This is a genomic window from Micromonospora hortensis, assembly GCF_022230935.1.
GTDB lineage: Bacteria > Actinomycetota > Actinomycetes > Mycobacteriales > Micromonosporaceae > Micromonospora > Micromonospora hortensis.
The window spans coordinates 1-57,671 of the sequence record NZ_JAKKFE010000025.1 but is presented as its reverse complement, the minus strand read 5'-3'; the positions used below and the strand labels follow the sequence as shown (position 1 = coordinate 57,671).

The following is a 57,671-nucleotide window of genomic DNA, read 5'->3' as shown; positions in this document are numbered from 1 at the left end:
ACGTGATCGTGGTGGCGACCGTCTCGGCTATCTACGGCCTGGGCACTCCGGAGGAGTACCTCAACCGGGCGGTGAAGATGCAGGTCGGGCAGGAGCTCGACCGTGACCAGTTGCTGCGCCGGCTGGTCGACATCCAGTACACCCGCAACGACATGGCCTTCCAGCGGGGCACCTTCCGGGTCCGCGGCGACACGCTGGAGATCATCCCGGCGTACGAGGAGCTGGCGATCCGGATCGAGCTGTTCGGTGACGAGGTGGAGAAGCTCTACTACCTCAACCCGTTGACCGGTGACGTGGTCCGCGAGGTCGACCAGCTGGTGATCTTCCCGGCCACCCACTACGCGGCCGGGCCGGAGCGGATGGAACGGGCGATCCGTGACATCGAGGTGGAGTTGGCCGAGCGGCTCGCCGAGCTGGAGCGGCAGGGCAAGCTGCTGGAGGCGCAGCGGCTGCGGATGCGCACCACCTACGACATCGAGATGATGCGGCAGGTGGGCTTCTGCTCCGGCATCGAGAACTACTCGATGCACATGGACGGGCGGCTGCCCGGCAGCCCGCCGCACGCCCTGCTCGACTACTTCCCCGACGACTTCCTCACTGTGGTCGACGAGTCGCACGTGACGATCCCGCAGATCGGCGGCATGTACGAGGGCGACGCGTCGCGCAAGCGGATGCTCATCGACCACGGCTTCCGGCTGCCCAGCGCGGCCGACAACCGGCCCCTGCGTTTCGACGAGTTCCTGGAGCGGGTCGGCCAGATGGTCTACCTCTCCGCGACCCCCGGCACCTGGGAGATGGAGCAGGCCCAGGGCGAGTTCGTCGAGCAGGTGATCCGACCCACCGGTCTGGTCGACCCGGAGGTCGTGATCAAGCCGACCAAGGGCCAGATCGACGACCTGATGCACGAGATCAAGCTGCGGACCGACCGGGACGAGCGGGTGCTGGTCACCACGCTGACCAAGAAGATGGCCGAGGACCTGTCCGACTACCTCCTGGAGAACGGCATCCGGGTGCGTTACCTGCACTCGGAGGTCGACACGTTGCGCCGGGTGGAGCTGCTGCGCGAGCTGCGCAAGGGCGACTACGACGTGCTCGTCGGCATCAACCTGCTCCGCGAAGGTCTGGACCTGCCCGAGGTGTCGTTGGTGGCGATTCTCGACGCCGACAAGGAGGGCTTCCTGCGCAGCGGCCGGTCGCTGATCCAGACCATCGGGCGGGCCGCCCGTAACGTCTCCGGCCAGGTGCACATGTACGCCGACAAGATCACCCCGTCGATGGCGGCGGCGATCGACGAGACCGATCGGCGTCGGGCCAAGCAGATCGCTCACAACGAGGCGCACGGCATCAGCCCGGAGCCGCTGCGTAAGAAGATCCACGACATCCTGGACGACATCTACCGCGAGGCGGAGGACACCGAGAATTCCCGGGTCGGGGGAGCGGTGCGTCAGCTTTCCCGCGGCAAGGCGCCGGTCAAGGAGACCCGCAGCCGGAGCCGGTCCTCCGCGACCACCACCTCACGGGAGGGGATGGCCCGCGCGGACCTCGCCCAGCTCATCCAGGAGCTCAACGACCAGATGTTGGCCGCCGCCCGCGAGCTTCAGTTCGAGTTGGCGGCCCGGATCCGTGACGAGGTCTCCGACCTGAAGAAGGAGCTGCGCGGCATGGACGCCGCCGGCGTGAAGTGACGGTCATCGGGTCGGCTCCGCCCAGCGCACCGCTCGGGCCCGGCCGGCCGGGGCACGCGAAGGGCGGGCGCTGTTGACGGCGGTGGCACCGGTCGGCGAGATGGTCCTCGGGCTGCCCGACGCCCGCCTGCGTCCGTTCGTCGACAGGTACGTGGGCTACCGGGAACGGGCGGACGTGCCACTGGTCCGCCGGGAGTCGGCGGGCGTCTTCGTGGTGCTGATCCTGGGCTGGGGCGCTCCGCTGGACGTGACCGACCCGCGTGACGCGCAGCGTGGCGTCACCGCTGTCGACTCGTTCGTGGCCGGCACCTTCGACAGGTGGTGCACCACGCGCACCGTGGGCGTGGGGGAGGGCGTCGAGTTGCTGCTCGCCCCCCTCACCGCGCGCCGGCTTCTCGGTCTGCCCCTGAGTGAGCTGACCAATCGGGCGGTCGGCGTCGGGCAGCTCCCGGGCCGTTGGCTGGATCGGCTGCGTGGCCGGCTCGCCGAGGCCCCTGGCTGGTCGGCGCGGTTCGACCTGCTCGACCGGGTGCTCGCCGCTCGGCTGGCGGCGTCCCCGCCGGTGGACCCGCGGCTCGAATGGGCGTGGCGGTGGCTGACCGCCAGTGGTGGGCGGGGGAGCATCGGTGTGCTCGCCGACGAGTTGGGCTGGAGTCGCCGCCACCTCGCGTCCCGGTTCCGGCAGGAGGTCGGGCTGCCGCCCAAGATGGCCGCCCGGCTGCTGCGTTTTCAGCAGGCCCACGCCGCGTCGACGCAGGCCGGCGAGGTCGGGAGGGGAGCCGACTGGGCCGCCGTGGCGGCGGGCTGCGGCTATTACGACCAGTCCCACCTGATCCGCGACTTCCACGAGTTCGCGGGGGCCACGCCGGCCGCGCTTCTCGCTGCCCGCTGACGACGGCCGGCCGGGGCCGGGTCGGCGACCCGCCGAGGTCACATTCGTCCAATCCGGGGCCGCGCCGCCGGCCGCAGAATCGGGTCATGCGAACCATCTATCCGATCTTCCGTTATCCCGATCCTCGCGCCGCGATCGACTGGCTCGGTGCCGCCTTCGGTTTCCAGGTGCATGCCGTGCACGAGGCGCCGGACGGTACTGTCGCGCACGCCGAGCTGGTCCTCGACACCGGCATGATCATGCTGGGTGGTCGGGCCGACGCCCGGCCCCGGCCGGCCGACGACGACTGGTCGGTCTACGTGGCCGTGCCGGACGTCGACGCCCACTGCGCCCAGGCCCGCGTGGCCGGCGCCGAGATCATCCGCGAGCCGTTCGACACCGACTACGGCTCCCGTGACTACGCAGCCCGCGATCTGGCCGGCAACGTCTGGTCCTTCGGCACCTACCGACCCTGAGTCCGGCCACGCCAGCCGGGGACGGCCGGCCCGCCGGGATCAGCCTTCGCGGCCTGAAACCGCACTGACCTGCGGAAACGGTGCGTTCGAGCTGACCCGGCCGGCCGACGGTGTCGAATGCCCTGATTGCGGTGCGCGAGCGAGCTATTGCACTGGGTGATCGTCCTGCGTAGTCTCCCTCGGTGGGGAGGCCGGGATGCCGCTGCCAACAAGTCCTGTCATTCGACGTGCACGTCTCGGCGCAGAGCTGCGCCAACTCCGTCGGCGCGAGTCGCTGACCCTGGAGCAGGTCTGCGACCGGCTGGGCTGGGCCTCGACGTCGAAGCTGTCCCGCATCGAGCTGGGCCAGAGTCGCCCTGACCTCGCCGATGTGCTCGATCTGCTGGATGTCTACAAGGTGCCCACGCCCGCCCGGGAGGCGCTGATCGTCATCGCCCGGGACGCGGCCACCAGTCGAGGCTGGTGGAAGACGCTGGGCGAGATGAGCGAACGGCAGCGCACCTACGCCGAGTTGGAGGCGGGCGCCGCCGACATCGTCGAGTACCAGCCGTCGGTGGTGCCGGGGCTGCTCCAGACGCCCGCGTACGCCCGGGTGTTGGTCGCGGCCGGCGCCCAGCTCACGCCGGAGGTCGATGTGGAGGCCGAGGTGCGCGCGAGGGCACTGCGGCAGGAGGTGCTGCGGCGGGCCTACCCGCCGCGCTACACGGCGGTGCTCGCCGAGGCCGTCTGCGACCCGGGTGACCTGCCGGTGGCGGTCTGGCGTGAACAGCTGCGTCATCTGGTCGCGGTGACCGGCCTGTCCCACGTCACGGTGCGGCTGTTGCCCCGCGGAGCGGCCGGTGACGGGCTGCATCCGCTCACACCGTATTCCTGCTACGCCTTTCCCGACCCGGCGGACCCGCGCACCGTCATGCTCGAGGCGTTGACCACCGATGTCCGGTTGGCCACGGTGATCGACGTCGACCGCTACGAGCGGATGACCGCGGCGCTGCTGGCCGCGGCGCTGTCAGCGGAGGAGACGGTCACAGTGCTGGCCCGCCGCGTCGGCGAGTGACGGTTGACCGGTGCCCGCTGGTGACGCGCCGCGCGGCCACCGGGCCCGGCGCCCCCGAGCCCGTCGGGACCGGCGGCCGGCGCGTGCGCCCGGCACGATAACCGTGGGGTACGACAGCTCGGCTCAGGCCGGTACGTCGAGGAAGTGTTCGACAACGGGCGGTCCCGCGAAGTGCGGCCCGATCAGCGCCCGCCATGTGTCGAACCGTTCGGTGGCCCGGAAGTTCTTCTCGTGCGCCTCGACCGAGTCCCATTCGACGAGTAGCACGAAGCGGGTCGGTGACTCGATTCCTCGGGTCATTCGCACGGACCGGCAGCCGGTCGCACCGGCGAGCACCGGGTGACCCTCGGCGTACGCGGCGGCGAACGCGTCCTCGTGTCCGGGTAGTACGTCGATCAGCGCGACCTCAAGCACCATGTCGGACAGCCTCCCACGGCGGTCGGGGCAGTCGGTGTCGCGGGTCTGTGCCGGACCACTGCCTGGACTCCTCTCGGCTCGGCGGAGGACGTTGACACGGACCCTAGGGTGGCTTCGTGATCATCGACTGGCTCACCGGCACCGCGTTTCGGGTGGCCGGGACGGGCACCACCTGGGCGGAGCTGCTGGGGTTCGTGACCGGCGTGCTCAACGTGTGGCTGGTGGCCCGGCAGAAGATCGCCAACTGGCCGATCGGCATCGCCAACGTGCTGCTGCTCATGGTGCTGTTCTGGACCGCCGGGCTGTACGCCGACGCGGGACTTCAGGTCGTCTACGTCGCGCTCGGCTGCTACGGCTGGTGGTACTGGCTCTTCGGGGGTGAGCGGCGCACCCGGCTCACTGTCAGCCGGACGGGGCGGCGGGAGTGGCTGGCGCTGGCCGCCGCCGGGCTGCTGCTCACCGGCGCGCTCTGGGTGCTGCTGGACCGGGCCACCGACTCGACAGTGCCGCTGCCGGACGCGTTGACCACGACGCTCTCCCTGCTGGCCACGTACGGGCAGACCCGCAAGCGGGTGGAGAGTTGGTGGCTCTGGATCGCCGCCGACCTGATCTACATCCCGTTGTACGCGTACAAGGGGCTGCACCTGACGGCAGTGCTCTACCTGGTCTTCCTCGCCCTGTGCGTACTCGGGTTGCGCGCCTGGCGCGCCGACCTGCGTCGGGCCGACCTGCCGAGCGCGGTCCCGCCCGGCCCGGCCCCGGTCACCGCGTGAACGCTGAGACATCCGGCCGTGCGCCGGCGCCACGCGGGTCGGCGCGTCCGGCCGCCGCGGAGTTCGGGCACGGGATGGTGGTGGGCAAGTTCTATCCGCCGCACGCCGGGCACCACGCGCTGATCCGGGCCGCCGCCGCCCGCTGCGCCGAGGTGACAGTCGTCGTGGCGCCCTCGCGTCGGGAGTCCGTTCCGCTTCCGCTGCGCCTCGACTGGCTGCGCGAGGTGCACGCGGACACGCCGTGGGTCCGTTTCGTCGGCCGGTACGACGACCACCCGGTGGACTACGCCGATCCGGCGGTCTGGGACGCGCACTGCGCGGTGTTCCGCGAGGCGGTCGGGCCAGGGTCGGTGGACGCGGTCTTCTCCTCCGAGGCGTACGGGGCCGAGTTGGCGCGCCGCTTCGACGCCGTACCCGTGTCGGTGGATCCGGATCGGCGGACCGTGCCGGTGTCCGGGACGGCGGTGCGCGCGGACCCGGCGGGTCACTGGCGGTGGCTGAGCCCGCCGGTGCGGGAGTGGTTCGTCCGGCGGGTGGTGGTGGTCGGCGCCGAGTCGACCGGGACCACGACGATGGCGGCGGCGCTCGCCGGGCACTACGGCACGTCCTGGGTGCCGGAGTACGGGCGGGAGTTGACAGCTCGCAAGCTGGCCCGGTTGCGGGAACGAACGCCGGAGGCGACCGTTTTCGACGTCGCCTGGGATCGTGACGACTTCCGCGCTGTGGTCCGCGAGCAGCAGGCGGCCGAGGACGCGGCGGCCCGGACGAGCGGGCCGCTGCTGGTCTGCGACACCGACGCGCGGGCGACGGCGGTGTGGGAGGAGCGCTACCTCGGCAGCGCGTCGGAGGAGGTACGGGCGGCGGCGCGTCGGCCGTCGCTGTATCTGCTGACCGACCACCGGGGGGTGCCGTTCACCGATGACGGGCTGCGCGACGGTGAGCACCTGCGGGCCTGGATGACCGAGCGCTTCCGGGCCGAGTTGGCCGGGTGCGGGGTGCCGGTGGTGGAGTTGTCCGGGTCGCACGCCGATCGGTTGGCCCGGGCGGTGCGGGCCTGCGACGACCTGCTCGCCGCCGGGTGGTCGCTCGCCGACCCGATCGCCGCACCAGACGTGCACTAGCCTCCTAGGAAGGCGTAGGGGGTGTGGCGCGTCGAGCGGTGTCCAGCGCCACGGGGTGCCCGGGGTGTGATCACGGGGCGTGGTGGGCAACAATGGTCACCGAGGAGGGGAGTATTCCCCCGCAACGGAGTCGTCAGCACGGTCGATCGCCGGAACCACGGTGCCCGACCCGGCCCCGTAGGTCGCCGCCCCTCTCCGGGGCGACGGCGGAAGAGACCTCCGACAGTCACCAGAGTGAGCGACAGCGGCACGCCGGCTCCCGCAGGGGCGTACGGTGTGCCCGACGCCGCGTGTCTGCCGGAGGAATGAACGTTGGACGTGTCCGGATTGGTGTGGGCGGGAACGCTTGTCGCACTGACTGCGGTCCTGCTCGTCGACCTGTTGATCATTGGTCGGCGCCCGCACGAGCCGAGTGTGCGGGAGTCGAGCCTCTGGGTCGGCTTCTACGTCGGTCTCGCCCTGCTCTTCGGTGTGGGTGTGTGGCTGACCTCTGGGGCCAGCGCGGCCGGCCAGTTCTACACCGGCTGGCTCACCGAGTACAGCCTCTCGGTGGACAACCTCTTCGTCTTCGTGATCATCATGGCCCGCTTCGGGGTGCCTCGGCAGTACCAGCAGAAGGTGCTGCTCGTCGGCATCGTGCTGGCGCTGGTGATGCGCGGCGGGTTCATCGCCGCGGGTGCGGCGCTGATCACTCAGTTCTCCTGGGTCTTCTACATCTTCGGCGCCTTCCTGATCTACACCGCGGTGAACCTGGCCCGGCAGGGTGAGCCGGACGAGGACGAGTTCTCCGAGAACGTGCTGATCCGATGGAGCCGCAAGGCGCTGCCGATCTCGAAGGACTACGACGGGGCGAAGCTCACCACCCACGTTGCCGGCAAGCGGCTGTTCACCCCGATGCTGATCGTGATGATCGCGATCGGCACCACCGACCTGATCTTCGCGTTGGACTCGATCCCGGCGATCTTCGGCATCACCCAGGAGCCGTACCTGGTCTTCACCGCGAACGTCTTCGCGCTGATGGGCCTCCGGCAGCTCTACTTCCTGCTCGGTGGCCTGCTGGACCGGCTGATCTACCTGAGCTACGGCCTGGCCGTGGTGCTCGGGTTCATCGGGGTCAAGCTGGTGCTGGAGGCACTGGCCGACAACAAACTGCCGTTCATCAACGGTGGCGAGCACGTTGGCTGGGCGCCGCACATCCCGATCTGGTTGTCGCTGCTGGTCATCATCGGCACCCTGGGCGTCGCCACCGCCGCCAGCCTGATCAAGTCCTCCCGGGACCGGCGTCGCGAGTTGGCCGACGCCCGACACTGATCCGTCACCGGCCGGGTGCGCACACGCGCCCGGCCGGTAACCGGTCAGACCCGGTGCGCGCCCACCAGCGTGGCGGTCCGGTCGGCCTGCAGTTCCTCTTCGATGACCCGCCGCCGCCGGTAGCAGGCGTGCAGCATCCGGCGCTGGCCGCCGTCGCCGGGGGCGGCGGTGACGATGCCGATGTGGTGGATCTTGCGGCCTGGTCGGGCGAAGAAGTAGAGATCGCCGGGGCGTTCCGCGCCCAACGACAGCGGGGTGGTGGCCACTGCCTGATCGTCGGCGTCGCGGGGCAGCAGCACCCCGAACCGCCGCCAGGCCAGATGCACCAGCCCCGAGCAGTCGATGCCGTGGGCGGAGAGACCGCCCCAGATGTAGACGACGTCCAGCAGGCGCTGTGCCACGGCGAGCGCCTGCGCGGCGGCCGGTGACACGGCCGCCGACGGGACCAGGTGGCGGTCGGGCAGCCAGAGCGGGGTGACCCGGCCGGGGACGTGCACAGGCCGCCACTCGTCGAGCGCGGGGCCGGCCGGGACGAGCCGGGTGCCGACGACGACGCCGGGCAGCACCACCGGCCCGTTCGGGGCGGCGTGCAGCCCGGTGACAGTGGCGTCCACCACCAGCGGGTGGTCGATGCTGGTGTGGGCCGGGTCGAGGACGGCCAACTGCTCGGCGGGGAGCCAGCCCGGGTAGCCGCGGGGGTCCAGCTTGGCGGCTGGTTGTTCGACGGCGACGACCCGGGCCCAGCCGTCCGGGCGTAGCTCGCTGACGAGGACCCGTTCGCCGAGCAGGAGTTGGCTCAGCACGCAGTCACCGACCTGCTGGTCGGTGTCCATTCCCGAGACCCAGGTCGGGATGTCGGCACCGGCGGTCAGCGCCGGACGGTCGACCGGGCGGACTGCCTCGGGAGAGGTCCACAGCGTCGCCACGGCGACCCGGACGACGGCCTCGCGGCCCGGTCGCAGCTCCACGTCAACCCCCAGATCGTGTCGGCTGTCCAGGGGAACCCTATGAAAGAAACCGACGGTCATCAACCACGAGCTTGCACTTTTGCTTCAGCGAGGCCGGAGATGCCCAGGCCAGGGGCGTCCGGCAGCACCACTGTCGCCCCGTCGTAGCGAATGCCGCCCTGCACCGGTGACCAGGCCAGCCACCAGGCGGCGTCCAGGTCGGGGACCGCTGTGGTGCCGTACGCGGCGACCAGACTCGCGGCTGCCCCGATGCCGACCTGGCTCTCCATCATCGAGCCGACCACAGTGCCGAGCCCGTGCGCGGTGGCCAGGTCGAGGAGGGTGCGGGCCGGATGCAGTCCACCGCACTTGGCCAGCTTGACGTTGACCAGGTCGGCCGCCCGGCGGCGGATCACCTCCACCAGGTCACGGACCCCGAAGACCGCCTCGTCGGCCAGGATCGGCACGGACACCCGGTCGCTGACCCAGGCCAGCCCGTCCAGGTCCCAGCGGGCCACCGGCTGCTCGACCAACTCCACGTCGAGCCCGGCGTCCTCGATGCCGCGGATCACCCGGACCGCCTCCCGGGGCGTCCAGCCCTGGTTGGCGTCCAGCCGGATCCGGGTGCCGGGGCCGACGGCCGCCCGTACCGCGCGCACCCGGTCCAGGTCACCGGCCGCGTCGGTGCCCACCTTCAACTTGAGCACGCCGAAGCCGTCGGCCTGCCGCTGCCGTGCCGCGGTCGCCAGGTCCACCGCGTCGCCCGCGGCGAGGGTGACGTCCGTCGGGACCCGCAGCGTGGTGCCCCCGAGCAACCGCACCAGGGGTACGCCCAGCCGCCGCGCGGCGAGGTCGTGCAGGGCGACGTCCACCGCCGCCTTCGCGGCCTCGTTGCCGACCACGGCGCGTTGTACCTCGGCGCAACGGGTCACCAGGTCGTCCGGGTCACGGCCGATCAGCTGTGGGCCGAGCAACTCGCGGACGCACGCCTGCGCGCCGGCGACCGACGCGCCGGTGACCTGCCAGACCTGGGGCGCCTCACCGAAGCCGGACCGGCCGTCGCTGTCGACGAGTTCGACGACCAGGGTGTCCACTGTGGTGGTACGGCGCAGCGCGGTGACGAACGGGGTGTGTAAGGGGGCGGAAACCCGGTGGGTGCGTACCGCCGAGATCGTCATGTGAGGCACCCTATACAAAGGTTCACGATGGGAGGGGAGACCGGATGACCGGGCAGGGCTGGGAGCTGGTGGGTGCACCGAACGCGCGTGACCTGGGCGGGCTCGTCGGCGCGGACGGGCGGCGGGTCCGGGTCGGCCAGTTGATCCGTACTCCGGCGCTGGGTCGGCTGACCGACGAGGACCTACCGGTGCTGGCGAAGCTGGGGCCGGCGTGCGTGGTGGATCTGCGCGACGCCTCGGAGATCGCTGTCGCGCCGGAGGACCGGTTCGCCGGTGAGCCACGGGTGGTGCGCCTGCCGGTGCACGACGCGGAGCACCCGGTCTTCACCTACGTCTCGGCGGTGCTGCTCGGTCACGACCTGGACGCGTACGCGGAGCTGGCCCGGCAGGGCACGGCGGGGGCGATGGCGGCGATCTACCGCTGGTTCGTGACCGGTGAGTCGGCGCGGGTGGGCTTCGCCGAGGCGGTGCGGCTGGCGTCCCGGCCGGAGAATCTGCCGCTGCTCTACCACTGCTCCGCTGGCAAGGACCGCACCGGTTGGCTGACAGTCATCCTGTTGACGGCGCTCGGGGTGGACGAGGCGGCTATTCGCGCCGACTACCTGCGCAACAACGAGCTGACCGACAGCCTGCGGGCTGTGATCGTCGAGGCGATGCGTCGGCGGAATCCCGAATTGGACGTCGACGCGGTGGTGCCGGTGCTGGAGGTCCGCGCCGAGTATCTCGACGCCGGTTACGCCGAGGTGCGTCGGATGCACGGCTCGTTCGACGCGTACCTGCGCGACGGGCTGGGGCTCACCGACGGCGACCTCAGGGCGTTGCGGGCGCAGTTGCTGGAGTGACAGGTGCGTCGGTGGGTGGGCCGGTGTAGGCGGCGCGGCCGGTGACGATCAGTGCCTGGCCGGCGGCGTAGGTCGCCATGACGAGCACCGGCGCGCCGGGTGGCTGGGCCACCTCGGCCACCCCGGCGGCGATCAGCAGGTCGGAGCCGAGGAAGAGCGCGGCGCCGAGACCGACCCGCCAGCCCTGGGTGGCTGCGGTGCTCGCCATGGCGGCGAGCGCGATCGCGTAGCCGGCCACCGGTAGGGCCAGCCCGACGTCGGTCAGCCCCGCCCACATCCAGGTGAGGGCGACGACGGTCAGTACCGCGTACCCCAGGGGGACGGCGACAAGCGGCGTGCGGCGCAGCGCTGTCGCGGCGCCGTGTCGGGTGAAGGCCGCGAGGTAGCAGAGGTGCGTGCCGAGGAAGCAGGCCATGCCGGCGAGGAACCAGCCGGTGCCGTCGATCATCAGGGCGACGTCGCCGCCGGTGGCGAAGGCCAGCGCGGCGAGCAACAACCGGTCCGGTCGGGCCGCGCGTTCGGCGCTGACCCGCCAGAGGTACGCGGCCAGCAGCGGCATCAGCAGCGGCTTGGTCAGGAGGAAGGCCAGGCCGCCGCCGGTGGCGTTGGCCAGCAGGTTCGCGGCCGTCACGACGAGGAAGGCGATCAGCACGGTGCGACTGCGGGGCATCGGCGGCTCCGGGGTGGGGTGCGAGCAGCGTAGCCGCAGTCGGCGGCGCTGGCCTCGCGGCCGGGGCTGTCGGGTCAGAGCTGGTGGCGGGCGGCCCAGACCCGCGCCGAGATGTGGGCGAGCAGCAGGCAGGCGTCGTCCTCGACCTGGTCGTCGCCTCCGGCCAGGTCGGTGGTGGTGCAGACGGCGATCAGGTACGGCGGGGCGTCGTCGGGCAGTACCAGGCCGGCGCCGTGGCGGACGCCGCGTACCCAACCGTTCTTGTGCGCGATGCGGGTGCCCTCGGGCAGGCCGGCGGCGAGGTCCTCGCGGTGTTCCTGGGCGAGCAGGACGTCCAGCATGGTGGCGCAGGCGGCCGGTGAGGCGATGGGGGCGGCTGTGGTGGCCCCGGTGGCCAGGGCGCCGAGCAGGGCGGCCAGGTCGGCGGCGGTGACCGTGTTGGTGATGCCGGCCTCGCGGGCGGCGAAGTCCTCGATGCCGCGGCCGGTGACGCTGTTGCGGGCACCGGCGAGCGCCCAGACCTCGGCGACCGCGGGCAGCCCGACGTGGCCGAGGACGAGGTTCGTGGCGAGGTTGCTGGAGCGCACGATCATGCGGTCGGCCAGCCACCGCAGCGTCGCGGTGCCGCCGATGCGATCCCAGACCGCGTCGTCGTTGTCGTAGGGCTGCGCGTTGGCGAAGCGGGGTGCGCCGGGCTGGGCGGAGTCGAAGTCGTTGACGACCGGGACCGGGGCGTCCAGGTCCAGGGTGCCGGCCTCGGCGGCGCGGTGCAGCGCGGCGAGCACCGCCACCTTCATGGTGCTCGCGGCGTAGTGGCCGGCGTCCGCGTGGCGGGTCCAGGTCGGCGGGGCGTCGAGTCGCCCGACGTACGCGGAGACGGTGCCGGGCACCCGGTCCAGGTGGGCGTCGAGATCATCCCAGGTCATGCCGGTGACCGTAGCGGATCAAGCGGGGGTGGGCTCGCGTAGCCGTCTGGGGAAAGACGACGGGCGCGTCGGCCGCTTGCGGCCGACGCGCCCGTCGTCGGGTGCTGGTGGGTCAGCCGGCGTGCTTGCGGCGGGCGGTGGCCCGGCCCCGCAGCTGCTGGTCGAGCACCACCTTGCGGATGCGCACCGTGGCCGGGGTGACCTCGACGCACTCGTCCTCGCGGCAGAACTCCAGCGCCTGCTCCAGGGTGAGCTTGCGCGGCGGGACCAGCTTCTCGGTCTCGTCGGAGGTCGACTGCCGCATGTTGGTGAGCTTCTTCTCCTTGGTGATGTTGACGTCCATGTCGTCGGAGCGGGAGTTCTCCCCGACGATCATGCCCTCGTACACCTCGGTGGTGGGCTCGACGAAGAGCTGACCGCGCTCCTGCAGGTTGGTCATCGCGAAGGCGGTGACCGCGCCGGCCCGGTCGGCGACCAGCGAACCGTTGTTACGGGTACGCAGCTCACCGAACCACGGCTCGTACGACTCGAAGACGTGGTGCAGGATGCCGGTGCCCCGGGTGTCGGTGAGGAACTCGGTGCGGAAACCGATCAGGCCGCGCGCCGGCACCAGCCACTCCATCCGGATCCAGCCGGTGCCGTGGTTGACCAGCTGCTCCATCCGGCCCTTGCGGGTGGCGAGGAGCTGGGTGATCGCTCCCAGGTATTCCTCCGGGGCGTCGATGGTCAGCCGCTCGACCGGCTCGCAGGTCTTGCCGTCGATGACCCGGGTGACCACCTGCGGCTTGCCGACGGTCAGCTCGTAGCTCTCCCGACGCATCTGCTCGACCAGGATGGCCAGCGCCAGCTCGCCGCGGCCCTGCACCTCCCAGGCGTCCGGCCGCTCGGTGGGCAGCACCCGCAGGGACACGTTGCCGATCAGCTCCTTGTCGAGCCGGTCCTTGACCATCCGCGCGGTGACCTTGGAGCCCTTGAGCCGGCCGACAAGCGGCGAGGTGTTGGTGCCGATGGTCATCGAGATGGCCGGCTCGTCGACGGTGATCAGCGGCAGCGCGACAGGGTTCTCGACGTCGGCGAGGGTCTCACCGATCATGATCTCCGGGATGCCGGCGACGGCGATGATGTCGCCCGGGCCGGCGGTCTCGGCCGACGTGCGCTCCAGGCCCTCGGTCATCAGCATCTCGGAGATGCGGACCCGCTGGGTGCTGCCGTCGGTGCGGCACCAGGCCACCGTCTGACCCTTGTTGATGGTGCCCTGGCGGACCCGGCACAGCGCGAGCCGGCCGAGGAACGGCGAGGCGTCCAGGTTGGTGACGTGGGCCTGCAACGGCGCGCCGTCCTCGTACGAGGGTGCCGGGATGGTGTCCAGCAGGGTGCGGAACAGCGGCTCCAGGGAGGTGCTGTCGTCGGGCACCGAGCCGTCGGCGGGCTGGGTCAGCGAGGCGACACCGTCGCGGGCGCAGGCGTAGACGATCGGGAAGTCGATCTGCTCCTCGTCGGCGTCCAGGTCGAGGAAGAGCTCGTAGGTGTCGTCCACGACCTCCTTGATCCGGGCGTCCGGACGGTCCACCTTGTTGATCACCAGGATGATCGGCATCCGGGCCCGCAGCGCCTTACGCAGCACGAAGCGAGTCTGCGGCAGCGGGCCCTCGCTGGCGTCGACGAGCAGCACCACACCGTCGACCATGGTCAGGCCGCGCTCCACCTCGCCGCCGAAGTCGGCGTGGCCGGGGGTGTCGATGATGTTGATGGTGACCGGGTCGGAGCCGTCCGCCGGCAGGTAACGCACGCCGGTGTTCTTGGCCAGGATCGTGATGCCCTTTTCCCGCTCCAGGTCACCGGAGTCCATCACCCGCTCGGTGTTCTCGCCGCGTGCGCCGTACGCGCCGGCCTGCCGCAACATGGCGTCGACCAGGGTGGTCTTGCCGTGGTCGACGTGAGCGATGATGGCGACGTTGCGGAGGTCGGTGCGAAGCTGCATACCCTCTATCCTTCCGCCTGCGCTCGCGCAGGCTGCGTCGGGGTCACCCCCAGGTGCCCCTGATCTATGGTGAAACCGCTGTGCCGGTGGTTCTCCCGGCTGGCATGCTGGCACCCGTGTCCCGGGGGCCTGAGTGCACGACCTGCTGACCTGGGTGCAGGGTCTGCCCACCCTGTGGATCTACCTGGTCGCCGCGCTGATCGTGGCGGGCGAGACCGCGGTGATCTTCGGCCTGCTCGTGCCGGGTGAGGCTACCCTGCTGCTCGTCGGCTTCCTCACCTACAACGGTACCTTGCGGCTCGGGCCGGCGTTGCTCGCGATGATCGTCGCGGCGGTTCTCGGCGATGGGCTGGCCTTTCGTGCCGGGCGGCGGTACGGCTCCCGGCTGCGCGCCGGGCTGGGTCACCGGGTCGGGCCACAGCGGTGGGCCCGGGCCGACGCCATGCTCGCCCGCCTCGGTGGGCGGGGGGTGTTCGCCGCCCGATGGGTGGCTTTCGCCAGGACCCTGGTGCCCCGGTTGGCCGGTGCGGCCGGCATGCCGTACCGGCGGTTCGCCCTCTGGAACCTGGCCGGAGTGGTGACCTGGGTGGGCGGCTCGGTGCTGCTCGGTCACCTCGCCGGTGAGTCGTACGACACGGTCTCCCGGCTTCTCGGCCGGGCCACCGGGGTGGCGTTCCTGCTGTTGGCCGGCCTGGTGGGTGTGGTGCTCGTGGGCCGGTGGCTGGGTCGTAACCCCGACCCGGTGCGCGCGCTGCTGTCCCGGGCCGGCGCGCTGCCGCCGGTGCGGTGGCTCACCGCCCGCTACGGGGTGCTGTTCTTCCTGGTGACCATGCGGATCGGCCCGGCCTGGACGCTGCTGCTCAATCTGGCCGCCGGGCTGCTGCTGCTGTTCGCCGCCGGGCTCGCCATCGCCGGTCTGCTCGCGGTGGCGGTCCGCAACAGCGGGCTGGCCGCGCTGGACGGCGCCATCGCGGGGTGGTTCGCCGCCCGGCGTACCCCGGACGCCGCCGACGCCACACTGGTAGTGGTGTCGGTGGTACGTGGGTGGGTGCTGATCCTGTTGGTGGCCCTGGTGGCGGCGGTGCTGGCGTGGCGCAACCGACCCTGGCGGGCCGACCTGCTCAGCGTCGTCGGCACTGTGGGCGCGTTCGTGCCGCTGGTGGTGCTGGCCGTGGTGGCCGAACTGACCGGCCCGAACGGGACCGCCCCGGGCGGCGGTGAGGCGGCTCCGCTCTCCACCCAGAACGCCGTGGTCGCGGCGAGCTTCTGCACCCTGGCGTGGCTGGTGTCGCGCGGCGCCCATTGGCCGGTGGCGGTGGCCGCCTGGACCGCCGCGGCGGCGGGGATGCTCGGGATCGGCGGCGCGCGGCTCTACCTCGGACTGGACACGGCGAGCGGAACGGCCGCGGCGGTGCTGCTCGGTGTGCTCTGGACTGTGGTGTTCATGGTCGCCTGGGCGACTCGGGACCGGGCGGTGGGCAACGGTCAGCCCCCGGTGGACGAGGCCCCCCAGCGGCCGTCGCAGGGGCAACGCCGCCCGGTCGAACCTTGTTAGGGTGCGGCGACAATCACATCGGGGAGGCAACGGCATGGTTCGACGCACCGATCGGCTGGGCGCCGCAGTGCTCGCCGGGCTTCTGCTGGCGAGCGCGCTGGTCGGCTGCGCCGCCAAGGGGGAGAGCCCATCGGGCCTGGCCGCGCCGGTCGCCGTCACCGACGGGCCGACCGATGCCCCGTCCGACGAGGTCAGCGGGGAGCCGAGCCCGTCGGTGAGCGCCGTGGAGTCGATGGGTTCCGCGCCGAGTCGGAGCGCGACCCCGAAGCCGAAGACGACGAAGAAGCCGACCCGGGCGGCGCCGAAGCCGCGCCCGACGCCGAAGCCACCCACCGAGACCGAGGTTCCGCCGGCGCCGCCGAAGCCGGCACCGAGTTCCTGCAAGCCGACCTACAAGGGCAGCCAGGCGAGCCGGTCCGAGGTGAAGGCGGCGCTGACCGATGCGGCCAACCGCACCTACTGGCCGGTCTCGGCGCCGGACATCACGATCCCGCTCAACCTGCTCAAAGCCACCGCGTGGCAGGAGAGCGGCTGGCAGTCCAACATCTACGCCTGCGACGGTGGGGTCGGGCTGTTGCAGGTGATGCCGGCCACCGCGACCTGGATGAACCAGCGGTTCGAGAAGAGCTACAAGATCGACGACTACCAGGACAACGCCTACCTCGGCGCCACCTACCTGGCCTGGGCGACGAAGTACATCGGTGACATGTACTTCGAGTCCGACTTCCGGCTCGACCCGGCACTGTGCACCACCGAGCTGAATTCCTGCCTGCTCAACGCCGTCATCGCCGCGTACAACTTCGGGCACGGCGCGGTGGCTCAGGAGGGGAAGCCGCTGGCCATCCCCAACCCGTCGTACGTGCGCAACGTGCGGGCGCTGATGAGCGAGTGCGTCTGCCTGGCGTACTGACCTCGACGGGGGCCGTGGCGGATCCGCCACGGCCCCCGTCGAGTCGGTCAGTCGTGCGCGGCGACCGGCTCGGGTGAGCGCGGGGTGACCTGCGCCGGGTCGCCTGTGATGCGGCCGGGCCACCAGAAGCGGTCGCCGAGCAGGAACGCCAGCGCCGGCACCAGGACCGTACGGACCAGCAGGGTGTCGAGCAGGACACCGATGCAGACGATGATCCCGATCTGGGTCAGGGTGATCAGCGGGAGCACGCCGAGCACGGCGAAGACCGCGGCGAGCAGCACTCCGGCGCTGGTGATCACACCGCCGGTGACCCGCAGGGCGGAGAGCATCCCGGCGCGGGTGCCGGCGCTGCGGGCGTCCTCCCGGGCCCGGGTGACCAGGAAGATGTTGTAGTCCACCCCGAGCGCCACCAGGAACACGAAGGCCAGCAGCAGCACACCGCTGTCCAGGGCTGGGAAGCCCAGCACGTGGTCGAAGAGCAGCCAGGCCGCGCCGAGGCTGGCGAAGTACGACGCGATCACCGTGAGCACCAACAGCAGCGGCGCGAGCAGACCGCGTAGCAGCAGCACGAGCACGGCGCCGACCAGCAGCAGGATGATCGGCAGGATGAGTCGCAGATCCCGGTCGTTGGCCTCGTCGGAGTCGTACGTGGCGGCCACGGAACCACCGACGATCGCCCCGGACGGGGCGTCGAAGCCGGCGGCGGCCGGCGGCGCGGAGTCGGGAACGGCGGCGACCGCCGCCCGTAGCGCCTCGATCGCGCGGTCCGAGGCGGTGGTGCCGGGTTCGGCGTCGAGGACCACGTCGACCTGGGCGACGGCCGCACCGGCGTCGCCGGGGCGCGCCGAGGCGACACCGGGTACCGCGGTGGCGGCGTCGGTGACCGCCCGCACCGCCGCCGGGGTGGTGATCACGGCGACGGGCTGGGTGCTGCCGGCGGGGAAGGCCCTGGCCAGGGTCTGTGCCCCGGTCACCGCCTCGGGCTCGGCCCGGAACTGTTCGGTCTCGGACAGGCCGGTACGGATGCCGAGCCCACCCAGTGCCAGGCCGCCGAGCAGCACTGTGGCCAGCGTCGCGACCACCACCGGGCGGCGTTGCACGGCGGCGCCGAGTCGACCCCAGAGCCGACCCTCGCGCACCGGGCCGCCGACCCGGGGTACGAACGGCCAGAACAGGCCGCGACCGAAGAGCACCAGCACGGCGGGGAGCACGAACAGGGCCGAGAGCATGGCGAAGACCACACCGGTGGCGCACGCCACGGCCAGCGCGCGGTTGGTCTCCTGCTCACTGAGCAGCAGGGTGAGGACGCCGAGTACGACGGTGCCGCCGCTGGCGAGGATGGGCTCCGCGGTGCGGCGCAGCGCGGCGCGCATCGCCGCGAACCGGTCCTCCTCGCGGCGCAGCTCCTCCCGGTAGCGGGCGATGAGCAGCAGCGCGTAGTCGGTTGCGGCGCCGAAGACCAGCACGCTGGCGATGCCGGTGACCTGACCCTGCTGGAGGTTGATGCCGACGCCCGGCACGATGACGTCCACCGCGCGCAGGGTGAGCTGCTCGGTGGCGGCGACCACGACCAGCGGCACGATCCACAGGAACGGGCTGCGGTAGGTGATCAGCAGGAGCAGCGCGACCACGGCGGCGGTCACCATGAGCAGTGTGACGTCGGCGCCGTCGAACACCGAGGAGAGGTCGGCGGTGAACGCCGGGGAGCCGGTCACCTCGGCGGTCAGCCCGTCGGGCAGGTCCGCGAGGGTGGCGCGCAGCTGGGTCACCGCGTCGGTGACGACCTCCTGCCCGCCAGCGGTGTCCAGCGGCACGGCGACCAGGGCCACCGCGCCGTCCGGGGAGATCTGGGCGGGGCTGACCTGCCCACCCACCGCGAATCGGCGCAGACCGTCGGCGCGGGCGCCGACGGTCGCCCGGTCGGCCTCGCTCAGCGCGCCGCCGTCACCACGACTGATCACCACGATGGCCGGCTGTACGTCGCTGGAGGGCAGCTGATCCTGGAGACGTTGCACCTGGGTCGACTGCCACTGCACGGACAGGCCGGTGGCGGAGACCGGCGCCGGGTTGTCCGGCTGGGGTGTGCCGAAGACGGCCGCGCCCACGACGATCGTGGCGGCCACTGTGAGCCAGGCGGCCAGTCGGCCACGAGCGACTCTGGTGAACACAGACATCAGGTGACCTCAAGGTCTTTCGGAAGCCGAGTATCTTGATAGCCGAGATTATCCGGGGCTGTTCTATGCTGCAACCCGAGAGATCGACGACGGGAAGAGCGGCGCGAGGTGGCGACTCACGGCATGTACCGACGGCGCGACACGCGCCGCGAGCAGCTGGTCGCCGAGATCACCAACAACCTCCGGCGGTACGCGGTGGACGCCCAACAGGTCGGCCACGCCTTCGCCAACCTGCACGGCCTCAACCCGACCGACCTGCAGGCGTTGATCGCGGTGATGGACGCCGAACTGCTCGGTGACCCGATCACCCCCGGCCGTCTCGGCGAGCAGCTGAACCTGTCCTCCGGCTCGGTCACGGCCCTGATCGATCGGCTGGAACGGGCCGGGCACATCCGCCGCGACCGGGACACCGTCGACCGGCGCAAGGTGCTGCTGCACTACGCCGACCAGGGCGCGGCCCTGGCCATGGAGTTCTTCCGCCCGCTGGGCGCCCGTACCGACACGGTGATGGCCCGCTTCAGCGAGGACGAACTGGAGGTGGTGCACCGGTTCATGGCGGAGATGAGTGAGTCGCTGCGCGGGCACCGCGACGCGGTGCGCGCCGCCCGGCCGGAGTCACCCCGCCGCCCGACGGGCTGACCGGTGCCGGACCTCGTCACCCGCCTCGCCAGCGCCGCGCTACGCCTGCCACCGACCCGCCCCGGCCCCGTGCGGGTCAGCCGTGACCTCCCGGTGCGGGCCCGCGACGGTGTGGTGCTGCGCACCGACCACTACGCCCCGGCCGTCATCGGCGCGCCGACAGTGCTGATCCGCACCCCCTACGGGCGGGGTGGACCGCTGCGGTTGCTCGGTCGGCTGCTCGCCGCCCGGGGTCGACACGCGGTGATCCAGTCGTGCCGGGGCACCGGTGGCTCCGGTGGAACGTTCGCCCCGCTGGTGCACGAGCGCGACGACGGCGCGGACACGCTGGACTGGCTGCGTCGCCAGCCCTGGTGGTCCGGGCGACTCGGCATGTTCGGGGTCAGCTACCAGGGCTTCGCCCAGTGGGCCCTGGCCGCCGACGCCGACGAGGAGCTGCGCGCGATGGTCGCCGTGGTGACCGCCTCGGCCACCCGCGACTCGACGTACGCGGGGGAGTCCTTCGCCCTGGACACCGTGCTGACCTGGGCGGAGCTGCTGCACGCGCAGACCGTGCCGTGGCTGGCCCGCCAGTGGGAGCTCAAGCGCGGGCAACCCCGGCTGGCCGCCGCGCTGGAGCACCTGCCCCTGGCCGAGGCCGACCGGGTGGCCACCGGCGTGACCATCCCGTTCTTTCAGGAGTGGCTGCGCCACCACACACCGCAGGCCGCGTACTGGCGGACGCGGGTCTTCGCCGACCAGGTCGCGAAGGTGCGGGCGCCGGTGATCATGGTCAGCGGTTGGCACGACATCTTCCTGCCCGCCCAGCTCGACGATTACGCCGTGCTGCGCGCCGCCGGCACACTGCCGCGCCTGGTGATCGGTCCGTGGACGCACGGCAGCCCCGGACTGTTCGTGGCCGCGCTGCGCGAGGGGTTCGGCTGGCTCGACGAGCACCTGCCGGCCGCGCCACGATCGCCCGTCGCGGCGGGACCAGCCCGGCCCCCCGTGCACATCTACGTCGGCGGCGCCGGTGGCGGCTGGCGGGACCTGCCGGACTGGCCACCCCCGGCCGTCGAGACCGCCTGGCACCTGCAACCCGGTGGCGAGCTGGCGGCCCGCCCACCTGTCGCGTCGACACCGGACCCACTCCGCTACGACCCCGCCGACCCCACCCCGTCGCTGGGCGGTCCACTGCTCGTCGGCCAACGGGCCGGCCCGGTCGACAACCGACCTGTCGAGGCCCGCGCCGACGTGCTGACCTACACCAGCACCCCACTGACCACGCCGGTCGAGGTGATCGGCCCGGTCCGCGCCGAGATCCACCTCCGCAGCGATCTGCCGTACCTGGACGTCTTCGTTCGTCTGTGCGACGTGGACCGCCGGGGTCGCTCATGGAACGTGTGCGACGGCCTGGTGCGGGTCACGCCCGAGCGCTTCCCGCCCGACCCTTCCGGGGTGCTGCGGATTCCGGTGCCGCTCTGGCCGACCGCGTACCGCTTCGCCGCCGGGCACCGACTGCGGGTGCAGGTCTGCGGTGGCGCCCATCCACGGTGGGCCCGCAACCCCGGCACCGGGGAACCCCTCGGTACGGCGGTGACGCTGCGTGCCGGTTGGCGAGAGGTTCTGCACGATCCGGCGCACCCCTCGGCGCTGCTGTTGCCAATCGTCCACTCTGACCCGCGCCAGTCTCCAGTTTGCACTGACCTGCTCTGAGCTGGGCGTTTGTCCAAAACGCGGGCTATGGTTGAGTCATCGCCCGGCGCCGTGCACCAGTAGACCGGGCTCGTCCGAAGCCCAGCACCGCGTACGCGGTGTGACGTCGTGCCCGGTCCCCGCCTCTCGGAAAGGGGGACCCCCATGACCCGGGCCCCGGCTAATCTTCTGGCCGTCCGAAGCCTGCTCCTCACTCACCTCGACAACGCCCCCGGGCCAGACGACCTGGACCCGGGCGAGGTCGGCATCGTCGGCGACTCGGCCCACCGGGGTGGCTACCACTGCGGATCGGACCGGGTGGTCACGAACGACTACTCGGTGGTCGAGTCGCCCCGCGACCGGGCCGGGCTGACCCTCGACGCGGCGGCGCTGGACGTCGGCCAGTTCAATGTCCGCTCCGGTGGTCGTACGAACACCCTGCCCAGCTTCTCGGTCTGGTGCGTCGCGCAGTGCGTCGCGAACGCGGCCGACGCCCGGGACATCCGGGAGATCATTTACAGCCCCGACGGCACCACTGTGCGGCGGTGGGACCGCCTCGGCAAGCGCACCAGCGGCGACAGTTCCCACCGCTGGCACACCCACTTCAGCTTCTTCCGCGACGCCATCAAGGCGGGCCGCGACCAGCGGCCCCTGTTCCGCCGGTACCTCAGCTCCATCGGACTCCTGGAGGACGACGACATGACCCCCGAAGAACACAACTGGCTGGCCACCGTCCACAAGAACCTCACAGTGCTGGACGGCCGTAACCCGATCGGGCAGATCTACACCCGGATGGCGGTCGGTGAGGATGCCACGGTCCCGAACTTCGTCTCGGCGCACCCGACGCTGACGTCGCTCGCCGCCCAGGTGAGCGCGTTGCAGGCGGCGCTGACCGCGCTGTCCAACCGGGACTTCACCGACGAGCCGGCGATCGTCCAGGGCGTCCTGGCGTCGCTGACGCCGGAGAAGATCGCCGCAGCCATCCCGCCCACCATGGCCAAGCAGGTCGCCGACGAGTTGGCCCGCCGGCTGGTCGCCTGAGCGAGGGGCGGCCCGAGGCCGCCGGGCCGCCCCTCTTGGCGCATCCGCAACAGCTCTTGAGCAATAGTTATTGCGCAAGAGCTGTTGCGGATGCCATCCTCTCGGCATGGACAGCTCCGACGTACGCCAGATCACCGACTCCCGGGTGCTGGCCGCCATGTCCCACCCGCTGCGCCGCCGGCTGATGGACGTGTTCAAGGTCCACGGGCCCTCCACCGTCGGGCTGCTCGCCGAGCGCACCGACCAGGCCCCCGCGAACGTCAGCCACCACCTCAAGGTCCTCGCCGCCGCCGACCTGGTCACCGAGGCGCCCGAGTTGGCCCGGGACCGGCGCGAGCGGTGGTGGCGCCTGGTCACCCGAGCGCTGAGCTGGTCCAACGCCGACTTCGACGCCGACCCGGCGGCCCGAGCGGTCGCCGACGCCGCCACCTCGCTCAACCTGGACCGGCACGTCGCCCTGGCCCGGGCCTGGCACGCCGCCGACGAGAGCACCCAGGCCACCTGGAACGACGCGCCGTTCTCCACCGACCACTGGCTACGCCTCACACCCGAGGAACTGGCCGAGCTGAGCCGCGAGATGATCGACGTCCTCGCGCGCTGGGCCGACCGGGAGCCACCCGACGACGACGCCGACCGCAGGCCGGTCTTCGTGTTCGTCCACGGCGTACCGGCCAAACCGTGACCACCGCCACCCGCGACGACACCACCGACGTCCGGCCGACCGGAGGGCTGCTGCGGCATCGCGACTTCCGGCTGCTCTGGGCCGGCCAGGCGGTCAGCAGCGTCGGCAGCAACGTCACCACCGTCGCGCTGCCCCTGGTCGCTGTCGCCGTCCTCGACGCCGGCACCTTCCAGGTGGCGGTGCTCACCGCCGCGGCCTGGCTGCCCTGGTTGCTGATCGGCCTGCCGGCCGGCGCGTGGGTCGACCGGCTGCCCCGCCGACCGGTGATGGTGATCTGCGACCTGCTCTGCGCGGTGGCCTTCCTCAGCGTGCCGCTGGCCGCCCTGGCAGACCGGCTCACCGTCGCGCACCTGCTGGTGGTCGCCCTCAGCGCGGGCGCCGCGCGCGTCTTCTTCGAAACCGCCGACCAGGTCTACCTGCCGGTGCTGCTGCGACCCGAGCAACTGCCGGAGGGCAACGCCAAGCTCCAGGCGACCCAGACAGTGAGCTACGTCGTCGGACCCGGCCTCGCCGGTCTGATCGCCCAACTCGTCGGTGCCGTCGCCGCGCTGCTGCTGGACGCGCTCACGTTCCTGCTCTCCGCGGTGTTCCTGCTGCGCATCCGCACCCGCGAACCACGCGTACGCCCCTCGGAGCGGTCCCGATCGCTGCGCCGCGACATCAGCGAAGGTTTGCGCTTCGTCATCAGGGACCCGTACCTGCGGGTGCTCACGCTCTTCGGCGCGGCCAGCAACATCGGGCTGACCGGATACCAGGCAGTCCTGGTGGTCTTCCTGGTCCGCGAACTGCGTCTCGAGCCGGGCCTGGTAGGCGGGCTCGTCGGGGTGATGAGCGCCGGCGGAATCATCGGCGCGCTGCTCGCCACCACTGTGGCCCGGCGCTTCGGCACCGCGCGGGCGCTACTGATCGCGGCGGCGTTCACCGGCCCGCCCGCGCTGCTCATCCCGCTCGCCGCACCCGGCGTCGGGCTGGCCTGGCCCGCCCTCGGCGGCCTGCTGATCGGTCTCGGGGTGGCCATCGGCAACGTGGTCAAGGGTGCCTTCCGGCAGACCTACACGCCGCACCACCTGCTGGGCCGGGTGACGGTGAGCATGCATCTGCTCAACTACGGCACGATCCCGCTGGCGGCCGTGCTGGCCGGTGCCATCGGCGCACGTTACGGCGTCGAGACGGCAATTGTCGTGATGACCGCCTGGCTGGCGCTCACCCCGTTGATCCTGCTGGTCGGGCCAATCCGGAGGCGGCGGGACCTGCCCGCCGCCCCGGCGGCGTCTTGAGTGCGCTGCGACGGCGGCCGGAGACCGGCCGCCGTCACCGGCACGGAGCTACATCGGGCGGACGTTGTCCGCCTGCGGACCCTTCTGCCCCTGGGTCACCTCGAACTCGACCTTCTGGCCCTCGTTGAGCTCCCGGTAGCCGCTCGAAGCGATGGCGGAGTAGTGGACGAACACGTCCGGCCCTCCACCGTCCTGCTCGATGAAGCCGAAGCCCTTTTCCGAGTTGAACCACTTAACCGTGCCGGTTGCCATGCATCTCTCCCTGTTCAAAGCGGCTGACCCTCGGCCTCTGGCCGATGATCGCCCGTACCTGTTCGACAGTAACGGGCAAAACCCCGATCCGCTGGCCGAAGTGCCGTAGGTATTTGACTGAACTCGGGTGAACTCTGCGCGGCGGCATGCGAAACCCGCCCCGACCAACCGCCGCTGGGGCATGCTTGCGCCGATGAGAGATGCCGCAGCCGACGCGCTGACCGAGCTGGAACGCGAGATTCACGCGCCCGGTGCCGGTCTGGACCGGCTCCGGCTGATGCCCACTCCGTTCGTCCCCGAGGTGCGGCTGCACCTGGCCGAGGACGCGATCGTCTGGTGGGCCCGGATGGAAGCAGCCGCCGGACACGCGCTGCCAGCGCCGTACTGGGCGTCCGCCTGGGCCGGAGGACAAGCCCTGGCCCGCCACCTCCTGGACCACCCGGAGCTGGCAGCCGGCCGCCGGGTGCTCGACCTCGCCGCCGGGTCCGGACTGGTGGCCATCGCCGCCGCGCTCGCCGGCGCCGCGGAGGTCATCGCCAACGACATCGACCCGTACGCCGTCGCCGCCGTCACCCTCAACGCGCGGGCCAACCATGTCGCCGTCGACGCCACCGGGGACGACCTGCTCGACAGCACCGAAGCGAAGGTCGACCTGGTCGTCGCCGGAGACGTCTTCTACGACCGCGCGATGGCCGACCGCATGCTGCCCTTCCTGCAGCGGGTCGCCGCCGCAGGCGCCGACGTGCTGGTCGGCGACCCCGGCCGTGGACACCTACCCACGGACCGCCTGACCGTGCTGGCCGACTACCCGGTACCCACCACCGAACCGTCGGTCGACTCGTCGCTACGCCACGTGCAGGTGCTGCGCCCCGCCTGAGGCGGACCCCGACTCAGGGGCGACCCCGAGGCGGATACCAGGGGTCACTAAGGGCTACGACCCGATGTCCGAAGTGGTGCCACGGACATACCGTCGACGCATGACGCAATGGCTGGCCCAGATCGGAGAACTACCGATTCTGCTGCTGATGGGTGCGCTCGGGCTCGTCATGCTCTTCGACGCCGTACCCCTGCTGGGTGTCCTGGTCCCCGGCGACGTCGCGATCCTCGCCGCCGTCGGCGTCGGCCGCCCCAGCGCCGGGTTGGCCACCTTCACCGCGGTGCTGGTCGGCTGCCTGGCCGGCTGGTCGCTGAGCTTCCTGGTCGGCCGGCGCTACTCCGACCGACTGCGCGGCAGTCGCGTCGGCGGCTGGATCGGCGAGGCACGCTGGACAGCGGCCGAAGGAATCCTGCGCCGCGGCGGCGGCCGGATGATGATGGTCGCGCCGTTCCTGCCGGTCTTCAACGCGCTGCTGCCACTGGCCGCCGGCGGGTTGCGGATGTCGTACGGCCGATTTCTCGGCTGCGCGACGATCGGCGCGGCCGCCTGGGCCGGTCTCTACCTCGCCCTGGGCACCGCGTCGCGGTCGGTGGCCGGGCTGCTGCCGGGCGACCCCAGCCCGCTGCTGGTCACGATGGGGGTCGGGCTGGTGCTCGCCTCCATCGCGTTGCTGGGGGCGCGGCGGCGGTTGTTCTCCGTCGTTGGCTGAGCTTTCTTCGTTCGCGGGGGCGCGGGGGCGCTTGGGCGCGGGGGCGCTTGGGCGCTTGGGCCGGGTTGCGGTGGGTGGGGGGCGGGGGCCCGCCGTGGTTCCGGTTTGTGCGAGGGTGCCGCCTTCGCCGGTGGGTTTTGATCTTGGTTGTTCTTGGTCGACGTTGGGTCTTCTGGTTGGTGGTGGGGTAGTGGGTTACCAGCCTCTGGCTTTCCACTGGGGGAGGGCGGGACGCTCGGCGCCGAGGGTGCTGTCCTTGCCGTGGCCCGGGTAGAACCAGGTGTCGTCCGGGAGTTGGTCGAACAGCTTGTGCTCGACGTCGCCGATCAGCGCCGCGAAGCGCTCCGGGTCCTTGTCGGTGTTACCCACCCCGCCGGGGAAGAGACTGTCGCCGGTGAAGAGGTGCGGGGTGCCGGCCGGGTCGCGGTAGAGCAGCGCGATCGAACCCGGGGTGTGCCCCTTGATGTGGATGACCTCCAGCGCGCAGTCGCCGACCGCCACGGTGTCGCCGTCGGCCAGCCGCTCCGCCTCGATCGGCAACCCTGACGCGTCATCGGCGTGCACCAACGCCCGGGCGCCGGTCTTGGCGACGACCTCCTCCAGCGCCACCCAGTGATCCATGTGCTGGTGGGTCGTCACCACGGCGGTGAGCCCACCGTCACCGATCAGTTCGAGCAGCCGGGGCGCCTCGTTGGCGGCGTCGATCAGCACCTGATCACCGGTGCCCGTGCAGCGCAGCAGGTAGGCGTTGTTGTCCATCGGACCCACCGACAGCTTGCTGATGGTCAGCCCGTCCAGCTCCCGAACCGCCGGTGCGCCGCCGTGCGTGACGTCTCCGCTGTATGTCATGACGTTTTCTATATCCATTCCGGTGGAGTAGGCAGGGGACCGTCAGGGATGACGGAGAGCAGGGCGCCGTCGGCGCGGCCGATCAGCCAGGCGGCGAGGTCGGGGGCGGTGCCGGCGACGACCGGGGCGTCCACGCGTTCCCCGATCACCACCTCATGCTCGCTGCCGTCGAGGCGCAGCACCATCGACGGCGGTGTCGGCCCCGTGGCGTGATGACTGGCCGCCTCCCGCAGCAGACGGTGGGCGAACGTCTCCGACCAGTCCGCGGCCCGGTAGTCGACGGCCAGATCGAGGTGATGCACCTCGATCTCCCGCAGCCGGCCCCAGACCAGCAGCGCCGCCGGCCACGGGCCCCTACGCGCCTGCACCGTCGCCGCCCAGGCGTCGGCCGGCATCGCCGCGACCGCCTCGGAGAACAGGTCCGCGGTGCGTCGCAGGTCGTCCAGGTGCGCGGCCGGTGGCCGGTCCGAACCGGCTTCGATGTCCGCGGTGCGGGCGTCCAGCGAGGCGTACATCGGCAGCGCCGCCCCGGTGCGGGCCGCGGTGAGCAGGTTGACGAAACCGTCGGCGTTGCGCGCCACATGCGCCAGCACGTGGCCGCGCGTCCAGCCCGGCAGCAGCGACGCGGCGGCCAGGTCCGCGGTGTCGAGGGAAGCGGCGCTACGCAGTAGTCGGCTGGTCGCCGCGTCCACCTCGCCCATCAGCAACAGCGGATCCGTGGTCACCCGTCGACCCTAGCGGTCCGCCGTCGCGCCGTCGCCGCGGAAATCGCTTTCGGCGCGTCGGTGCGGGACCTACCGTCAGCGGCAGACGCGGCACCGGGACATCGGACGGAGGTGGTGATCATGCCGGACGTGGCACGCGTGTTCCGCCATCACCAGCTTCGACACCGATGAGGATGCCATGACGATCGATCTGACCGCCCTCGGCTGGGACGCCGAGCGGACGGCGTACGCCGCGCGCCGCGGCGAGCACCAGCCGGGTCGGGTGGCCCGGGTGGACCGGGGGGTCTGCACTGTGCTCACCGCAGTCGGCCCGGTCCGGGCCAGCCTGGGTGGGGCGGTGCTGACCGTCGCCGCCCGGGACCCGTCCGCGCTGCCCTGCGCCGGGGACTGGGTGCTGCTCACGCACTGGCCGGACCGCCGCGTCACAGTCGAGGCGGTGCTGCCGCGGCGAGGCGCGCTGATCCGGCGTACCGCCGGCAAGGACGCCAGCGGTCAGGTGCTGGCCGCCAACCTCGACGCCGCCGCCGTGGTGGAGCCGGTGCACCCCGAGCCGGACGTGGGCCGGATCGAGCGGCTGCTCTCCCTGGCCCACGAGTCCGGCGCCCGGCCACTTGTCGTACTGACCAAGGCGGACCTCGCTGCCGACCCGGCCGCGCTGGCCCGCCAGCTGGCCGCCGTCGCCCCCGGGGTGCCGGTGCTGCCGGTCAGCGCCGAACGTGGCCTCGGGCTGGAACCGCTGCGCGCCGAGGTGACGCCCGGCCGCACACTCGGCCTGCTCGGCCCGTCCGGTGCGGGCAAGTCGAGCCTGGTCAACGCCCTCGTCGGGGCGGTGATGATGCCCACCCAGGCGATCCGGCGGGTGGACGGCAAGGGCCGGCACACCACCACCTGGCGGGCCCTCGTACCCATCCCCGGTGGCGGTGCGGTGATCGACACGCCCGGCGTCCGGGCGGTCGGCCTGCTCGACGGCGCAACCGGGCTCGACCGGGCGTTCGCCGACATCGCCGGGCTGGCCGAGGGTTGCCGGTACGCCGACTGCGGCCACGACGGCGAGCCGGCCTGCGCGGTCCGGGAGGCGCTGCACACCGGCGAGCTCTCCACCCGTCGGTGGGAGAGCTGGCGGCGGCTGCAGGGTGAGGTGGCCCACGAGAGCCGACGGCGGGAGGCCCGGGTGGCGGCGGAGCGACGCGGGGGGTGGCGTTCGGCCCGGCGTCGGGCCGCGCGTCCGCCGACGCCCGGCGGCTTCTGACCGGCGCCTGCGGACCGCGCGTGCGCGGGGTTTGTGGGCGGCGCTTTGGCGGGCGTGTGGGCGGCGGGTACGCGGGGCGTATGGGCGGCGCGGCCGACCGGGCTGAGCTGGGGGAATGTGCGGGCGAGGGAAACTGTCATACCTCGGGGCTAGAGTTGCCGAGGCGTGTTTTCCGCGCCCGCACGACCGCTCAAGACCACCCAGAGCGGGACAGATCCTTCGCTTCATCTTCTTCCGGGAGTACACGCACAGTGGCCGACCGACTGATCATCCGTGGCGCGCGCGAGCACAACCTGCGTGACGTCAGTCTCGACCTGCCCCGGGACGCACTCATCGTGTTCACCGGGCTGTCCGGGTCGGGCAAGTCGAGCCTGGCCTTCGACACGATCTTCGCCGAGGGGCAGCGCCGCTACGTCGAGTCGCTCTCGTCGTACGCCCGGCAGTTCCTCGGTCAGATGGACAAGCCAGACGTCGACTTCATCGAGGGCCTGAGCCCGGCCGTCTCGATCGACCAGAAATCCACCTCGCGTAACCCGCGCTCGACCGTCGGCACCATCACCGAGGTCTACGACTACCTGCGTCTGCTCTACGCCCGCATCGGTGAGCCGCACTGCCCGGTCTGTGGTGAGCGCATCTCCCGGCAGAGCCCGCAGCAGATCGTCGACCGGGTCCTCGCCATGGCCGAGGGCACCAAGTTCATGGTGCTCGCCCCGGTGATCCGTGGCCGCAAGGGCGAATATGTCGACCTCTTCGCCGAGCTCCAGGCCAAGGGCTACGCCCGGGCCCGGGTCGACGGCGTGGTGCACCCGCTGACCGAGCCGCCGAAGCTCAAGAAGCAGGAGAAGCACACCATCGAGGTGGTGATCGACCGGCTCACCGTCAAGCCGAGCGCCAAGCAGCGGTTGACCGACTCGGTCGAGGCCGCCCTGGGTCTGTCCAGCGGCTTGGTCCTGCTCGACTTCGTCGACCTTCCCGAGGACGACCCGGACCGCGAGCGCCGCTACTCCGAGCACCTGGCCTGCCCCAACGACCACCCGCTCGCCATCGAGGATCTCGAGCCTCGGGTGTTCTCCTTCAACGCGCCCTACGGCGCCTGCCCGGAGTGCACCGGCCTGGGCACGAAGAAGGAGGTCGACCCGGAGCTGCTGGTCCCCGACCCGGAGCGCAGCCTGCGCGAGGGCGCCATCCAGCCCTGGTCCACAGGGCACAACCTGGAATACTTCCTGCGCCTGCTGGAGGCGCTCGGCGAGGCCCAGCACTTCGACATCGACACCCCGTGGCGGGCGTTGCCAGCGCGGGCGCAGAAGACGATCCTGCACGGCTCCGACGATCAGGTGCACGTGCGCTACCGCAACAAGTACGGCCGTGAGCGTTCCTACTACACCGGCTTCGAGGGCGTGGTGCAGTGGATCGAGCGCCGGCACTCCGACACCGAGTCCGAGTGGTCCCGCGACAAGTACGAGGGCTACATGCGCGACGTGCCGTGCGCGGCGTGCGGCGGTGCCCGGCTCAAGCCCGAGGTGCTCGCGGTCACGCTGGCCGGCAAGAGCATCGCCGAGGTCTGCAACCTGTCCGTGGGGGAGTGCGCCGACCTGCTCGCCGGCATCGAGCTGACCGACCGGCAGAAGATGATCGCCGAGCGGGTCCTCAAGGAGATCAACGCCCGGCTGCGGTTCCTGCTCGACGTCGGCCTGGACTACCTCTCCCTGGACCGCCCGGCCGGCACGCTCTCCGGCGGCGAGGCACAACGCATCCGGCTGGCCACCCAGATCGGCTCCGGCCTGGTGGGCGTGCTCTACGTGCTCGACGAGCCGTCGATCGGGCTGCACCAGCGCGACAACCACCGACTGATCGAGACCCTGATCCGGCTGCGTGGGCTCGGCAACACCCTGATCGTGGTGGAGCACGACGAGGACACCATCCGCACCGCCGACTGGATCGTCGACATCGGGCCGGGCGCGGGTGAGCACGGCGGCAAGATCGTGCACAGCGGCTCGGTGCCGGCGTTGCTGAAGAACAAGGAGTCGATCACCGGCGCGTACCTGTCCGGTCGGCGGTCGATCCCGACGCCGACGGGCCGCCGCCCACAGGACCCGGCCCGCGAGCTGGTGGTGCACGGCGCGCGGGAGCACAACCTGCGCAACCTGACCGTCTCGTTCCCGCTGGGCCAGCTGATCGCGGTCACCGGGGTCAGCGGCTCGGGCAAGTCGACGCTGGTCAACGACATCCTGTACGCGGTGCTGGCCAACCAGATCAACGGCGCCCGGCTGGTGCCCGGCCGGCACACCCGTGTCTCCGGGCTGGAGCACGTGGACAAGGTCGTCGGCGTGGACCAGTCGCCGATCGGCCGCACACCGCGCTCCAACCCGGCCACCTACACCGGCGTCTGGGACCACGTCCGCAAGCTCTTCGCCGAGACCACCGAGGCGAAGGTGCGCGGGTACGGCCCGGGTCGGTTCTCCTTCAACGTCAAGGGCGGGCGCTGCGAGGCGTGCTCGGGTGACGGCACCATCAAGATCGAGATGAACTTCCTGCCCGACGTGTACGTCCCCTGCGAGGTCTGCAAGGGCGCCCGGTACAACCGGGAGACCCTGGAGGTGCACTACAAGGGCAAGACCGTCTCGGACGTGCTGGAGATGCCGATCGAGGAGGCCGCGGAGTTCTTCTCCGCCATCCCGGCCATCCACCGGCACCTGAAGACCCTTGTCGACGTCGGCCTGGGCTACGTCCGCCTCGGCCAGCCCGCGCCGACCCTCTCCGGTGGTGAGGCGCAGCGGGTCAAGCTCGCCTCCGAGTTGCAGAAGCGCTCCACCGGGCGAACGGTCTACGTGCTCGACGAGCCGACCACCGGTCTGCACTTCGAGGACATCCGCAAGCTGCTGATGGTGCTGGAAGGGCTTGTCGACAAGGGCAACACGGTGATCACGATCGAGCACAACCTCGACGTGATCAAGACCGCGGACTGGCTGATCGACATGGGTCCCGAGGGTGGCCACCGTGGCGGCACAGTGCTCGCCACCGGCACCCCCGAGGAGGTCGCCGAGGTGGCCGAGAGCCACACCGGCGAGTTCCTGCGCCAGGTGCTCAAGCTCGACGGCAAGGCCAAGGGTGCGGCTGCCGCCACCACCCGGGCCGCCAAGGCCAACGGCGTGACCAAGGCGCGGACCAGCCGTAAGGTGCCGGCCGCCGCGCGTTGACCTTCTGTGCGTGTTCGCGGGGCGGGGCGGGTCGGTTGACGACCCGCCCCGCCCCATTTGCCGGGTCGGACGAGTCGCGCGATGAACCATCCGGCACAGTTGCCCGTGTGGAGAAGTGTGGCCGGCTTTCGACCGGCAGCGGGCTAGAGAGAGGCGAGGCATGAGTGACGATCAGGCGCTGACCGGTCCGGGTGTGCAGACCCGTCGTACCCTGCTCACCGGCGTCGGGGCGGTCGGCGCGGCCGTCGTCCTGGCTGCCTGCGGCAGCGACGACGGCGGCAGCGGCAGTGACGCACCCACCAGTGGCGGCCCGGCGGTACCCAGCACCGGTGACGCCGGCGGCGGCGACCGACAGAACGCCCAGTCGTTGGCCACCACCGCCGACATCCCGGTCGGGGGCGGCAAGGTCCTCGCCGCCGAAGGTGTGGTCATCACCCAGCCCGCGGCAGGCCAGTTCAAGGGCTTCAGCCCGATCTGTACGCACCAGAACTGCCCGGTGACGAACGTCGACGGCGGCACCATCAACTGCACCTGCCACGGCAGCAAGTTCTCGATCGAGGACGGCTCGGTGAAGGCCGGCCCGGCCACCAAGCCGCTGCCGCCGAAGGAAATCAAGGTCACCGGCGACCAGATCTCGCTGGCCTGATCCGACGCGGGGCCGGCGGGCTGGCCCGGCCGCACGCTGACCGGCCGCACGCTGGCCCGGCGTCGCAGGGTCGGCTCGCGTTTCGGCACGTCGGGGTGTCAGCGGTGTGCCGACACCCCGACTGCCGGGACGCCGAGTGGATCACGCTCGCGGTGGGCTGTCGGTGCTGCGGACTAGGCTTGTTGGCGTGGCTGACCCCTCGACCTACCGCCCCGCACCCGGCACCATCCCGGAGCTACCGGGGGTCTACCGCTTTCGCGACGGCACCGGCCGGGTGATCTACGTCGGCAAGGCGCGAAATCTGCGCAGCCGGCTCAACTCCTACTTCGGCGACGTCTGGAACCTGCACGAGCGCACCCGGCAGATGGTCACCACCGCCGAGTCGGTGGACTGGATCACCGTCGGCACCGAGGTCGAGGCGCTCCAGCAGGAGTTCACCTGGATCAAGCAGTACGACCCGCGGTTCAACGTCCGCTACCGCGACGACAAGTCGTACCCCTATCTCGCCGTCACCCTCGACGAGGAGTACCCCCGGCTGCAGGTGATGCGCGGCGCCAAGCGCAAGGGCGTGCGTTACTTCGGTCCCTATTCGCATGCCTGGGCCATCCGGGAGACCCTCGACCTGCTGCTGCGGGTCTTCCCCGCGCGGACGTGCTCCGCCGGGGTGTTCAAGCGGGCCGGTCAGGTCGGTCGTCCCTGCCTGCTGGGCTACATCGGCAAGTGCTCGGCGCCGTGCGTCGGCACCGTCTCCGCCGACGAACACCGGGCCATCGTCGACGGGTTCTGCGACTTCATGGCCGGGCGCACCGACACCATGGTCCGCAAGATCGAACGTGAGATGACCGAGGCGAGCGAGCAGCTGGAGTTCGAGCGGGCCGCCCGGCTGCGCGACGACGTGGCCGCGCTGCGCCGGGCCATGGAGAAGCAGACAGTGGTGCTCGGCGACGGCACCGACGCGGACGTCGTCGCGTTCGCCGACGACCCGCTCGAGGCGGCTGTCCAGGTCTTCCACGTCCGCGACGGCCGGGTCCGCGGCCAGCGCGGTTGGGTGGTGGAGAAGACCGAGGATCTGACCACCGGGGACCTGGTGCACCACTTCTGCACCCAGGTGTACGGCGGCGAGCACGGCGAGGCCGACGTTCCTCGGGAACTGCTGGTCCCCGAGCTGCCCGCGGACGCCGACGCGCTGGCCGAGTGGCTCTCCAACCACCGCGGCAGCCGGGTGTCGCTGCGGGTGCCGCAGCGGGGCGACAAACGCTCACTGATGGAGACGGTGGAGCGCAACGCCAAGGACGCGCTGGCCCGGCACAAGCTCAAGCGCTCCGGTGACCTGACCACCCGGGGCAAGGCACTGGACGAGATCAGCGAGGCGCTCGGCATGAGCACGTCGCCGCTGCGCATCGAGTGTTTCGACATCTCCCAGATCCAGGGCACCGACGTGGTCGCCAGCATGGTGGTCTTCGAGGACGGGTTGCCCCGCAAGAGCGAGTACCGGCGGTTCATCGTCCGGGGCGCCACCGACGACCTCTCCGCGATGTCCGAGGTGCTGCGTCGCCGCTTCGCCCGCTACCTGGACGCGAGGGCCGAGACGGGCGAGGTGGGCGTGGAGTCGGCCGACGACTCGGCCGCCCCCCAGGACGCGGTCGAGCCCCAGGTCGGCGTCCTGATCGACCCGACCACCGGCCGGCCCCGAAAATTCGCGTACCCGCCGCAGTTGGTGGTCGTCGACGGCGGCGCCCCCCAGGTCGCGGCGGCCGCGCAGGCCCTCGCCGACCTGGGCATCGACGACGTGGCCCTGTGCGGGTTGGCCAAGCGGCTGGAGGAGGTGTGGCTCCCGGACGACGAGTTCCCGGTCATCCTCCCGCGCACCTCGGAAGGGCTCTACCTGCTGCAACGGGTGCGTGACGAGGCCCACCGGTTCGCCATCACCTTCCATCGGCAGCGCCGCTCCAAGCGGATGACCGAGTCGGCGCTGGACCACGTACCCGGCCTGGGCGAGGTGCGTCGCAAGGCGCTACTGCGGCACTTCGGCTCGCTCAAGCGACTCTCGGCCGCAACGGTCGAAGAGATCACCGAGGTGCCGGGGGTGGGACGGCGCACCGCCGAGGCGATCCTCGCCGCCCTGGACGAGGACACGAAGGTCGGCGACGGCACCGAGGCGAAGCCCAGTACCTGAGCGCGGCTCGCGCTCGCCCTCGTCGGGTGGTCGCGACCCCGCATGATCGTGCTCGATCCTTGTTGTAGTGGCCTCGTTGACATGGGGAAGCGCACTGTTTCCTGGATCGAGCGCGATCTTGGGCTGGGTTCGCCCGGCGTTTCTACCCCCGGGGGAAGTGGGCCTGCCCGCGTGGCGCTCCGCACCGGGGCGTGTCCAGATCTGCGCACTATCGGGGAAAGTGCTGCCCCACGGCGTGCCGAGGCAGCAGTTTCACCGAAGTTGCGCGGATCTTGGGGGGCGGGGCGGGGCGGCGTGGCGTGGCGTGGCGTGGGTTTCAGAGCAGGTCGGTGGGCCCGGGGCCGGGGTCGGTTTGGGGCCGGGTCGTGCGCACTAATGGCGTAGACCGGCTTGGTCCACTCGGGTTTCCTGATGTCGGGGTATCCCGGCATCAGGAGACCGCGATTTCCGTGAACCCGAGTCGATCAGGTCACCCTGGCCGCCATGTCCGGTTGGCCGGCTGGGCGGGGGTGGGTCTTATGTCGGGTTTGGTGTGAAGTGTCGGGTGGTCGGAGCCACCCCGGCGGCGGAATCGTGGGCCGGCCGGGGTCGTTATACCTGGCAGACCACCGCAACAGTCCAGGTCACGGCGCGTGCCGGCCCTGCCGGGAACACCCGCCAGGCCGCCCCGGTTACACACCCCGTCCGGCCGAGCACCGCAACAGGCCGACCCCCTGCGGGAATGACCCGCCACCGCGAACGGTTACACCCTGTCCCGACGCCGACCCCTTGTTGCGGGTCGCCGGGCACAAGCTTTCCCGCACGGTCGCACCACCCCCCGTTGAGTGTCGTGCGGGCACACCCCCGATGCAGAGGAGCACGCCATCATGCGTACCGATCTGATCCGTAAGACCGCCCTGACCGCCGCCGGCCTCGCCTTCACCGGCGGCGCCATCGCCGGCCCTGTCACCACCGCGTTCGCCGCCCCCAGCACCAGCAAGCCGGCCACGCAAACCCAGACCGACCGCAAGGGCCACGGTGAGCGGGAACTCGGCGTGCGCTACGAAGCGCAGCCGAACTTCTACTACTGCGGGCCCGCCGCGACCCGTAACGCCCTGAGTGTGCAGGGTAAGAACATCAACGTCGATGACATGGCCAAGGAAATGGGCACCACCGAGGCCGGCACCAACTCCATCAACGACATCACCCCCGTCCTGAACAAGGAAACCGGCAAGGCTGACGCCTACCGGTCGGTGGAGATCAGCACCCCCGACGCCGACGCCACGCAGACCGACAAGCTGCGCGCCGACATCGTCAAGACCGTCGACGACGGCCGGGCCGTGGTCGCGAACATCGCCGGCACCAGCACCGACACCGACGGTGTCACCCACTCCTACGAGGGCGGGCACTACATCAGCGTCGTCGGCTACCGCGACAACGGCAACACCGTCACGATCGCCGACTCCGCCGACCCCAACCAGGCCGCCTACCAGATCAGCGTCGAGCACCTCGCCGACTGGATCGCCACCCGCGGCTACGCCACCAGCTAACCCCCACACCACCACCAGCACATGACCGAAGGGCCGGACCCCCACCACGGGGTCCGGCCCTTCGGCGTGAGCTCAGTCGGTGGCGAGGACGGTCAGGATCTGCTCGCCGTACTTGGCGAGTTTGTTCTCGCCGACCCCGCTGACCCGGGACAGGTCGGCCAGTGTGCTGGGCGCGTCGCTGGCGATCTGTCGCAGCGTGGCGTCGTGGAAGATGACGTACGCCGGTACGCCCTGCTCCTTGGCGCTGGTGGCGCGCCAGGCTCGCAGCCGCTCGAACAGCGACGCGGCGGCCGGGGTCAGCTCGGCCACGACGGTGGACGCGCCGCGCGGCTTCGATGATCGGCTCGATGCCGGCTTCTCCGGCTCGCGGCGCATGGTGACCGTGCGGCGGCGGGCGAGGACGTCGGCGCTCGCCTCGGTCAGCGCCAGCGTGCCGTAGTCGCCCTCCACGGCGAGGAGCCCTTCGGCGAGCAGTTGCCGGACCACGCCCCGCCACTCGGCCTCGCTGAGCTCGGAGCCGATGCCGAAGACGGTCAGCGAGTCGTGACCGTACTGACTGATCTTGTCGGTCTGCTTGCCGAGCAGGATGTCGATGCAGTGCCCGGCGCCGAAGCGCTGGTTGCGTTCGCGGTCGAGGCGGAAGACGGCGGAGAGCAACTTCTGGGCGGCGACGGTGCCGTCCCAGGACTCCGGTGGGGTGAGGCAGGTGTCGCAGTTGCCGCAGGCGGCCGTCGTCGTCTCGCCGAAGTATTCGAGCAGTTGGACCCGCCGGCAGCGCACCGTCTCGCAGAGGGCGAGCATCGCGTCCAGGTGCGCGGCCAGGTTGCGGCGGTGGGCGAGGTCGCCGTCGGACGTCTCGATCATCTTGCGTTGCTGGACGACGTCCTGGAGCCCGTACGCCAGCCAGGCGGTGGACGGCAGGCCGTCCCGGCCGGCGCGGCCGGTCTCCTGGTAGTAGCCCTCGACGGACTTGGGCAGGTCGAGATGGGCGACGAACCGCACGTCGGGCTTGTCGATGCCCATGCCGAAGGCGATGGTGGCCACCATGACCAGGCCGTCCTCGCGCAGGAAGCGCTGCTGGTTGCGGGCGCGGGTGCCCGCGTCCAGCCCCGCGTGGTACGGCAGCGCGGCGACCCCGTTGGCGGTGAGGAACTCCGCGGTCTTGTCGACCGAGGCCCGGGACAGGCAGTAGACGATGCCGGCGTCGCCGGGGTGCTCGTCGCGCAGCAGGGTCAGCAACTGCTTGCGGGGCTCCCGTTTGGGCACGATCCGGTACTGGATGTTGGGCCGGTCGAAGCTGGCCACGAAGTGCCGGGCGTCGTCGAGTTTGAGCCGGGTCGCGATCTCGGTGCGGGTGGCGCTGGTCGCGGTGGCGGTCAGGGCGATGCGGGGCACCTGCGGCCAGCGTTCGTGCAGCATCGAGAGCGCGAGATAGTCGGGGCGGAAGTCGTGCCCCCACTGGGACACGCAGTGCGCCTCGTCGATCGCGAAGAGGGAGATGCGGCCCCGGTCGAGCAGGGCGAGGGTGGATCGGACGCCGAGCGCCTCCGGGGCCAGGTAGAGCAGGTCCAGTTCGCCGGCGACGAAGGCGGCCTCCACCCGCCGCCGGGCGTCCAGGGTCTGGGTCGAGTTGAGGAACCCGGCGCGGACGCCGACCGCTGTGAGGGCGTCCACCTGGTCCTGCATGAGCGCGATCAGCGGGGACACGACGACGGCGACCCCGTCACGGACCAGGGCCGGGATCTGGTAGCACAGGGACTTGCCGCCACCGGTGGGCATCAACACCAGCGCGTCGCCGCCAGCGACCACATGGTTGATCACGTCCTGCTGGAAACCACGGAACGCGTCGTAGCCGAAGACCCGGCCCAGCACGTCCAGGGCGTCGGAGGCGGTACGCAGGTCGGTGGGAGAGGCCATCCGGGGAGTCTACGAGCCGACGCCGACAGCGCCCGTCCGGCGCACCCGGGTCGGGTGGCCGGACGGGCGAGGCGGTCAGCCGGGCTGGCTGGACCTGTTGGCCAGGCCGCGCGGCGGGGCCTTCATCCCGACCACGATGTCGACGATCTCGATGTAGCGGGCCTTGTTGCCCATGCGGAAGGCGGTGGCCGCCGCGTTGATCTCCTCGAGGGTGTCGGCCTCGACCATGGTGACCTGGTCGTACTTGCCGTTCACTCCGGTGCACACGACATGGGTGAGCTGTTTGGCGAAGCGGCCCAGGTCGCGGGCGTGCTCGGCGGAGATCTCGTGGATGCCCTCGCGACCGAGGGCGAAGTACTCGGGGCTGATTCGCATGAACAGGAAGCCGACGTACTTGTTCTTGTCCGCCAGGTCGTGCATCGCATCCTCCAGATGTCGGTCTGACCTGCGACGATCACGTTGAGCGTATTGACAACTACTGATCGTCATCAAGCGTGTGCGCTGTCGGGAGGGCGACCCTCGAAACGGTCCGCGGTCGCCGTCCGGCCACGGGTGCCGGGCCGCGACCTGGCGGCGGGATAGAGTCGCTGATTGACCAATCGCGGCCGAGGGCGGCCGCGGCGCCACGGCTTGGGGGTACGGGTGAGCGAGGCGCGCACAGCCGGTGACCGGATCGACGGCCCGGATGCCGATGACGAGCAGATGACGGCTGAGTCGGAGACCACCCTGGTGGTGGTCACCGGCCTCTCCGGGGGTGGCCGCAGCACTGTGGCCAGGGCGTTGGAGAACGTCGGTTACTACGTCGTGGACAACCTGCCGCAGGCCCTGATGCTGGACATGGCCGAGCTGGCGTTCAAGGCGGGCGGCGCGGCCCGGCGTACCGCCATGGTGCTCGACGTGCGGTCGCGGGCCTTCTCCACGGACCTGGCCGGGGCGATCCGGGAGCTCAAGGAGCGCGGATTCTCGCCCCGGGTGGTCTTCGTCGATGCCGACGACGAGGTGCTGATCCGGCGGTTCGAGAGCGTTCGGCGTTCGCATCCGTTGCAGGGTGACGGGCGGCTGGCCGACGGCATCGCCGTGGAGCGCGGCCTGCTGGAGGAGGCCCGTGACCAGGCCGACGTGATCATCGACACCAGCCACCTGAACGTCAACCAGCTCCGGCGCCGCATCGAGGAGCTGTTCGGCGGCGAGGACGCCCGCCGGCTGCGGGTCACGGTGTTGTCGTTCGGCTTCAAGTACGGCCTGCCGCCGGACGCCGATTTCGTGTTGGACGCCCGCTTCCTGCCCAACCCGTACTGGGTGCCGGAACTGCGGGAGCACACCGGGCGGGAGGAGGCGGTCAGCGCTTACGTGCTGGGCCAGGAGGGCGCGGACGCCTTCGTCGCCTCGTACGCCGACCTGGTCAACGCCACCACTACCGGCTTCGAGCGGGAGGGCAAGCGGTACCTCACCGTCGCCGTGGGCTGCACCGGCGGCAAGCACCGCAGTGTGGCCATCGCCGAGGAGTTGGCCAGCCGACTGCGTCACTCCGGGTTGGCGGCGAACGCCCAGCACCGCGACCTGGGGCGGGAATGACGGCCCGGCGGGTGGTGGCGTTCGGCGGCGGGCACGGCCTGTCCGCCTCGTTGCGTGCGCTGCGCCACTGCGCTCCCGAAATCGACCTCGACATCACCGCGGTGGTCACGGTGGGTGACGACGGTGGTTCCAGTGGTCGGCTGCGGGCCGAGCGGGGTGGCCTGCCGCCCGGAGATCTGCGCCAGGCGCTGGTGGCGTTGGCCGGGGACCACCCGGCCACCCGGCGCAGCGCCGGGCTGTTCCAGCACCGCTTCGCCGCCGTACCGGTGGGCGTACCCGGGCCCGGCGCGACCGGCTCGGGCCCGGCGGCGGGCGGCGACCCGGACCGGGACGGCGCGGCCCCGCGCGGCACCGACGGGGCGTCGGCCGGCACCGACGGTCTGACCGGGCACGCCGTGGGCAACCTGGTGCTCTGCGGCCTCATGGAGCTGCTCGGCGACCCGGTGGCCGCGCTGGAGCACGCCGGCGCCATGCTCGGCGCTGTGGGCCGGGTGTTGCCGATGTCCCGCCAACCGGTCGGCATCGAGGCGCGGGTACGCGGTGCCGACCCGGCCGCCCCCGACGAGGTGCGCACTGTCAGTGGCCAGCACCAGGTGGCCGTCACCACCGGCCGGGTCGAGTCGTTGCGCCTCACCCCGAGCGCCCCACCGGCGTGCGCCGAGGCCATCGAGGCGATCCGGGCGGCCGATTGGTTGATCTTCGGGCCGGGCAGCTGGTACACGAGTGTGCTTCCGCACCTGCTGGTGCCGCAGTTGGCCGACGCGATCGTGTCCACCTCGGCCCGACGGCTGGTCACGCTGAACCTCGCCGCGGAGAAGGAGACCCTCGGGCTCTCCGTCGCCGATCATCTCGCGGCGCTGCACTGGTACCTGCCCGAACTCAAGGTCGATCTTGTGCTCGCCGATGCCAAGGCGGTGGGTGACCCCGAACCGGTCGAACGTGCGGCAGAATCGCTGGGTGCCCGCCTGGTCCTCGCCCCCGTCGCCGTTGTCGACGGGACTCCCCGCCATGATCCGGCTGCCCTGGGCGCCGCGCTGGTGCCTGTCCTGGGCGCCGATCGTTAGACACGTACGTAATCTCCGGCGACACGCCGGAACAGGTCCGTGAGGGGACGCACAATGGCGATGACGGCCGCGGTCAAGGACGAGCTGAGTCGGGTCGACGTGCCCAAGCCCTGCTGTCGGCGGGCGGAGATGGCCGCGCTGCTGCGCTTCGCTGGCGGGCTGCACATCGTTTCCGGCCGCGTGGTGGTGGAGGCTGAACTGGACACCGGGGCGGTGGCCCGGCGGCTGCGCCGGGAGGTCGCCGAGGTCTACGGCTACCCCAGCGAGATCCACGTGCTGGCCTCCGGTGGGCTGCGCAAGGGCAGCCACTTCATCGTGCGGGTGGTGAAGGACGGCGAGGCCCTGGCGCGGCAGACCGGCCTGCTCGACGTGCGGGGTCGCCCGGTGCGCGGGCTGCCCCCGCACGTGGTGGCGGCCAACGTCTGCTGCGCGGTCTCCGCGTGGCGGGGCGCGTTCATGGCCCACGGTTCGCTCACCGAGCCGGGCCGCTCCAGCGCGCTGGAGATCACCTGCCCGGGGCCGGAGTCGGCGTTGGCGCTGGTCGGCGCGGCCCGCCGCATCGGCATCACCGCGAAGAACCGCGAGGTACGCGGGGTGGACCGGGTGGTCGTCAAGGACGGTGACGCGATCGCCGCGCTGCTCACCCGGATCGGCGCGCACTCCAGCGTGCTGGCCTGGGAGGAGCGCCGGGTACGCCGCGAGGTGCGGGCCACCGCCAACCGGCTCGCCAACTTCGACGACGCCAACCTGCGCCGGTCGGCGCGGGCGGCGGTCGCCGCTGCCGCCAGGGTCACCCGTGCGCTGGAGATCCTCGCCGACGAGGCGCCCAACCACCTGACCGACGCTGGTCGGCTGCGTCTGGAGCACCGGCAGGCGTCGCTGGAGGAGTTGGGGGCCCTGGCCGACCCCCCGCTGACCAAGGACGCCATCGCGGGGCGGATCCGCCGGCTCCTGGCGCTGGCCGACAAGCGGGCCCGCGACCTTGGCATCCCGGATACGGAAGCAGCCGTCACGCCCGACATGCTCGTGGTCTGATAGGACGGTGGGGCCGCACGGTGCGCCCGGGAGCACTACCCGGCGCAGCGTGGTCTCGCACGCTCGGATAGGGTCGCTGCGTACGGCAAGGGGGCCGACACCGGCACTCCTCGTCGTGCCCCACCGCCTCGGGCGGTCAGGTCCTCAGACCGCGCGGCGGGGTGGCCGAGATGAACCGTCGACGGCCGGCTCCAACGGTCGGCGCACACCATTCCCGCCGGCCCGTTGTCTGAAGCCGGCGGACCAGAACGCGAGGAGATGGGACCTGTGACCATCCGGGTTGGCATCAACGGCTTTGGCCGAATCGGCCGTAACTTCTTCCGGGCAGTGCTGGCGTCTGACGCCGACATCGAGGTCGTGGCGGTGAACGACCTGACCGACAACGCCACGCTCGCCCACCTGCTCAAGTACGACAGCATCCTCGGCCGCCTGCCGTACGAGGTCAAGGCCACCGCCGACGAGATCACCGTCGGTGGCAAGACCATCAAGGCGTACGCCGAGAAGGACCCGTCGAAGCTGCCGTGGGGCGAGGTCGGCGCCGACGTCGTCATCGAGTCGACCGGCTTCTTCACCGACGCCACCAAGGCCAAGGCGCACGTCGACGGCGGGGCCAAGAAGGTCATCATCTCCGCCCCGGCGAAGAACGAGGACGTCACCGTCGTCATGGGTGTCAACCACGACACCTACGACCCGGCGAAGCACACCATCATCTCCAACGCCTCGTGCACCACCAACTGCCTCGCCCCGATGGCGAAGGTCCTGCACGACACGTTCGGCATCCAGCACGGTCTGATGACGACGATCCACGCGTACACCCAGGACCAGAACCTCCAGGACGCGCCGCACTCGGACCTGCGTCGTGCCCGGGCCGCCGCGCTGAACATCGTGCCGACCTCGACCGGCGCCGCCAAGGCGATCGGCCTGGTCCTGCCGGACCTCAAGGGCAAGCTCGACGGGTACGCCCTGCGGGTGCCGATCCCGACCGGCTCGGTCACCGACCTCACCGTCAACGTGGGTCGCGAGACCACCGTGGACGAGGTCAACGCCGCGCTGAAGGCCGCCGCGGACGGCCCGCTCAAGGGCATCCTGGTCTACAACGAGGACCCGATCGTCTCCAGCGACATCGTGACCGACCCGGCGTCGTGCATCTTCGACGCGCCGCTGACCAAGGTCGTCGGCAACCAGGTCAAGGTCGTCGGCTGGTACGACAACGAGTGGGGCTACTCCAACCGTCTCGTCGACCTCGTCAAGCTGGTCGGTTCGTCGCTGTGAGCATCCGGACCCTCGACGACCTGCTCGCCGAGGGGGTGTCGGGTCGGCGCGTGCTGGTGCGCGCCGACCTGAACGTCCCGCTCGACAAGCAGACCGGTGCGATCAGTGATGATGGCCGGATCCGCGCGGTGCTGCCGACTCTCGGCGCACTGGTCGAGGCCGGCGCGAAGGTTGTCGTCTGCTCGCACCTGGGCCGCCCGAAGGGCGCTCCGGACCCGCAGTTCAGCCTGGGCCCGGTCGCCGGGCGGCTCGGTGAGCTGCTCGGCGCGCCGGTGCACTTCGCCACCGACACCGTCGGTGATTCCGCCCGCTCCACGGTCGCCGACCTGGCCGACGGTCAGGTCGCCCTTCTGGAGAACCTGCGTTTCAACGCCGGTGAGACCAGCAAGGACGAGGCCGAGCGGGGTGCCTTCGCCGACCAGCTCGCCGCGTTCGGCGACGCGTACGTGGACGACGCGTTCGGTGCCGTGCACCGCAAGCACGCCAGTGTCTTCGACGTGCCGGCCCGGTTGCCACACGTCGCGGGCCGGCTGGTGCTGCGTGAGGTCGAGGTGCTCTCCAAGCTCACCGGTGACCCTGAGCGCCCGTACGTGGTGGTGCTCGGTGGGTCGAAGGTGTCCGACAAGCTCGCCGTGATCGAGGCTCTGCTGCCCACTGTCGACCGGCTGCTCATCGGCGGCGGGATGTGCTTCACCTTCCTCAAGGCCCAGGGCCTGGAGGTGGGCACCTCGCTGCTCGAGAAGGACATGGTCGACACCTGCCGCAACCTGCTGGAGCGGTCCGGCGGCAAGATCATGCTGCCGGTCGACGTGGTGGTCGCGGACGCGTTCGCTCCGGACGCGGCGCACGACACGGTGCGGGTCGACGGCATCCCGAGCCACCGCCTCGGCCTGGATGTCGGCCCGGAGACGGTGGCGGGCTTCAGTGCCGCACTGTCCCAGGCGAAGACGATCTTCTGGAACGGCCCGATGGGCGTGTTCGAGATGCCCGCCTTCGCGGCGGGCACCCGGGGGATCGCCGAGGCGATCACCAAGGCCGACGCGTTCAGCGTCGTCGGCGGCGGTGACTCGGCGGCGGCCGTCCGTGCCCTGGGGCTGGACGAGTCGTCCTTCGGGCACATCTCCACCGGCGGTGGCGCCTCCCTGGAATACCTCGAGGGCAAGACCCTCCCCGGCATCGCGGCCCTGGAGAACTAAATGTCGAGCACCACCCGCCGGCCGCTGATGGCCGGCAACTGGAAGATGAACCTCAACCACCTCGAGGCCAACCTGCTGGTGCAGAAGCTGGCGGCGAGCCTCACCGAGAAGCAGCTCACCGACGTCGAGACGGTCGTGTTGCCGCCCTTCACCGACCTGCGCACCGTGCAGACCGCTGTGGACGGGGACAAGCTGCTCATCGGCTACGGCGGCCAGGACCTCTCCCCGCACGCGTCCGGCGCGTACACCGGGGACATCTCCGGGCCGCTGCTGGCCAAGCTCGGCTGCACGTACGTGGTGGTCGGGCACTCCGAGCGGCGGGCCTACCACCACGAGGACGACGCGCTGGTCAACGCCAAGGTCAAGGCGGCGCTCACGCACGGCCTGACGCCGATCCTGTGCGTGGGGGAGGGGCTGGACGTCCGCGAGCAGGGCACCCACGTGGCGCACTGCTCCGACCAGCTCGACGGGGGCCTGGCCGGGCTCACCCCCGAGCAGGTTCGGCAGGTCGTGATCGCGTACGAGCCGGTCTGGGCGATCGGCACGGGCAAGACCGCGACCCCGGACGACGCCCAGGAGGTCTGCGGGGCGGTGCGTCAGCGACTGGCGGAACGCTTCGACCAGGAGACCGCCGACCAGGTTCGGGTCCTCTACGGCGGCTCGGTCAAGGCGTCCAACATCGCCTCGATCATGGCCCAACCGGACGTGGACGGGGGCCTCGTGGGGGGCGCCAGCCTGGACGCCGAGGAATTCGCTCAGATCTGCCGGTTCCCGGAGCACCTCGCCCGCTGATCGCTCGGTATCCTTGACACCGCCCGTCCGCCGGTCGGTGCCGCCGTGCCCGATCAGACCGGGCGAGGATCGCTACGAGAGGAACTGACCCCAGCCATGCCGATCTGGTTCGCATACACGTTGATCGTGTTGCTGGTCATCACGAGCATTCTGCTCACCCTGCTGATCCTGCTGCACCGCGGCAAGGGTGGCGGTCTGTCGAGCATGTTCGGCGGTGGCGTCAGCTCCAGCCTTGCCGGCTCCTCGGTCGCGGAGAAAAACCTGGACCGCTACACCGTTCTGGTGAGCGTCGTCTGGTTCGCCGCCATCGTCGGCCTCGGGCTCTGGCTGCGCCTCCAAATGAACAGCGGCGCCTGAGCAGGCTCAGTAAGTCGTACAATCTGCGCGCGGTTCGTCACTCGACGGGCCGCGCGCAGGCTTTTCTCCGCTGCACCGCGTCGCCCGCCGCTCCACCCCCGAAGACGGCGGGTCCCCTCCGACGACAGGAGCGAGCAGCCGTGCCGAATGGCAACGTTATCCGGGGAGCCCGGGTCGGGTCCGCACCGATGCGCCCGGACGAGCGGCACCAACCCGCCCCCCGACAGGACGTCAGCTACTGGTGCCGTAACGACCACCGGGTCGACATCCGGATCGCCGCGGACGTCGAACCGCCACCCCTGTGGGACTGCCCCCGCTGTGGCCTACCCGCCGGTCGGGACGCTCAGAACCCGCCGGGTCGGGTCCGCGCCGAGCCGTACAAGAGCCACCTGGCGTACGTGAAGGAGCGGCGCACCGCCGAGGAGGGGGAGGCCCTGCTCGCCGAGGCGCTCGCCGCACTACGCCGTCGACGCGGCGAGTAGCGGGCTCCTCCCCGCGCTCAGCGCAGGCTGCGCAGTCGGACGGGTACGTCGGCTGCGGCCGCCCGGTCCAGCAGCCAGCGGGTACGGTTCACGCCGTGTACGCCGGCCGCCGGCAACTGCACCGGCCCGGCGCCCGCCAACGCCATACCCACCGCGCGAGCCTTGTCGGCGCCGGCGGCCACCAGCCAGACCTCCTCGGCGGTGTTGATCGCCGGCAGGGTGAGGGTGGTCCGCGTCGGCGGCGGTTTCGGGCTGCCCCGCACCGCGCTCACGGGCCGGGTCTCGTAACCCACCGGGTGCTCGGGGAAGACCGAGGCCACGTGGCCGTCCTCGCCGACGCCCAGCATCAGCACGTCGAAGTGCGGCAGGGTGGCGTGCCCGGGCCGGGCGGCGCGGGCCAGTTCCTCCGTGTACGCGGCAGCAGCCGCCTCGGGGTCGTTGCCGGCCGGGCCGTCCGAGGCCGGCATGGCGTGCACCCGGGCCGGATCCAGTGGCACCACGTCCAGCAGGGCGGCGCGGGCCTGCGTCTCGTTGCGGTCGGGATCACCGGCGGGCAGGAACCGTTCGTCGCCCCACCACACGTCGACCCGGGACCAGTCCACCGCGTCGCGGGCCGGCAGCGTCGCCACCGCCCGGTACACGGCCGCGGCGACCCGACCTCCGGTGAGCACCACCGAGGCTTCGCCCCGGTCGGCCTGGGCGTCGAGCAGCTTCACCAGCAACCGGGCCGCCACGGCCTGCGCCAGCAGGTCGGCGTCGGCGTGGACGGCGACACTCGCCTCACTCATGGTTGCGCCTTCGTTTCCGGACCGCGAGGCGGTCGCTGTCGTGCCCGGGGCGGTGTGCCCGAGGTGGTCGGGGCGAGAACCCCGGAGATTGCGGGGCAGGGCCGGTGCGTACCGGCCCTGCCCGACGGTGTGCCCAGGCTGAGGGCTCAGCCCTCGCCGCTCGTGCCGATGTGCGCGGTCACCCCGGCCTCGGCGCGCTGCGCGGTGGCCGGATCCTTCCAGACGTGGACCCGCTGCGGGGGGCGCTGCTCCAGCCCTCGCAGCCCGACCGTCGCGCCCAGCGCCTCCGCGTACACCTGGTCGGCGTCGAGCCGGCGCAGCTCCTCGGCCAGCTCGTCGCCGAGTGGGCGGCGCACCAGCGGCAGGGCCCGGTCGTCCTGGCCCGTCCGTCGGAACACGGCCAGGCTGTCCTCGCGGGTCAACGTCAGCTGGTCGCCGTTGGCGCAGCTGAGCTGTACCTCCCGCATCCGAGGGAACTCGTCGCTGTCCACCCGGCGTGGGGTGATGCCGAGCCGGCTGGACAACCAACCGGCCATCAGCGCCGCCGTCGGGTCGGTGGGAGGCGCGACGATGGTCGCCTCGGTGACCCGCTCGCTGGTGGTGTCGAACGCCCCGGCGACCAGGGTGCGCCACGGGGTGATCCGGGTCCACGCCAGGTCCGTGTCGCCCGGGGCGTAGTCCCGGGCACGCTGCCGCAGCGCTTCCACCGGGTCGGCGGCCTGCGCGGAATCGGTGATCCTCCGGTCGGCCACCACCCCGAGGAAGTCGGTGGCGATCTCCGCCGGTGGCTCGCCGTGCCACCAGGTGACAACCGGAACGTCGGGAACGAGCAGCGGCATCACTACCGACTCGGCGTGCAGGGACAACCGGCCGTACATCCGGGTGACCACCGCCTCGCACGGGCCGAGCCGGCCACCCACCACGATCTCCGCGTCCAGTCGGTTGCGGTCCCGCTCGATCTCCGAGCGGACCACCACCAGGAGGCGGCACGGGTGCGCGGCGGCCGCGATCGTCGCCGCGGCCTCCGCCTCCCGGACCCGCTTCTCGTCCACGACCACGATGAGGGTGAGCGCCATGCCGCTGGCCACCCCGCCGGCGCTGCGCCGCTCGGCGGCGAGCGCCTTGACCACCTCGTTGCCGGTGGTGTCCCACAGCCCGATCATGCTCGTCTCCAGGCGCGGCCCTCACGGGCCAGCATCTCGTCGGAGGCCCGGGGGCCCCACTCGCCGGCCCGGTACGGCTCCGGGGTGGTGCCCTCCCAGGCGTGCTCCAGAGGGTCGATCACCTGCCAGCTCTGCTCGACCTCGGCCGCGTCCGGGAAGAGGGTGCGGTCGCCGATCAGCACGTCCAGCACCAGACGCTCGTACGCCTCGGGGCTGGATTCGGTGAACGCCTCGCCGTACTGGAAGTCCATGGCGATGTCGCGGACCTCCATTGTCGTGCCCGGCACCTTCGAGCCGAACTTGAGCACCACGCCCTCGTCCGGCTGCACCCGGATGACCAGCTGGTTGTTGCCCAGCGACTCCATGTCGGCGTCGTTGAACGGCAGGTGCGGCGCCTTCTTGAACATGATGGCGACCTCGGTGACCCGCCGGGGCAGCCGCTTGCCGGCCCGGATGTAGAACGGCACCTCCGCCCAGCGGCGGTTCTGGATGCCCAACCGCACCGCCACGTACGTCTCCGTCGTGGAGCCGGCGGGGACGTCCCGCTCGTCCAGGTAACCGACAGCGCGTTCGCCGCCGACCCAGCCCGGCAGGTACTGACCGCGCACGGTGTCCCGGGCGACGTCCTTCGGCAGGGTGATGGCCTTGAGCACCTTCAGCTTCTCGGTCCGGATCTCGTCCGCGTCGAAGCTGGTCGGCTCCTCCATCGCCACCAGGGCGAGGAGTTGAAGAAGGTGGTTCTGCAGCACGTCGCGGGCGGTGCCGACGGTGTCGTAGAAGCCGGCGCGGGTGCCGATGCCCACGTCCTCCGCCATGGTGATCTGCACCGAGTCGACGTACTTGGAGTTCCACAGCGGCTCGAACAGGTTGTTGGCGAACCGCAGGGCGAGGATGTTCTGAACCGTCTCCTTGCCCAGGTAGTGGTCGATCCGGAAGACGTCCTGCCGGGTGAACACGTCGTCGACGAGGTCGTTGAGCGCCTTCGCCGAGGGCAGGTCGTTACCGAACGGCTTTTCCACGACGACCCGGCGCCAACCGCCGGACTTGTCGTTGTCGGCCATCCCGGTGCGGGCCAACTGCTTGAGCACGACGGGGAACGCGGCCGGCGGGATGGAGAAGTAGAACGCCGCGTTGCCGGTGATGCCGTGGGTCTGACGCAGATCGTCGAGCGTGGAGGCGAGGGTGTCGAAGGCGGCGTCGTCGTCGAACGACCCGCCGACGAACTTGATGTTGCCGGCCAGCCGCGCCCACACCTCGTCCCGCCACGGGGTGCGGGCGTGCTTGCGGGCAGCCTCGCAGGCCAACGTCTCGAAGTCGCCGTCACCCCAGTCGCGGCGCGCGAAACCGAGCACCACGAAGCCGGGCGGCAACAGCCCTCGGTTGGCCAGGTCGTAGACCGCGGGGAGCAGCTTCTTGCGGGCCAGGTCGCCGGTCACCCCGAAGATCACCAGAGCGCAGGGCTCCGGGATCCGGGGCAACCGGCGGTCCTGCGGGTCGCGCAGCGGGTTCACCGAGCCATCGTCGGTTCGCGACTGCGGGGCTCGCAAACCCGACTCACTCCTCGCGCTCACGGCGCCCCCTCGCTTCCGCTTCAGTCACGTCGTCCATCCTCACGCCCGCAGATCACCGGCCGCGTCCAGTAGCTGGGCGACACCGGCGGCCCGGTCAGTCAGGTGCAACCGCAGCAGCGGCCGCTCCCGACCGGCGAGAGCCTGCCGGTCACCGGCGGCCTGCGCCGCCTGCAACTCACCGAAGGTGTACGGCTTGCCCGGCACCTCCAGATCCTCGGCGACCGCGCCGGTCACCTGGAGGTAGCTGCCCACCTGCGGGCCGCCCTTGTGGTACTGGCCCGTCGAGTGCAGGAAGCGCGGCCCCCAGCCGAACGTGACCGGCCGGCCGCCCGCCTGCGCCAGCAGCGACCGCAGCCGGGCCGTGTCGGCGTCGGCGAACCGGTCGAGGTACGCCATCACCGCGAGGTAACCGTCGTCGCCCAGCCCGTCGAGCAGCCAGCGCAGCACACCGGCCAGGTCCCCGGGGGCGCCCTGTGGGGCGTACACCTCGATCGCGCCCTCGGTGAACGACGGCGTCTCCGCCGGCAGGCCCGAGGCCAGGATCTTGTTGGTGTTCTCCTTGGACTCGGTGACGTTCGGCTGGTTGAACGGGTCGATGCCGAGCACCACGCCGGCCACCGCGGTGGCGTACTCCCAGGCCAGGAACTGCGCGCCCAGCGGGCCGTTGACGGCCACGTCCGGGTTGGTCCCGCCGCCCGGCATGTCACCGGGGGCCAGCGCGCCGCCGTAGCTGACGGTCAGCACGTCCGCGCCGGTGGCGCCGGGGCTCTGCGGAGACTCCACGACCACCGGGAGGATGCCCACCCCGGCCTTGCCGGTCGACTCGGCGATCAACTGCTCGGCCCAGTCGCCGAGCCCGTCGATGCCGGTGCCATCGGAGAGCAGAGCGACCTTGTCGCGGGCGAGCGTTGCCGCGGCGCCCAGGGCGGCGCCCAGCGCCAGCGCGGGGTTGTTCTGGTCCGCGCCGAGCGACGTGGCCAGCGCGTCGGCCTGGTCGAGCAGCTCCGCCACCTCGACCCCGGCCAGCGCCGAGGGCACCAGACCGAACGCGGTCAGCGCCGAGTACCGGCCGCCGACGTTCGGGTCGGCGAGCACTGTGAACGCGCCCATCTCGGCCGCTGTGGTCTCCAGCGGCGAACCCGGGTCGGTGACGATGACGAAGTGCCGGCCGGCCTCCGCCTCGGTCATCCCGGCGTCCAGGAACGCCTGCCAGTACGCGCGCCGGTGGCTGTCGGTCTCCACCGTCGACCCGGACTTGCTGGCCACCACCACGACGGTGCGCTCCAGCCGGTCCCCGAGCGCCGCCCGAACCTGACCCGGGTCGGTGGTGTCCAGCACTGTCAACGGGCGACCCAGCGTCCGGGTGATCACCTCGGGCGCGAGCGACGAACCGCCCATGCCGGCGAGCACCACGTGATCCAGGTCGGCCAGCTCCGCGGTCAGCTCGGCCAACTGGACGAGCAGCTCGCGGCTGCGCCGGTGGGTGTCCACCCAGCCCAGCCGGATCTTCGCCTCGGCTTCGGCGTCCGGACCCCACAGGCTCGCGTCCTTGCCCGCCAGCTTGCCGGGGACGCCGGCCTTGACCAACGCGTCCCGAGTCGAGGCGGGCGCGGCCTTGTCGACCGCGTCGGCTCCGTACACGGCGAGCCCGGCGGCTGCCTCCACCGGCCCGGCGAGAAGGTCGCTCATGCCGTCACTCCGCTTCGCTGCGTGCCGTCATGAGGCACCTTCGCACTGAGCTTGCTGATTCGCTCGCTGCGCTCGCTCATGCGTTACCACCGGCCTTCTCGGCGGCCTTGGCGTTGCCCTTGGCCGCCTTGTTCGGGGCACCCTTGCCCTTGGCCGCCGCCTCCAGGGACTTGCGGACCCCGTCAAGAAGCTCCTGCCAGCTGGCCTCGAACTTCTCCACGCCCTCGCGCTCCAGGGTGACGATCACGTCGTCCATGTCCACCCCGACCGACTCCAGGTCGGCGAAGACCTTCCGGGCCGCGTCGTAGGCGCCGGTGATGGTGTCGCCGCGGGTCTCGCCGTGATCGGCGTACGCGTGGATGACCGACTCCGGCATGGTGTTGACGGTGCCGGGCGCGATCAGCTCCTCGACGTAGATGACGTCCCGGTAGTCCGGGTTCTTCGTCGAGGTGGACGCCCACAGCGGCCGCTGCGGGTGCGCGCCGGCGGCGGCGAGCGCCTTCCAGCGGTCGGAGGAGAAGACCTCGGTGTAGCGCTCGTACGCCAGTTGCGCGTTGGCGACGGCGGCCTTGCCCTTGAGGGCCTTCGCCTGGTCGGAGCCGACCTTCTCGAGCCGCTTGTCGACCTCGGAGTCGACCCGGGAGACGAAGAACGACGCCACCGAGCCGATCTTGGACAGGTCGTGGCCGTTCGCCTTGGCCTGCTCCAGACCGGCGAGGAACGCCTCCATGACCGCCGAGTAGCGGTCCAGACCGAAGATCAGCGTGACGTTGACGCTGATCCCCTCGGCCAGGGTGGCGGTGATCGCCGGGAGGCCGGCCTCGGTGGCCGGGATCTTGATGTACAGGTTGGGGCGGTCCACCAGCCACCACAGGGCCTTGGCCTCGGCCACCGTCCGGTCGCTCTCGTGTGCCAGCCGGGGGTCCACCTCGATGGAGACCCGGCCGTCGACACCGTCGCTGCCGTCGTACGACGGGCGCATCACGTCGCAGGCCCACCGCACGTCGTACGTGGTGAGCATGCGCACCGACTCCTCGACCTCGACGCCACGGGTGGCGAGGTCGTGCAGCTGCCAGTTGTACTCGTCGGCGTCACTCAGCGCCTTGGCGAAGATCGTCGGGTTGGTGGTGACGCCGGCCACGTGCTTCTCGCGGCGCAGCTGGTCCAGCCCGCCGGAGCTCAAACGCACCCGGGAAAGATCATCGAGCCAGACCGCCACACCCGCGGCGGTGAGCTCATTCAGCTTGTCCGTCATGCCATCCACGCTCCCTCAGTTGCCGGTCGTGAAACCGGTGATGTCGCCCACCCGGGCCAGCGAGGCGTGTGCTGCCGCCACGATCCGGTCGGGGGTGAACCCGAACTGCTCGAAGAGCACGGTGTGCGGGGCGCTCGCTCCGTAGTGCTCCAGGCTCACGCTCTCGCCCAGGTCACCGACGACACCGCGCCAGGACATCGCGATGCCCGCCTCCACGCTCACCCGTGCCTTTACCCCGCGCGGGAGCACCGACTCCCGGTACGCCTCGTCCTGCTCGTAGAACCACTCCTGGCAGGGCATCGAGACGACCCGGGTCGGGGTGCCGTCGGCCTCCAGCCGCTCCCGGGCGGTCAGGCAGAGCTGCACCTCGGAACCGGTGCCGACGATGATCACCTGAGGCTTGCCGTTGGACGCCTCGGCCAGCACGTAGCCGCCCTTGGCCACGCCCTCCGCGCCGCCCAGGACGTCGCGGTCCATCGTCGGCAGCGGCTGACGGCTCAACGCCAGCGCGGTCGGCCGGTCGGTGTGCTCCAGCGCCTGCCGCCAGGCCCAGGCGGTCTCGTTGGCGTCCGCCGGACGGACCACGTCCAGGCCCGGGATGGCGCGCAGCGCGGTCAGGTGCTCCACCGGCTGGTGGGTCGGGCCGTCCTCGCCGAGGCCGATCGAGTCGTGCGTCCAGACGTAGGTCACCGGCAGCTTCATCAGCGCGGCCAGCCGCACCGACGGACGCATGTAGTCGCTGAAGACCAGGAACGTGCCACCGTACGGGCGGGTGCCACCGTGCAGGGCGATGCCGTTGAGGATCGCGCCCATGGCGTGCTCACGGATGCCGAAGTGCAGCGTGCGGCCGTACTCGTGGCCCGGGAAGTCCTTGGTGGCGTGGGTGGCCGGAATGAACGACGGCTCGCCCTTCATCGTGGTGTTGTTGCTCTCGGCCAGGTCGGCCGAGCCGCCCCACAGCTCCGGGAGCACCGGCGCGAGCGCCTCCAGCACCTTGCCGGAGGCGGCCCGGGTGGCCACCCCCTTGGCGTCCGCGGGGAAGACCGGCAACGCGTCGGTCCAGCCGTCGGGGAGTACGTGACCAGCCAGCCGCTCGTAGAGCGCGGTGCGCTCCGGGTTGGCCTTCTTCCAGGCGTCGAACGCGGTGGTCCACTCCTGCTGGGCGTCGGAGCCCCGGCCCATCACGGTGCGGGCGTGGCCGAGCACGTCCTCGTCGACCTGGAAGGTCTGCTCCGGGTCGAAGTCGAGGATCCGCTTGGTGGCCTTCACCTCGTCGGCGCCGAGCGCCGAGCCGTGGATCTTGCCGGTGTTCTGCTTGTTGGGCGCGGGCCAGCCGATGATGGTGCGCAGCGCGATGAAGGACGGTCGGCCGGTCTCCGCCTTGGCGGCGACCAGCGCCGCGTACAGCGCCTCGGCGTCCTCGTGGTAGTCGCCCTGGTCGGCGTCGCCGCTGCGCCAGTCGACGGTCTGCACGTGCCAGCCGTACGCCTCGTAGCGGGCGGCCACGTCCTCGCTCTTGGCGATCCGGGTGTCGTCCTCGATGGAGATCTCGTTGTCGTCGTAGATCACCGTGAGGTTGCCCAGCTGCTGGTGCCCGGCGAGGGCGCTGGCCTCGTGGCTGATGCCCTCCTCGATGTCACCGTCGGAGACGATGCACCAGATGTCGTGGTCGAAGACGGACGCGCCGAGCTCGGCCTCGGGGTCGAACAGGCCGCGCTCGCGGCGGGCAGCCATGGCCATGCCGACGGCGTTGCCCAGACCCTGCCCGAGCGGGCCGGTGGTGGTCTCGACGCCCGGCGTGTGCCCGTGCTCGGGGTGCCCCGGCGTCTGCGAGCCCCACTGCCGCAGCGACTTGAGGTCGTCCAGGCTCAGCGGGTAGCCGGAGAGGAACAGCTGGATGTAGAGCGTCAGGCTGGAGTGCCCGGCGGAGAGAACGAACCGGTCGCGGCCGGGCCAGTTCGGGTCGGCCGGGTTGTGGCGCATGACGCGGTTGAAGAGGAGGTACGCCGCGGGCGCGAGGCTCATCGCGGTGCCCGGGTGGCCGTTGCCGGATTTCTCTACGGCGTCCATGGCCAGCACGCGGACGGTATCTACGGCCCGGCGATCGAGGTCGGACCAGTTCAGTGCGGAGTGCTCGGGTCGTTTAACAGCCACGATGGTTGTGCTCCTCGGCAGATGGGCGGAACCCTCACCGATGACCTTATCGAGCGTCCCTAAACGCGCGCCCGGGGATCTCAGCATGGTGTGCGCTACGTGACGATCCGGATGCTCGGTTCAACCCTGTGGTGTGACGGCCCGCACCGTTGTCGGGTCGGCCGGGCAGCCAAAACGACGACGCGTAGTGTGTGGGTCGGTATGCGGACCCGTGCGGTCCCGACCAATCCGATCTCCCCGTGCCCGATGCCGGAAGGTGGCAATCCGTGAGCATGATCACCGAGCGCCCCGCGAGCAACCCGGCCGGGCCACACCCGGCGCGGGCGGCCGAGGGCCCGGTGGCCCGGCGGGACGTACGCGCGGTCCTGTCGTCGTACGTGGCGCTCACCAAGCCGCGGATCGTCGAGTTGCTGCTGGTCACCACCATCCCGGCGATGATGCTCGCCGAGGGTGGGCTGCCGTCGCTGTGGCTGATGGCCATCGTGCTGATCGGCGGCTCGCTCGCCGCCGGCGCGGCCAGCGTCCTCAACTGCTACATCGACCGCGACATCGACCAGCTGATGCGGCGTACCAAGCGTCGCCCGCTGCCGGCGCACACCGTGTCGCCGCGCAGCGCGCTGATCTTCGGTCTGGTGCTGGCGGCCGTGTCGGTGGCCCTGATGGCGGCGTTCACCAACCTGCTGGCCGCCGGGCTGACCCTCGCCGCGATCGCCTACTACGACCTCGTCTACACCCTGTGGCTCAAGCGTTCCACCCCGACGAACACCTTCTGGGGCGGCGCCTGCGGGGCGGCGCCGGTGCTGATCGGGTGGGCTGCGGTGACCGGCTCGCTGGCGCCGGCCGCCTGGGGGCTCTTCGCTGTCGTCTTCTTCTGGCAGATGCCGCACTTCTACCCGCTCGCCATGAAGTACAAGGACGACTACGCCCGAGCCGGCATTCCGATGCTGCCCGTGGTGGCCTCGACCCGCCGGGTGAACGCCGAGATCCTGATCTTCGCGTGGCTCACAGTGCTCACCTCCCTGGCCGTCTGGCCGCTGGGGCTCAGCGCGATCTACGGGGTGCCGACACTGGTGGTAGGTGCCATCTTCGTCGTCGAGGCACACCGGCTCTGCCGGCGCGCCACGCGCGGCGAGGCGGTCAAGCCGATGCGGCTGTTCCACTGGTCGACGACGTACCTGACGATCGTCTTCGTGGCCGTCGCGCTCGACGCGCTGATCTGACCCGTCCCGCACGGTCCGGCTCTGGCCCTTCACGTCCACGGCAGTGGCCTCCGCCTGTCTGCTTCGCCTGGCTGTCGGCTCCCCGCGCGGAGCGGCCCCGGCTCGTCGGCCCTCGCATCGTTTGTCAGTAGTCACGCCGTGGCTCTGACTGGCGAACGGCAGCGATGATCTCCTGACTAATCATGGACGTGGATGAGTTGTCCGGGTTTAACGTCACATCAGAGTAACTTTCAGCATGAGTCGGATGGGCTCAACCTGGGGCGGTTCGAGGGTGATTTCCCGACGTGCTTTGAGCGTAAAAGTCAGTAAATAAACGGACAGTGAACCTGTGGTCGTCCTTAAACCTGTAGGTAATTGGCATCACAAAAGGTTCATGGTTCTCGCCCCACGGGGTGCAACTCTGCTTAGGCTTCGCGTCATGGCAGATGGTTCCGATACGACGCTGACGGCCGAGCAGACCACCGGCGAGCAGGCGCCCCAAGGCCTGGTCGCGGGCCTCAAGGCGTTCGCGGCCGGACACGGCGGCGCGAAGGCGGTCATCGAGTACGTCGGCAAGCGTGGCGCGCGGATCGTCCTGGTGGGTTCCGACGGCGAGTGGGGCGACCAGTTCGCCGACGACACCGTCACCGCCCGGGAAGCGTGCGCCAAGGCGGGAGTCACCGTCGAGAACGCCTGGGAGCGTGAACTGATGGACCAGATGCGTCCGAGCAACGACCTCTGGCGGTCGATGGCCCGGCGCACGATGGCCCGCTGAAATAGACAGCTGAATTGACCACATATCACCAGTCGACCCGGGGGGAACCCCGGGTCGCTCTCGTCACCTGCTCCGACCTGGCCGACCTCGACCCGGACGACCGGCTGGTCCTGGCCCCGCTCGCCGCCCGTGGCGTCGCCGTCCAGACCGCCGTCTGGGACGACCCCGACGTCGACTGGTCGTCCTACGACCTTGTCGTGCTCCGCTCACCCTGGGACTACGCGCTCCGCCGCGACGAGTTCGTGTCCTGGGCGGCCACCGTGCCGACGCTGGCCAACCCGGCGGACGTGGTCCGCTGGAACACCGACAAGCGCTACCTCGCCGAGCTGAGCGCCGCCGGGGTGCCAACCGTGCCGACGTCGTGGATCGAGCCGGGGGAGAGCTGGCAGCTGCCCGCCGAAACCGGCGAGTACGTGCTCAAGCCCGCGGTCAGCGCCGGCAGCCAGGACACCGGCCGGTACGACCTGGCCGACCCGGACCACCGGGACCTGGCCGCCGCACATGTTCGCCGGCTCTCCGACGCCGGCCGGGTCACCATGGTCCAGCCGTACCTGCGGGCCGTCGACACCGAGGGCGAAACGGCCCTGCTCTTCCTGGCCGGCCCCGAGGGGCTCGCGTTCAGCCACGCGATCCGCAAGGGTCCGATGCTGTCCGGGCCGGACCTCGGCCCGGACGGGCTCTACAAGGCCGAGGAGATCACCGCCCGCACCGCCCGCCTCGAACAGCTGGCGGTGGCCGAGCAGACCCTTGCGACGGTGCCCGGCGGCACCCGACAGCTGCTCTACGCCCGGGTCGACCTGATCCCCGGCCCGGACGGCGAGCCGGTCCTGGTCGAGCTGGAGCTGACCGAGCCGTCGCTCTTCATCGGGTATGCGGACGGCGCCCCCGACCGCCTCGCCACCGCGATCACCACGCACCTGGCCCGCAACGCCTAACCCCTCACCCCCGAACGACCGCCCGTGCCGGCGTGCCGC

General features: G+C 71.3%; 51 protein-coding genes (1 of these 51 running past the window's edge). 33 read left to right on the top strand and 18 right to left on the bottom strand.

The window, feature by feature from the left end:
- From uvrB to NIE111_RS18285, 4 genes are all read left to right on the top strand, one after another.
- Positions 1-1,685, top strand: the 3' portion of a protein-coding gene (gene uvrB, locus NIE111_RS18300; protein ID WP_238685548.1) for an excinuclease ABC subunit UvrB. Its footprint begins 424 nt before the window's first position; only the last 1,685 of its 2,109 coding nucleotides appear in the window; the start codon falls outside the window, past its left edge; the stop codon is at positions 1,683-1,685.
- Positions 1,686-1,767: 82 nt separating this feature from the next.
- Positions 1,768-2,577, top strand: coding sequence for an AraC family transcriptional regulator (locus tag NIE111_RS18295; protein WP_238685553.1), 810 nt, complete (start codon positions 1,768-1,770; stop codon positions 2,575-2,577).
- Between the two features lie 86 nt (positions 2,578-2,663).
- Positions 2,664-3,032 carry a VOC family protein gene (locus NIE111_RS18290; RefSeq protein ID WP_238685547.1) on the top strand — a complete coding sequence of 123 codons (369 nt, stop codon included), beginning with the start codon at positions 2,664-2,666 and terminating at the stop codon, positions 3,030-3,032.
- A gap of 196 nt (positions 3,033-3,228) precedes the next feature.
- Positions 3,229-4,086 (top strand): helix-turn-helix domain-containing protein, encoded by an 858-nt coding sequence (locus NIE111_RS18285; protein WP_238685546.1) that lies wholly within the window; start codon positions 3,229-3,231, stop codon positions 4,084-4,086.
- Positions 4,087-4,209: 123 nt separating this feature from the next.
- Here the strand turns inward: NIE111_RS18285 and NIE111_RS18280 are convergent, their stop codons facing one another.
- A complete protein-coding gene (locus tag NIE111_RS18280; RefSeq protein WP_238680239.1) occupies positions 4,210-4,503 on the bottom strand; it encodes an antibiotic biosynthesis monooxygenase family protein in 294 nt (97 codons plus the stop codon).
- A gap of 116 nt (positions 4,504-4,619) precedes the next feature.
- Here NIE111_RS18280 and pnuC point away from each other — a divergent pair, with 116 nt between their 5' ends.
- From pnuC to NIE111_RS18265, 3 genes are all read left to right on the top strand, one after another.
- Complete coding sequence (gene pnuC / locus NIE111_RS18275; protein WP_238685545.1) at positions 4,620-5,276, top strand: nicotinamide riboside transporter PnuC; 657 nt, start codon at positions 4,620-4,622, stop codon at positions 5,274-5,276.
- Positions 5,273-6,397: an AAA family ATPase gene (locus NIE111_RS18270; RefSeq protein ID WP_238685544.1), complete on the top strand. Its 1,125-nt coding sequence runs from the start codon at positions 5,273-5,275 to the stop codon at positions 6,395-6,397. The genes pnuC and NIE111_RS18270 overlap by 4 nt, the downstream gene beginning before the upstream one ends.
- 312 nt (positions 6,398-6,709) lie before the next feature.
- Positions 6,710-7,708 carry a TerC family protein gene (locus NIE111_RS18265; RefSeq protein WP_238685543.1) on the top strand — a complete coding sequence of 333 codons (999 nt, stop codon included), beginning with the start codon at positions 6,710-6,712 and terminating at the stop codon, positions 7,706-7,708.
- Positions 7,709-7,752: 44 nt separating this feature from the next.
- On the opposite strand, the gene NIE111_RS18260 is transcribed toward NIE111_RS18265, so the two are convergent.
- Both NIE111_RS18260 and NIE111_RS18255 read right to left on the bottom strand, forming a co-directional pair.
- Positions 7,753-8,676 (bottom strand): C40 family peptidase, encoded by a 924-nt coding sequence (locus NIE111_RS18260; RefSeq protein ID WP_238685542.1) that lies wholly within the window; start codon positions 8,674-8,676, stop codon positions 7,753-7,755.
- A gap of 59 nt (positions 8,677-8,735) precedes the next feature.
- Complete coding sequence (locus NIE111_RS18255; protein WP_238685541.1) at positions 8,736-9,833, bottom strand: mandelate racemase/muconate lactonizing enzyme family protein; 1,098 nt, start codon at positions 9,831-9,833, stop codon at positions 8,736-8,738.
- Between the two features lie 44 nt (positions 9,834-9,877).
- On the opposite strand from NIE111_RS18255, the gene NIE111_RS18250 reads away from it, so the two are divergent.
- Entirely contained in the window at positions 9,878-10,675 is a 798-nt protein-coding gene (locus tag NIE111_RS18250) for a tyrosine-protein phosphatase (protein WP_238685540.1), read from the top strand.
- On the opposite strand, the gene NIE111_RS18245 is transcribed toward NIE111_RS18250, so the two are convergent.
- The 3 genes from NIE111_RS18245 to typA form a co-directional block, all read right to left on the bottom strand.
- Positions 10,644-11,345, bottom strand: coding sequence for a lysoplasmalogenase (locus tag NIE111_RS18245; RefSeq protein ID WP_238685539.1), 702 nt, complete (start codon positions 11,343-11,345; stop codon positions 10,644-10,646). The two genes, NIE111_RS18250 and NIE111_RS18245, sit on opposite strands and share 32 nt — an antisense overlap.
- Before the next feature lie 74 nt (positions 11,346-11,419).
- A complete protein-coding gene (locus NIE111_RS18240) occupies positions 11,420-12,271 on the bottom strand; it encodes a serine hydrolase (protein ID WP_238685538.1) in 852 nt (283 codons plus the stop codon).
- A 112-nt stretch (positions 12,272-12,383) separates the two neighbouring features.
- Positions 12,384-14,252: a translational GTPase TypA gene (gene typA / locus NIE111_RS18235; protein WP_238685537.1), complete on the bottom strand. Its 1,869-nt coding sequence runs from the start codon at positions 14,250-14,252 to the stop codon at positions 12,384-12,386.
- A gap of 133 nt (positions 14,253-14,385) precedes the next feature.
- On the opposite strand from typA, the gene NIE111_RS18230 reads away from it, so the two are divergent.
- Together NIE111_RS18230 and NIE111_RS18225 are read left to right on the top strand one after the other, a co-directional pair.
- On the top strand, positions 14,386-15,807 hold the full coding sequence (locus tag NIE111_RS18230) for a DedA family protein (protein WP_238685536.1): 1,422 nt from the start codon (positions 14,386-14,388) through the stop codon (positions 15,805-15,807).
- A gap of 34 nt (positions 15,808-15,841) precedes the next feature.
- On the top strand, positions 15,842-16,717 hold the full coding sequence (locus NIE111_RS18225; RefSeq protein ID WP_238685535.1) for a lytic transglycosylase domain-containing protein: 876 nt from the start codon (positions 15,842-15,844) through the stop codon (positions 16,715-16,717).
- A gap of 47 nt (positions 16,718-16,764) precedes the next feature.
- Here the strand turns inward: NIE111_RS18225 and NIE111_RS18220 are convergent, their stop codons facing one another.
- Complete coding sequence (locus NIE111_RS18220) at positions 16,765-18,891, bottom strand: MMPL family transporter (RefSeq protein ID WP_238685534.1); 2,127 nt, start codon at positions 18,889-18,891, stop codon at positions 16,765-16,767.
- Positions 18,892-19,014: 123 nt separating this feature from the next.
- Between NIE111_RS18220 and NIE111_RS18215 the strand changes: the two genes are divergently transcribed.
- The 5 genes from NIE111_RS18215 (at position 19,015) to NIE111_RS18195 (ending at position 24,204) form a co-directional block, all read left to right on the top strand.
- Complete coding sequence (locus NIE111_RS18215; protein ID WP_091407987.1) at positions 19,015-19,530, top strand: MarR family winged helix-turn-helix transcriptional regulator; 516 nt, start codon at positions 19,015-19,017, stop codon at positions 19,528-19,530.
- Between the two features lie 3 nt (positions 19,531-19,533).
- Entirely contained in the window at positions 19,534-21,225 is a 1,692-nt protein-coding gene (locus NIE111_RS18210; protein WP_238685533.1) for a CocE/NonD family hydrolase, read from the top strand.
- Between the two features lie 144 nt (positions 21,226-21,369).
- The gene (locus tag NIE111_RS18205; protein WP_238685532.1) at positions 21,370-22,245 is read left to right on the top strand and encodes a hypothetical protein; all 876 of its coding nucleotides are present in this window, start codon (positions 21,370-21,372) and stop codon (positions 22,243-22,245) included.
- A gap of 106 nt (positions 22,246-22,351) precedes the next feature.
- On the top strand, positions 22,352-22,927 hold the full coding sequence (locus tag NIE111_RS18200) for an ArsR/SmtB family transcription factor (protein WP_238685531.1): 576 nt from the start codon (positions 22,352-22,354) through the stop codon (positions 22,925-22,927).
- On the top strand, positions 22,924-24,204 hold the full coding sequence (locus NIE111_RS18195) for an MFS transporter (RefSeq protein ID WP_238685530.1): 1,281 nt from the start codon (positions 22,924-22,926) through the stop codon (positions 24,202-24,204). Before NIE111_RS18200 ends, NIE111_RS18195 begins: the two co-directional genes overlap by 4 nt.
- 48 nt (positions 24,205-24,252) lie before the next feature.
- Here NIE111_RS18195 and NIE111_RS18190 read toward each other — a convergent pair whose 3' ends face one another.
- Positions 24,253-24,456 carry a cold-shock protein gene (locus tag NIE111_RS18190; RefSeq protein WP_007462771.1) on the bottom strand — a complete coding sequence of 68 codons (204 nt, stop codon included), beginning with the start codon at positions 24,454-24,456 and terminating at the stop codon, positions 24,253-24,255.
- Between the two features lie 181 nt (positions 24,457-24,637).
- Between NIE111_RS18190 and NIE111_RS18185 the strand changes: the two genes are divergently transcribed.
- The gene (locus tag NIE111_RS18185) at positions 24,638-25,333 is read left to right on the top strand and encodes a class I SAM-dependent methyltransferase (RefSeq protein WP_238685552.1); all 696 of its coding nucleotides are present in this window, start codon (positions 24,638-24,640) and stop codon (positions 25,331-25,333) included.
- Positions 25,334-25,433: 100 nt separating this feature from the next.
- The gene (locus tag NIE111_RS18180) at positions 25,434-26,042 is read left to right on the top strand and encodes a DedA family protein (protein WP_238685529.1); all 609 of its coding nucleotides are present in this window, start codon (positions 25,434-25,436) and stop codon (positions 26,040-26,042) included.
- Positions 26,043-26,237: 195 nt separating this feature from the next.
- Here the strand turns inward: NIE111_RS18180 and NIE111_RS18175 are convergent, their stop codons facing one another.
- Together NIE111_RS18175 and NIE111_RS18170 are read right to left on the bottom strand one after the other, a co-directional pair.
- Complete coding sequence (locus tag NIE111_RS18175) at positions 26,238-26,891, bottom strand: MBL fold metallo-hydrolase (protein WP_238685528.1); 654 nt, start codon at positions 26,889-26,891, stop codon at positions 26,238-26,240.
- Between the two features lie 8 nt (positions 26,892-26,899).
- A complete protein-coding gene (locus NIE111_RS18170; RefSeq protein WP_238685527.1) occupies positions 26,900-27,616 on the bottom strand; it encodes a maleylpyruvate isomerase family mycothiol-dependent enzyme in 717 nt (238 codons plus the stop codon).
- Between the two features lie 178 nt (positions 27,617-27,794).
- Here NIE111_RS18170 and rsgA point away from each other — a divergent pair, with 178 nt between their 5' ends.
- The 5 genes from rsgA to NIE111_RS18145 all read left to right on the top strand — a co-directional run bounded on the left by rsgA (position 27,795) and on the right by NIE111_RS18145 (position 36,413).
- On the top strand, positions 27,795-28,865 hold the full coding sequence (rsgA, locus tag NIE111_RS18165) for a ribosome small subunit-dependent GTPase A (RefSeq protein WP_238685526.1): 1,071 nt from the start codon (positions 27,795-27,797) through the stop codon (positions 28,863-28,865).
- Between the two features lie 251 nt (positions 28,866-29,116).
- Positions 29,117-32,062, top strand: a complete 2,946-nt coding sequence (gene uvrA, locus NIE111_RS18160) for an excinuclease ABC subunit UvrA (RefSeq protein ID WP_238685525.1) — start codon at positions 29,117-29,119, stop codon at positions 32,060-32,062.
- Positions 32,063-32,222: 160 nt separating this feature from the next.
- On the top strand, positions 32,223-32,708 hold the full coding sequence (locus NIE111_RS18155) for a Rieske (2Fe-2S) protein (RefSeq protein ID WP_238685524.1): 486 nt from the start codon (positions 32,223-32,225) through the stop codon (positions 32,706-32,708).
- A gap of 187 nt (positions 32,709-32,895) precedes the next feature.
- A complete protein-coding gene (gene uvrC, locus NIE111_RS18150; RefSeq protein ID WP_238685523.1) occupies positions 32,896-34,884 on the top strand; it encodes an excinuclease ABC subunit UvrC in 1,989 nt (662 codons plus the stop codon).
- A gap of 866 nt (positions 34,885-35,750) precedes the next feature.
- Positions 35,751-36,413 (top strand): C39 family peptidase, encoded by a 663-nt coding sequence (locus tag NIE111_RS18145; protein WP_238685522.1) that lies wholly within the window; start codon positions 35,751-35,753, stop codon positions 36,411-36,413.
- A 72-nt stretch (positions 36,414-36,485) separates the two neighbouring features.
- Here the strand turns inward: NIE111_RS18145 and recQ are convergent, their stop codons facing one another.
- A complete protein-coding gene (recQ, locus tag NIE111_RS18140) occupies positions 36,486-38,330 on the bottom strand; it encodes a DNA helicase RecQ (protein WP_238685521.1) in 1,845 nt (614 codons plus the stop codon).
- Positions 38,331-38,405: 75 nt separating this feature from the next.
- The gene (locus NIE111_RS18135; protein WP_091403656.1) at positions 38,406-38,750 is read right to left on the bottom strand and encodes a hypothetical protein; all 345 of its coding nucleotides are present in this window, start codon (positions 38,748-38,750) and stop codon (positions 38,406-38,408) included.
- A 282-nt stretch (positions 38,751-39,032) separates the two neighbouring features.
- On the opposite strand from NIE111_RS18135, the gene rapZ reads away from it, so the two are divergent.
- From rapZ to NIE111_RS18095, 8 genes are all read left to right on the top strand, one after another.
- On the top strand, positions 39,033-39,905 hold the full coding sequence (rapZ, locus tag NIE111_RS18130) for an RNase adapter RapZ (RefSeq protein ID WP_238685551.1): 873 nt from the start codon (positions 39,033-39,035) through the stop codon (positions 39,903-39,905).
- Positions 39,902-40,969 carry a gluconeogenesis factor YvcK family protein gene (locus tag NIE111_RS18125; protein ID WP_238685520.1) on the top strand — a complete coding sequence of 356 codons (1,068 nt, stop codon included), beginning with the start codon at positions 39,902-39,904 and terminating at the stop codon, positions 40,967-40,969. The genes rapZ and NIE111_RS18125 overlap by 4 nt, the downstream gene beginning before the upstream one ends.
- A gap of 54 nt (positions 40,970-41,023) precedes the next feature.
- A complete protein-coding gene (gene whiA, locus NIE111_RS18120; protein ID WP_210785006.1) occupies positions 41,024-42,004 on the top strand; it encodes a DNA-binding protein WhiA in 981 nt (326 codons plus the stop codon).
- A gap of 267 nt (positions 42,005-42,271) precedes the next feature.
- Positions 42,272-43,276 carry a type I glyceraldehyde-3-phosphate dehydrogenase gene (gene gap / locus NIE111_RS18115; protein ID WP_238649250.1) on the top strand — a complete coding sequence of 335 codons (1,005 nt, stop codon included), beginning with the start codon at positions 42,272-42,274 and terminating at the stop codon, positions 43,274-43,276.
- The gene (locus NIE111_RS18110; protein WP_238685519.1) at positions 43,273-44,472 is read left to right on the top strand and encodes a phosphoglycerate kinase; all 1,200 of its coding nucleotides are present in this window, start codon (positions 43,273-43,275) and stop codon (positions 44,470-44,472) included. Before gap ends, NIE111_RS18110 begins: the two co-directional genes overlap by 4 nt.
- Positions 44,473-45,264 (top strand): triose-phosphate isomerase, encoded by a 792-nt coding sequence (gene tpiA, locus NIE111_RS18105; protein ID WP_238685518.1) that lies wholly within the window; start codon positions 44,473-44,475, stop codon positions 45,262-45,264.
- Positions 45,265-45,360: 96 nt separating this feature from the next.
- The gene (gene secG / locus NIE111_RS18100) at positions 45,361-45,621 is read left to right on the top strand and encodes a preprotein translocase subunit SecG (protein ID WP_030337344.1); all 261 of its coding nucleotides are present in this window, start codon (positions 45,361-45,363) and stop codon (positions 45,619-45,621) included.
- A 140-nt stretch (positions 45,622-45,761) separates the two neighbouring features.
- Complete coding sequence (locus NIE111_RS18095; RefSeq protein ID WP_091403668.1) at positions 45,762-46,103, top strand: RNA polymerase-binding protein RbpA; 342 nt, start codon at positions 45,762-45,764, stop codon at positions 46,101-46,103.
- Positions 46,104-46,120: 17 nt separating this feature from the next.
- Here NIE111_RS18095 and pgl read toward each other — a convergent pair whose 3' ends face one another.
- The 6 genes from pgl to tkt all read right to left on the bottom strand — a co-directional run bounded on the left by pgl (position 46,121) and on the right by tkt (position 54,723).
- A complete protein-coding gene (pgl, locus tag NIE111_RS18090) occupies positions 46,121-46,891 on the bottom strand; it encodes a 6-phosphogluconolactonase (protein ID WP_238685517.1) in 771 nt (256 codons plus the stop codon).
- A gap of 146 nt (positions 46,892-47,037) precedes the next feature.
- On the bottom strand, positions 47,038-48,054 hold the full coding sequence (locus tag NIE111_RS18085) for a glucose-6-phosphate dehydrogenase assembly protein OpcA (protein WP_238685516.1): 1,017 nt from the start codon (positions 48,052-48,054) through the stop codon (positions 47,038-47,040).
- A complete protein-coding gene (gene zwf / locus NIE111_RS18080; RefSeq protein ID WP_238685515.1) occupies positions 48,051-49,565 on the bottom strand; it encodes a glucose-6-phosphate dehydrogenase in 1,515 nt (504 codons plus the stop codon). The genes NIE111_RS18085 and zwf overlap by 4 nt, the downstream gene beginning before the upstream one ends.
- Positions 49,566-49,664: 99 nt before the next feature.
- The gene (locus NIE111_RS18075; RefSeq protein ID WP_238685514.1) at positions 49,665-51,314 is read right to left on the bottom strand and encodes a phosphoglucose isomerase-related protein; all 1,650 of its coding nucleotides are present in this window, start codon (positions 51,312-51,314) and stop codon (positions 49,665-49,667) included.
- Between the two features lie 76 nt (positions 51,315-51,390).
- A complete protein-coding gene (gene tal, locus NIE111_RS18070; RefSeq protein WP_112606085.1) occupies positions 51,391-52,569 on the bottom strand; it encodes a transaldolase in 1,179 nt (392 codons plus the stop codon).
- 15 nt (positions 52,570-52,584) lie between these two features.
- Positions 52,585-54,723, bottom strand: a complete 2,139-nt coding sequence (gene tkt, locus NIE111_RS18065) for a transketolase (RefSeq protein WP_238685513.1) — start codon at positions 54,721-54,723, stop codon at positions 52,585-52,587.
- A 266-nt stretch (positions 54,724-54,989) separates the two neighbouring features.
- Here tkt and NIE111_RS18060 point away from each other — a divergent pair, with 266 nt between their 5' ends.
- The 3 genes from NIE111_RS18060 to NIE111_RS18050 all read left to right on the top strand — a co-directional run bounded on the left by NIE111_RS18060 (position 54,990) and on the right by NIE111_RS18050 (position 57,632).
- A complete protein-coding gene (locus NIE111_RS18060) occupies positions 54,990-55,943 on the top strand; it encodes a heme o synthase (protein ID WP_238685512.1) in 954 nt (317 codons plus the stop codon).
- A gap of 418 nt (positions 55,944-56,361) precedes the next feature.
- Complete coding sequence (locus NIE111_RS18055) at positions 56,362-56,697, top strand: hypothetical protein (RefSeq protein WP_238685511.1); 336 nt, start codon at positions 56,362-56,364, stop codon at positions 56,695-56,697.
- 14 nt (positions 56,698-56,711) lie between these two features.
- Positions 56,712-57,632, top strand: a complete 921-nt coding sequence (locus NIE111_RS18050; protein WP_238685510.1) for an ATP-grasp domain-containing protein — start codon at positions 56,712-56,714, stop codon at positions 57,630-57,632.
- The last annotated feature ends 39 nt before the right edge of the window (positions 57,633-57,671 follow it).

Coding starts and splice junctions, on each gene's coding strand:
- NIE111_RS18290 (WP_238685547.1), top strand. CDS start 2,664: ATGCGAACCATCTATCCGATCTTCCGTTATCCCGATCCTCGCGCCGCG.
- NIE111_RS18285 (WP_238685546.1), top strand. CDS start 3,229: ATGCCGCTGCCAACAAGTCCTGTCATTCGACGTGCACGTCTCGGCGCA.
- NIE111_RS18280 (WP_238680239.1), bottom strand. CDS start 4,503: ATGGTGCTTGAGGTCGCGCTGATCGACGTACTACCCGGACACGAGGAC.
- NIE111_RS18255 (WP_238685541.1), bottom strand. CDS start 9,833: ATGACGATCTCGGCGGTACGCACCCACCGGGTTTCCGCCCCCTTACAC.
- NIE111_RS18250 (WP_238685540.1), top strand. CDS start 9,878: ATGACCGGGCAGGGCTGGGAGCTGGTGGGTGCACCGAACGCGCGTGAC.
- NIE111_RS18245 (WP_238685539.1), bottom strand. CDS start 11,345: ATGCCCCGCAGTCGCACCGTGCTGATCGCCTTCCTCGTCGTGACGGCC.
- NIE111_RS18240 (WP_238685538.1), bottom strand. CDS start 12,271: ATGACCTGGGATGATCTCGACGCCCACCTGGACCGGGTGCCCGGCACC.
- typA (WP_238685537.1), bottom strand. CDS start 14,252: ATGCAGCTTCGCACCGACCTCCGCAACGTCGCCATCATCGCTCACGTC.
- NIE111_RS18225 (WP_238685535.1), top strand. CDS start 15,842: ATGGTTCGACGCACCGATCGGCTGGGCGCCGCAGTGCTCGCCGGGCTT.
- NIE111_RS18220 (WP_238685534.1), bottom strand. CDS start 18,891: ATGTCTGTGTTCACCAGAGTCGCTCGTGGCCGACTGGCCGCCTGGCTC.
- NIE111_RS18215 (WP_091407987.1), top strand. CDS start 19,015: ATGTACCGACGGCGCGACACGCGCCGCGAGCAGCTGGTCGCCGAGATC.
- NIE111_RS18205 (WP_238685532.1), top strand. CDS start 21,370: ATGACCCGGGCCCCGGCTAATCTTCTGGCCGTCCGAAGCCTGCTCCTC.
- NIE111_RS18200 (WP_238685531.1), top strand. CDS start 22,352: ATGGACAGCTCCGACGTACGCCAGATCACCGACTCCCGGGTGCTGGCC.
- NIE111_RS18190 (WP_007462771.1), bottom strand. CDS start 24,456: ATGGCAACCGGCACGGTTAAGTGGTTCAACTCGGAAAAGGGCTTCGGC.
- NIE111_RS18185 (WP_238685552.1), top strand. CDS start 24,638: ATGCTTGCGCCGATGAGAGATGCCGCAGCCGACGCGCTGACCGAGCTG.
- NIE111_RS18180 (WP_238685529.1), top strand. CDS start 25,434: ATGACGCAATGGCTGGCCCAGATCGGAGAACTACCGATTCTGCTGCTG.
- NIE111_RS18175 (WP_238685528.1), bottom strand. CDS start 26,891: ATGACATACAGCGGAGACGTCACGCACGGCGGCGCACCGGCGGTTCGG.
- rsgA (WP_238685526.1), top strand. CDS start 27,795: ATGACGATCGATCTGACCGCCCTCGGCTGGGACGCCGAGCGGACGGCG.
- NIE111_RS18155 (WP_238685524.1), top strand. CDS start 32,223: ATGAGTGACGATCAGGCGCTGACCGGTCCGGGTGTGCAGACCCGTCGT.
- NIE111_RS18145 (WP_238685522.1), top strand. CDS start 35,751: ATGCGTACCGATCTGATCCGTAAGACCGCCCTGACCGCCGCCGGCCTC.
- recQ (WP_238685521.1), bottom strand. CDS start 38,330: ATGGCCTCTCCCACCGACCTGCGTACCGCCTCCGACGCCCTGGACGTG.
- NIE111_RS18135 (WP_091403656.1), bottom strand. CDS start 38,750: ATGCACGACCTGGCGGACAAGAACAAGTACGTCGGCTTCCTGTTCATG.
- rapZ (WP_238685551.1), top strand. CDS start 39,033: ATGACGGCTGAGTCGGAGACCACCCTGGTGGTGGTCACCGGCCTCTCC.
- NIE111_RS18125 (WP_238685520.1), top strand. CDS start 39,902: ATGACGGCCCGGCGGGTGGTGGCGTTCGGCGGCGGGCACGGCCTGTCC.
- whiA (WP_210785006.1), top strand. CDS start 41,024: ATGGCGATGACGGCCGCGGTCAAGGACGAGCTGAGTCGGGTCGACGTG.
- tpiA (WP_238685518.1), top strand. CDS start 44,473: ATGTCGAGCACCACCCGCCGGCCGCTGATGGCCGGCAACTGGAAGATG.
- secG (WP_030337344.1), top strand. CDS start 45,361: ATGCCGATCTGGTTCGCATACACGTTGATCGTGTTGCTGGTCATCACG.
- pgl (WP_238685517.1), bottom strand. CDS start 46,891: ATGAGTGAGGCGAGTGTCGCCGTCCACGCCGACGCCGACCTGCTGGCG.
- NIE111_RS18085 (WP_238685516.1), bottom strand. CDS start 48,054: ATGATCGGGCTGTGGGACACCACCGGCAACGAGGTGGTCAAGGCGCTC.
- NIE111_RS18075 (WP_238685514.1), bottom strand. CDS start 51,314: ATGAGCGACCTTCTCGCCGGGCCGGTGGAGGCAGCCGCCGGGCTCGCC.
- tal (WP_112606085.1), bottom strand. CDS start 52,569: ATGACGGACAAGCTGAATGAGCTCACCGCCGCGGGTGTGGCGGTCTGG.
- NIE111_RS18055 (WP_238685511.1), top strand. CDS start 56,362: ATGGCAGATGGTTCCGATACGACGCTGACGGCCGAGCAGACCACCGGC.